The sequence below is a fragment of the Bifidobacterium sp. CP2 genome, assembly GCF_018555635.1.
Classification (GTDB): domain Bacteria; phylum Actinomycetota; class Actinomycetes; order Actinomycetales; family Bifidobacteriaceae; genus Bifidobacterium; species Bifidobacterium saguinibicoloris.
This window is the reverse complement of sequence record NZ_JAFEJX010000014.1, coordinates 1-57,671: the sequence shown is the minus strand read 5'-3', so window position 1 is coordinate 57,671 and position 57,671 is coordinate 1. Positions and strand designations below refer to the sequence as shown.

Annotated in this window: 44 protein-coding genes and 1 other RNA gene (1 of these 45 running past the window's edge); 32 read left to right on the top strand and 13 right to left on the bottom strand. The window is 67.2% G+C overall.

Annotated features, from left to right (window positions below):
• Positions 1 to 534, top strand: the 3' portion of a protein-coding gene (locus JS531_RS09795; RefSeq protein ID WP_214315550.1) for an ABC transporter substrate-binding protein. 1,086 nt of this gene lie to the left of the window's left edge; only the last 534 of its 1,620 coding nucleotides appear in the window; the start codon falls outside the window, past its left edge; the stop codon is at positions 532 to 534.
• Positions 535 to 712: 178 nt separating this feature from the next.
• Entirely contained in the window at positions 713 to 1,729 is a 1,017-nt protein-coding gene (locus JS531_RS09790; protein WP_214315562.1) for a DMT family transporter, read from the top strand.
• On the opposite strand, the gene JS531_RS09785 is transcribed toward JS531_RS09790, so the two are convergent.
• The gene (locus JS531_RS09785; protein ID WP_214315560.1) at positions 1,683 to 2,414 is read right to left on the bottom strand and encodes a GTP pyrophosphokinase family protein; all 732 of its coding nucleotides are present in this window, start codon (positions 2,412 to 2,414) and stop codon (positions 1,683 to 1,685) included. The two genes, JS531_RS09790 and JS531_RS09785, sit on opposite strands and share 47 nt — an antisense overlap.
• Before the next feature lie 145 nt (positions 2,415 to 2,559).
• Here JS531_RS09785 and miaB point away from each other — a divergent pair, with 145 nt between their 5' ends.
• Both miaB and miaA read left to right on the top strand, forming a co-directional pair.
• Positions 2,560 to 4,008 carry a tRNA (N6-isopentenyl adenosine(37)-C2)-methylthiotransferase MiaB gene (miaB, locus tag JS531_RS09780; protein WP_214315558.1) on the top strand — a complete coding sequence of 483 codons (1,449 nt, stop codon included), beginning with the start codon at positions 2,560 to 2,562 and terminating at the stop codon, positions 4,006 to 4,008.
• The gene (gene miaA, locus JS531_RS09775; protein WP_214315549.1) at positions 3,995 to 5,038 is read left to right on the top strand and encodes a tRNA (adenosine(37)-N6)-dimethylallyltransferase MiaA; all 1,044 of its coding nucleotides are present in this window, start codon (positions 3,995 to 3,997) and stop codon (positions 5,036 to 5,038) included. The genes miaB and miaA overlap by 14 nt, the downstream gene beginning before the upstream one ends.
• 83 nt (positions 5,039 to 5,121) lie before the next feature.
• Here miaA and JS531_RS09770 read toward each other — a convergent pair whose 3' ends face one another.
• Positions 5,122 to 5,907, bottom strand: coding sequence for a Fic family protein (locus JS531_RS09770; protein ID WP_214315547.1), 786 nt, complete (start codon positions 5,905 to 5,907; stop codon positions 5,122 to 5,124).
• A gap of 221 nt (positions 5,908 to 6,128) precedes the next feature.
• Between JS531_RS09770 and JS531_RS09765 the strand changes: the two genes are divergently transcribed.
• The 10 genes from JS531_RS09765 to secA all read left to right on the top strand — a co-directional run bounded on the left by JS531_RS09765 (position 6,129) and on the right by secA (position 17,884).
• Positions 6,129 to 8,909 (top strand): DNA translocase FtsK, encoded by a 2,781-nt coding sequence (locus tag JS531_RS09765; RefSeq protein ID WP_240542164.1) that lies wholly within the window; start codon positions 6,129 to 6,131, stop codon positions 8,907 to 8,909.
• Between the two features lie 119 nt (positions 8,910 to 9,028).
• Positions 9,029 to 9,703, top strand: a complete 675-nt coding sequence (gene pgsA, locus JS531_RS09760) for a CDP-diacylglycerol--glycerol-3-phosphate 3-phosphatidyltransferase (protein ID WP_214315545.1) — start codon at positions 9,029 to 9,031, stop codon at positions 9,701 to 9,703.
• A complete protein-coding gene (locus tag JS531_RS09755; protein ID WP_214315556.1) occupies positions 9,687 to 10,307 on the top strand; it encodes a nicotinamide-nucleotide amidohydrolase family protein in 621 nt (206 codons plus the stop codon). The genes pgsA and JS531_RS09755 overlap by 17 nt, the downstream gene beginning before the upstream one ends.
• A gap of 69 nt (positions 10,308 to 10,376) precedes the next feature.
• The gene (locus JS531_RS09750; RefSeq protein WP_214315544.1) at positions 10,377 to 10,883 is read left to right on the top strand and encodes a helix-turn-helix transcriptional regulator; all 507 of its coding nucleotides are present in this window, start codon (positions 10,377 to 10,379) and stop codon (positions 10,881 to 10,883) included.
• Between the two features lie 47 nt (positions 10,884 to 10,930).
• Positions 10,931 to 11,164, top strand: a complete 234-nt coding sequence (locus JS531_RS09745) for a DUF3046 domain-containing protein (RefSeq protein WP_214315543.1) — start codon at positions 10,931 to 10,933, stop codon at positions 11,162 to 11,164.
• Positions 11,165 to 11,419: 255 nt separating this feature from the next.
• Positions 11,420 to 12,628 carry a recombinase RecA gene (recA, locus tag JS531_RS09740; protein ID WP_217625683.1) on the top strand — a complete coding sequence of 403 codons (1,209 nt, stop codon included), beginning with the start codon at positions 11,420 to 11,422 and terminating at the stop codon, positions 12,626 to 12,628.
• Between the two features lie 172 nt (positions 12,629 to 12,800).
• A complete protein-coding gene (locus JS531_RS09735) occupies positions 12,801 to 13,352 on the top strand; it encodes a regulatory protein RecX (protein WP_338024113.1) in 552 nt (183 codons plus the stop codon).
• A 50-nt stretch (positions 13,353 to 13,402) separates the two neighbouring features.
• An RNA gene (gene rnpB / locus JS531_RS09730) (RNase P RNA component class A) lies at positions 13,403 to 13,773 on the top strand.
• Between the two features lie 190 nt (positions 13,774 to 13,963).
• On the top strand, positions 13,964 to 14,626 hold the full coding sequence (gene raiA, locus JS531_RS09725; protein ID WP_214315541.1) for a ribosome-associated translation inhibitor RaiA: 663 nt from the start codon (positions 13,964 to 13,966) through the stop codon (positions 14,624 to 14,626).
• 291 nt (positions 14,627 to 14,917) lie between these two features.
• Positions 14,918 to 17,884 (top strand): preprotein translocase subunit SecA, encoded by a 2,967-nt coding sequence (gene secA / locus JS531_RS09720; protein WP_214315539.1) that lies wholly within the window; start codon positions 14,918 to 14,920, stop codon positions 17,882 to 17,884.
• A 105-nt stretch (positions 17,885 to 17,989) separates the two neighbouring features.
• Here the strand turns inward: secA and JS531_RS09715 are convergent, their stop codons facing one another.
• A complete protein-coding gene (locus JS531_RS09715) occupies positions 17,990 to 20,236 on the bottom strand; it encodes an extracellular solute-binding protein (RefSeq protein ID WP_214315537.1) in 2,247 nt (748 codons plus the stop codon).
• Positions 20,237 to 20,410: 174 nt separating this feature from the next.
• Between JS531_RS09715 and JS531_RS09710 the strand changes: the two genes are divergently transcribed.
• From JS531_RS09710 to JS531_RS09680, 7 genes are all read left to right on the top strand, one after another.
• Positions 20,411 to 22,426 carry a glycosyl hydrolase 115 family protein gene (locus tag JS531_RS09710; protein ID WP_214315535.1) on the top strand — a complete coding sequence of 672 codons (2,016 nt, stop codon included), beginning with the start codon at positions 20,411 to 20,413 and terminating at the stop codon, positions 22,424 to 22,426.
• 185 nt (positions 22,427 to 22,611) lie between these two features.
• Positions 22,612 to 24,177, top strand: coding sequence for an MFS transporter (locus tag JS531_RS09705; RefSeq protein WP_214315533.1), 1,566 nt, complete (start codon positions 22,612 to 22,614; stop codon positions 24,175 to 24,177).
• A gap of 240 nt (positions 24,178 to 24,417) precedes the next feature.
• A complete protein-coding gene (locus JS531_RS09700; protein WP_214315531.1) occupies positions 24,418 to 26,754 on the top strand; it encodes a carboxypeptidase regulatory-like domain-containing protein in 2,337 nt (778 codons plus the stop codon).
• Positions 26,755 to 26,963: 209 nt separating this feature from the next.
• On the top strand, positions 26,964 to 28,016 hold the full coding sequence (gene trpD / locus JS531_RS09695) for an anthranilate phosphoribosyltransferase (RefSeq protein ID WP_214315529.1): 1,053 nt from the start codon (positions 26,964 to 26,966) through the stop codon (positions 28,014 to 28,016).
• Between the two features lie 209 nt (positions 28,017 to 28,225).
• Entirely contained in the window at positions 28,226 to 29,158 is a 933-nt protein-coding gene (locus JS531_RS09690) for an ABC transporter permease subunit (RefSeq protein WP_214315527.1), read from the top strand.
• Positions 29,151 to 30,107 (top strand): carbohydrate ABC transporter permease, encoded by a 957-nt coding sequence (locus JS531_RS09685; RefSeq protein WP_240542161.1) that lies wholly within the window; start codon positions 29,151 to 29,153, stop codon positions 30,105 to 30,107. The genes JS531_RS09690 and JS531_RS09685 overlap by 8 nt, the downstream gene beginning before the upstream one ends.
• A gap of 117 nt (positions 30,108 to 30,224) precedes the next feature.
• Positions 30,225 to 31,535 carry an extracellular solute-binding protein gene (locus tag JS531_RS09680; protein ID WP_214315525.1) on the top strand — a complete coding sequence of 437 codons (1,311 nt, stop codon included), beginning with the start codon at positions 30,225 to 30,227 and terminating at the stop codon, positions 31,533 to 31,535.
• A gap of 66 nt (positions 31,536 to 31,601) precedes the next feature.
• Here JS531_RS09680 and JS531_RS09675 read toward each other — a convergent pair whose 3' ends face one another.
• Positions 31,602 to 32,201 (bottom strand): hypothetical protein, encoded by a 600-nt coding sequence (locus tag JS531_RS09675; protein ID WP_214315523.1) that lies wholly within the window; start codon positions 32,199 to 32,201, stop codon positions 31,602 to 31,604.
• A gap of 49 nt (positions 32,202 to 32,250) precedes the next feature.
• On the opposite strand from JS531_RS09675, the gene JS531_RS09670 reads away from it, so the two are divergent.
• Complete coding sequence (locus JS531_RS09670) at positions 32,251 to 32,964, top strand: lysophospholipid acyltransferase family protein (protein WP_214315521.1); 714 nt, start codon at positions 32,251 to 32,253, stop codon at positions 32,962 to 32,964.
• Positions 32,965 to 33,135: 171 nt separating this feature from the next.
• Here the strand turns inward: JS531_RS09670 and JS531_RS09665 are convergent, their stop codons facing one another.
• Together JS531_RS09665 and JS531_RS09660 are read right to left on the bottom strand one after the other, a co-directional pair.
• Positions 33,136 to 35,421 (bottom strand): PASTA domain-containing protein, encoded by a 2,286-nt coding sequence (locus JS531_RS09665; protein ID WP_214315520.1) that lies wholly within the window; start codon positions 35,419 to 35,421, stop codon positions 33,136 to 33,138.
• 48 nt (positions 35,422 to 35,469) lie between these two features.
• Positions 35,470 to 36,561, bottom strand: coding sequence for a polyprenyl synthetase family protein (locus JS531_RS09660; protein ID WP_214315519.1), 1,092 nt, complete (start codon positions 36,559 to 36,561; stop codon positions 35,470 to 35,472).
• A gap of 170 nt (positions 36,562 to 36,731) precedes the next feature.
• Between JS531_RS09660 and JS531_RS09655 the strand changes: the two genes are divergently transcribed.
• The 5 genes from JS531_RS09655 (at position 36,732) to JS531_RS09635 (ending at position 43,974) form a co-directional block, all read left to right on the top strand.
• Positions 36,732 to 37,490 carry a DUF4192 domain-containing protein gene (locus JS531_RS09655; RefSeq protein WP_214315518.1) on the top strand — a complete coding sequence of 253 codons (759 nt, stop codon included), beginning with the start codon at positions 36,732 to 36,734 and terminating at the stop codon, positions 37,488 to 37,490.
• Between the two features lie 132 nt (positions 37,491 to 37,622).
• Positions 37,623 to 39,041, top strand: coding sequence for an RNA polymerase sigma factor (locus JS531_RS09650; RefSeq protein ID WP_214315517.1), 1,419 nt, complete (start codon positions 37,623 to 37,625; stop codon positions 39,039 to 39,041).
• Positions 39,042 to 39,220: 179 nt separating this feature from the next.
• Complete coding sequence (locus JS531_RS09645) at positions 39,221 to 41,521, top strand: DNA topoisomerase IV subunit B (RefSeq protein ID WP_214315516.1); 2,301 nt, start codon at positions 39,221 to 39,223, stop codon at positions 41,519 to 41,521.
• Between the two features lie 84 nt (positions 41,522 to 41,605).
• Entirely contained in the window at positions 41,606 to 42,586 is a 981-nt protein-coding gene (locus tag JS531_RS09640; protein WP_214315553.1) for a ribokinase, read from the top strand.
• A gap of 164 nt (positions 42,587 to 42,750) precedes the next feature.
• Positions 42,751 to 43,974: an MFS transporter gene (locus tag JS531_RS09635; RefSeq protein WP_214315515.1), complete on the top strand. Its 1,224-nt coding sequence runs from the start codon at positions 42,751 to 42,753 to the stop codon at positions 43,972 to 43,974.
• A gap of 15 nt (positions 43,975 to 43,989) precedes the next feature.
• Here the strand turns inward: JS531_RS09635 and JS531_RS09630 are convergent, their stop codons facing one another.
• Positions 43,990 to 45,414: a DUF4173 domain-containing protein gene (locus JS531_RS09630; RefSeq protein ID WP_214315513.1), complete on the bottom strand. Its 1,425-nt coding sequence runs from the start codon at positions 45,412 to 45,414 to the stop codon at positions 43,990 to 43,992.
• A 218-nt stretch (positions 45,415 to 45,632) separates the two neighbouring features.
• Here JS531_RS09630 and JS531_RS09625 point away from each other — a divergent pair, with 218 nt between their 5' ends.
• From JS531_RS09625 to JS531_RS09615, 3 genes are all read left to right on the top strand, one after another.
• On the top strand, positions 45,633 to 46,184 hold the full coding sequence (locus tag JS531_RS09625) for a DUF2975 domain-containing protein (protein ID WP_214315511.1): 552 nt from the start codon (positions 45,633 to 45,635) through the stop codon (positions 46,182 to 46,184).
• Between the two features lies 1 nt (position 46,185).
• The gene (locus JS531_RS09620) at positions 46,186 to 46,392 is read left to right on the top strand and encodes a helix-turn-helix transcriptional regulator (protein WP_214315509.1); all 207 of its coding nucleotides are present in this window, start codon (positions 46,186 to 46,188) and stop codon (positions 46,390 to 46,392) included.
• Positions 46,393 to 46,476: 84 nt separating this feature from the next.
• Positions 46,477 to 51,765 carry a DEAD/DEAH box helicase gene (locus JS531_RS09615; protein WP_214315508.1) on the top strand — a complete coding sequence of 1,763 codons (5,289 nt, stop codon included), beginning with the start codon at positions 46,477 to 46,479 and terminating at the stop codon, positions 51,763 to 51,765.
• 192 nt (positions 51,766 to 51,957) lie between these two features.
• Here the strand turns inward: JS531_RS09615 and JS531_RS09610 are convergent, their stop codons facing one another.
• From JS531_RS09610 to JS531_RS09585, 5 genes are all read right to left on the bottom strand, one after another.
• Positions 51,958 to 52,386, bottom strand: coding sequence for a hypothetical protein (locus JS531_RS09610; protein ID WP_214315506.1), 429 nt, complete (start codon positions 52,384 to 52,386; stop codon positions 51,958 to 51,960).
• Between the two features lie 424 nt (positions 52,387 to 52,810).
• Positions 52,811 to 53,512, bottom strand: a complete 702-nt coding sequence (locus tag JS531_RS09600; protein WP_214315502.1) for a hypothetical protein — start codon at positions 53,510 to 53,512, stop codon at positions 52,811 to 52,813.
• A gap of 25 nt (positions 53,513 to 53,537) precedes the next feature.
• Complete coding sequence (locus tag JS531_RS11160; protein WP_240542160.1) at positions 53,538 to 54,845, bottom strand: ABC transporter ATP-binding protein; 1,308 nt, start codon at positions 54,843 to 54,845, stop codon at positions 53,538 to 53,540.
• A 195-nt stretch (positions 54,846 to 55,040) separates the two neighbouring features.
• Positions 55,041 to 55,355, bottom strand: a complete 315-nt coding sequence (locus JS531_RS09590) for a transcriptional regulator (protein WP_214315500.1) — start codon at positions 55,353 to 55,355, stop codon at positions 55,041 to 55,043.
• The gene (locus JS531_RS09585) at positions 55,342 to 56,046 is read right to left on the bottom strand and encodes a hypothetical protein (RefSeq protein WP_214315498.1); all 705 of its coding nucleotides are present in this window, start codon (positions 56,044 to 56,046) and stop codon (positions 55,342 to 55,344) included. The genes JS531_RS09590 and JS531_RS09585 overlap by 14 nt, the downstream gene beginning before the upstream one ends.
• 158 nt (positions 56,047 to 56,204) lie before the next feature.
• Here JS531_RS09585 and JS531_RS09580 point away from each other — a divergent pair, with 158 nt between their 5' ends.
• Complete coding sequence (locus JS531_RS09580; protein ID WP_214315496.1) at positions 56,205 to 56,411, top strand: Fic family protein; 207 nt, start codon at positions 56,205 to 56,207, stop codon at positions 56,409 to 56,411.
• A gap of 139 nt (positions 56,412 to 56,550) precedes the next feature.
• Here the strand turns inward: JS531_RS09580 and JS531_RS09575 are convergent, their stop codons facing one another.
• The gene (locus tag JS531_RS09575) at positions 56,551 to 57,369 is read right to left on the bottom strand and encodes a hypothetical protein (protein ID WP_214315494.1); all 819 of its coding nucleotides are present in this window, start codon (positions 57,367 to 57,369) and stop codon (positions 56,551 to 56,553) included.
• A gap of 101 nt (positions 57,370 to 57,470) precedes the next feature.
• Between JS531_RS09575 and JS531_RS09570 the strand changes: the two genes are divergently transcribed.
• Positions 57,471 to 57,671 (top strand): hypothetical protein (locus tag JS531_RS09570; protein WP_214315492.1); only part of this gene is annotated, 201 nt, incomplete at its 3' end.

Below are 57,671 nucleotides of genomic sequence, written 5' to 3'. Positions count from 1 at the left end.
AAGGAGCTGTGGGCTCAGGCCGACGCCATCTCCAAGTACGACGGCAAGTTCGAGCTCGCCTACAACGCCGACCAGGGTCACAAGGAGTGGGTGGACGCCGTGTGCAACCAGCTCAAGAACACGCTCGGCATCGACGCCGCCGGCAAGCCGTTCCCCACCACCTCCGAGTACTTCGACACGCTCGACTCCGCCACGCCGACCTTCGCGTTCTACACGAACTGGATCGCCGATTGGCCGTCCGCCGGCGATTTCCTCGTCACGCTGTACGCGTCCAGCTCGATGAACGGTGTCGGCTCGAACACAGGCAACTACTCCAACGCCGAGTTCGACACGCTGCTCGACAAGGCCGCCGCCTCCACCAGCGAGGACGATGCGAACGCGTACTACCACAGCGCCGAGGAGATCCTGTTCAAGGACCTGCCCACCATCCCGCTGTGGAACGTGAACACCGTCGGCGCCACCGGCAAGGACGTCCACGACGTCGAATTCATGTTCAACAAGACGCCGCTGTACTGGAAGATCACCAAGGGCTGACCGGCAGCCACCGCGCATCGGCATCGGGCCGGTCCCGCCCGTCATGGGCCGGGGCCGGCCCGTTCCGTATCATGCGTGGCGCCGCGCCCGCCCACCCGAGATGTGGACGGATGCGCCGCCACGCAACATGCGTCGGCTACGTTGAATCGACATGAGGAAGAAGAACGACATGAAGGGCATGCTGTGCCTGCTGACCGCTGCGCTGATCTGGGGGTTCTCGTTCGTCTCGCAGGTGCAGGGCATGGACAGCATGACCCCGTTGTTCTTCAACGCGGTGCGTTTCACGCTGGGCGCGCTTTCGCTCATCCCCGTCCTGCTGGTCTCGCATGCGCGGCACGCCTCCGGCGGTGCGTCCGGCGCGTCCGTCTCCGATTCGTCCGATGCCGCTGACGATCCGACGGAACGGCTCACGCTCACGGCCCTCGTCTCGGGCCGTCTGGCCCATCCGATGCGCGCCGCGCTCGCCTCGCCCGTCATCGTCGGCGCGATCTGCGGCACGGTGCTGTTCGTCGCCAGCACGCTCCAGCAGTACGGCATCCTCTATGGCCGGTCCGCGGGACGCGCGGGGTTCCTCACCGCCCTGTACATCGTCATCGTGCCGCTGTTGGGCCGCGTGTTCCTGCACCGGCACGTCAACGTCATGGTGGCGGTCAGCGTGCTGGTGGCGGTCGCCGGCTTCTACTGCCTGTGCATCACCGACGGGTTCGGGTCGATGACGCTGGCCGACGTCCTGCTGCTGTTCACCGCGCTCATGTTCGCCGGGCACATCCTCGTCATCGACACGCTCGGCGGCATGGTCGACGCACTGAAGCTCTCGTTCGTCCAGTTCGTCACCGCGGCCCTGCTCAGCTGGGCGGGCTCCCTCATCGAGGGATCCGTCGACCCGGCCGGCGCGGCGCGCGGCTGGGTGGCCGTCGTCTACGCCGGCGTCGGCTCGGTGGGCGTCGCCTACACCATGCAGGCGCTGGGACAGCGGTGGGTGCCGCCCACACGCGCCTCGCTCATCATGAGTCTCGAATCGTTCTTCTCCGCCGTGGGCGGCGCGCTCCTGCTCGGCGAGGTCATGACCCCGCGCGGCTATCTGGGCTGCGCCCTCATCTTCGTGGGCACGCTGCTCGCCCAGATGCCGGCGAGACTGCCGGCATGGCTCATTCGCTCGGCTTCGGGGTCTGGTCGACCTGCGGCGCTCCGTTGATGTCGCGGTGGATGTTCTGCATCTGCACCTCGATGTTCTGCAGACTGCGCGCGCAATCGAGCAGCGTCTGCGAATGCTCGCTGAGCTTCGCGTCCGGCAGGTCGGTCTTGTAGCGCAGCGCGTGCTCCAGACTCGCCCAGTAGTCCATGGCGATGGTGCGGAACTGCACCTCCACCGGCGTGTAGTGCGCGCCGGAAGAGAGGAACACCGGCACCGCGTAGATGACGTGCAGGGAGCGGTATCCGTTCTGCTTGGGCCGCTTGATGTAGTCCTTGACGCGCAGCACCTGGATGTCGGACTGCGCCGACAGGTAGTTGGACACCGAATACACGTCGTCCCGGTAGTTGCAGATTACGCGGATGCCGGCCACGTCGAACAGGTTGTCCTTGATGGACTCCACGGCGACGGGCAGCCCCTTGCGCTCGAGCTTGCCGATGATGGAGTTCACCGACTTGAGACGGCGCTCCATGTGGTGGATCGGGTCGTGCGCGAACCGCACCTGGAACTCGTTGTCGAGGATCTCGAGCTTCGTGGAGATCTCGTACATCGCCCCCTCGTAGACCTGCATGAGGTCCACGAATTCGGTGATCTGTTCGGCGGTGAAGATGCTGTCCGACAGGTTGAGGCCCTTCAGACGGGCCTTGAGGTCGGCGCTGCTCAATCGGGAATGTCGGTCAAGTATCACGGGCACCTATGATACCCGTCCCGTGCGGCGGACGCCGGACGGACGCTGGGAATCTCCTCATCATCCGCGCCGCCGCGGCGCATACCACGTGCCGGACATGCCGTGACCCCGCCGTCCCATAGAATGGAACGCTGTGAATGAAGACATGATGACCGAGGCGGAGCGCGCCTCGCAGGATCTCGAGACCGCCGAGGCACGTGCCCTCGCGGGCGACCGGGGCAGGGGCGTATTCCATATCGACACGCTCGGATGCCAGATGAACGTGCATGACTCCGAGCGCATCGCCGGCGTGCTGGAGGCCGCCGGCTACGTGCCCGCCACCCAGGAGCAGGTCGATTCGCGCGACCTCGACCTCATCGTGCTCAACACGTGCGCGGTGCGCGAGAACGCCGCGGAGAAGATGTACGGCACCGTGGGCCGCTACAACCGCGTCAAGCTGCACCGCCCGAACCTGCAGATCGCCGTGGGCGGATGCATGGCGCAGCTCGACCGCCGGAAGATCGCCGACAAGGCCCCCTGGGTGTCCGCCGTGTTCGGCACGAAGAACATCGACGCGCTGCCCGAGCTCCTGAGGCGCAACCGCATCACCGGCAAGGCCCAGGTCGAGGTGACCGACAGGCTCGACCAGATGCCCAGCGAGCTGCCCGCCGCCCGCGCCTCGCGCGTGAGCTCCTGGGTGGCGATCTCCGTGGGATGCAACAACACGTGCACGTTCTGCATCGTGCCCACCACGCGCGGCAAGGAGAAGGACCGCCGTCCGGGCGACATCCTCGACGAGATCCGCCGCTGCGTGGCGGACGGCGCCAAGGAGGTCACGCTGCTTGGACAGAACGTGAACTCGTTCGGATACGGCATCGGCGACCGCTACGCGTTCAGCAAGCTGCTGCGCGCCTGCGGCGAGATCGAGGGCCTCGAGCGCGTGCGCTTCACCTCCCCGCACCCCGCGGCGTTCACCGACGACGTGATCGCCGCCATGGCCGAGACGCCGAACGTCATGCACCAGCTGCATTTCCCGCTGCAGTCCGGCTCGGACAGGATCCTCAAGGCCATGCACCGCTCCTACCGCTCCAAGCGTTTCCTGGACATCCTGGGCCGCATCCGCGCCGCCATGCCCGATGCGCAGATCTCCACCGACGTGATCGTCGGGTTCCCGGGCGAGACCGAGGAGGACTTCCAGGCCACGCTGGACGTGATGCGCGAGGCGCGGTTCTCCAGCGCGTTCATGTTCATCTACTCGCCGCGTCCCGGCACGCCGGCCGCCGCCATGGAGCAGTTGCCGCACGACGTGGTGCAGGAGCGCTTCGACCGTCTCGTCGCCCTCCAGGAGCGGATCACCGAGGAGAACCTCGCCACGTTCGAGGGCCGCGACGTCGAGGTGATGGTCACCGGCATGCACGGCAAGAAGGATTCCGACACGCACCGCGTGACCGGCCGCGAGAGGACCGGCGTACTCGTCCACATCGGCGTGCCCGAAGGGGAGCCGACGCCGCAGGTCGGCGACTTCGTCACCGTCACCGTCACGCACGCGGGCCGGCACAACCTCATCGCCGACCCCGATCCGAGGAAGGGGCAGACCTACCATGTCCGTCACTGAACAGGGCCCGGCATCCGTGGGCGCGCCCACGACCGCGCCCACCCACGCACCTCGCGTCGTCTCCATCGTCGGCCCCACCGCCTCCGGCAAGACCTCGCTCGGCATCGCCATCGCCAAGCGTCTCGCCGAACAGGGGGAGCGGGCTGAGATCGTCAATGCGGACGCCTACCAGATGTACCGCGGCATGGACATCGGTACCGCCAAGCCCACCGCCGAGGAGCAGGCGGCCGTGCCCCACCATCTCATCGACATCATCGAGCCGGACGACACGATGACCGTCGCGAGGTTCCAGAAGCTCGCGCGTACGGCCATCGCTGAGCTCCAGGCGCGCGGCGTGCGCCCGATCCTCGTCGGCGGCTCCGGCCTGTACGCCCGCGCCGCCATCGACGACATCAGCTTCCCCGGCACCGATCCGGACGTGCGTGCGCGGCTCGAGGAGCGGGAGAAGCGGGAGGGTGCCCTCGCCCTCTTCGAGGAACTGAAGGCCAGGGATCCGGAGGCGGCCGCGCGCATGGACCCGCGCAACCCGCGGCGCACCGTCCGCGCGCTCGAGGTCATCGAGATCACCGGCCGACCGTACTCGGCGAGCCTGCCCCGGTACCGGTACGTGATTCCGTCCGTCCAGATCGGGCTCGACCTGGACCGACGCGAGCTCGACCGCCGCATCGACATCCGTACCGCGCGGATGCGCGAACAGGGCTTCCTCGAGGAGGTCCGGCGCCTGCGCCCGCATCTCGGCTTCACGGCCGGGCGCGCGCTCGGCTACCAGCAGATGATCGACCTGCTGGACGGCATGTGGGACGAGGACGACGACGCGTGGTTCGACGTGGCGCAGAAGACGAAGCGCCTCGCCCGCAAGCAGATGGGATGGTTCGGCCGCGACCCGCGCATCCACTGGCTGGAGGCGCTGAACCCCCGGCTCGTCGACAACGCGATGGCGATCGTCGCGCACGCCGACGCCGGCGACTACGACGCCATCGACGCGCAGGCGGACGAGTACACGCAGCATCATCTGGGCGACATCGCCTGACGGCACGACCGTCCGTATACGCAAGTGGGCCGGCGCTCCCGTACGGGAACGCCGGCCCACGCATACGCGGTGCCCCGGCGCGTTCAGTGCGCCGGACCGGCCTCGAACCCGGCGAAGAGGAACACGCGCGTCGGGTTCGCCGGACGGACGATGCCCGCGAACATCCGCTCGAAGCCGGACGTGTCGCCACGGTAGGCGGTGTGCTTCGCGGACCGGTATGTCTCGCGCGTCACCGGACCCCAGTCGAGGTCCCAGCCGGCGTCATGGGCGAGACGCGAGCCGAAGATGCGCAGGGTCATCGCGTTGCCGCCCAGGAACGGGTGCAGGTAGCCGAGTTCGTCGTAGATGTGCGAGAAGCGCCGGATGAAATCGTCCCGGTCGAGCACCTGGAGGTCGCGTTGCTCGGCCAGCTCGGTGGCGATGTTGAGCGCGCCGGTCTCGATGAGCGCGGCGGGGAAGAACGCCTCCGGATTGCGCGACATCCCGTCGGAGCCGGCGCCGCGCGCCTTGTCCCGCGTGCGCAGCCGGCCCGCGTCTTCGAACACGCCCTCGAACAGGCCCCGGTGGATGGCGACGAGTTCGTCGAGATTCCCTGTGGGGTTCCATCGCCGTTCGGCGAGCAGCACGGTGCGGGCGAACACGGCCGACGCCCGGCCTCGCGCGTGGTCGTCCAGGGATCCGTCCGCCAGACGCCGTTCCGTCGCCGCGGCGTCCTCCGCGTCGGCCGCGTCGATGAGCGCGCCGACGTCGATGCGGCCATCCTCGTACCCGGCCGCGGCCCGCATCGTCGCGGGGCCCGGCTCCATCGCCTCCAACGCGCAGTTCTTCAGGGCGAATGCGACTGCGCTCGCACGTTCCGCTGGTGTCATACTCCACCATGGTAGCCCATCGGCGGTGCCCCGCGCACGCCCCACGCCCCGCGGCCCATGTCCGTCCATGTCAGTCCGTGTCCGTGGCAAGGTTCGCAACGTATTCACGAAAACCGAGGCCCACGGTACGCGCGGTTCGCTAGATTGGAGACGTTATGGCTAAGACACGAAGCAGCAGAGGCACCGGCGGTTCGTCGGCGAGGGACGGCGGCACCCGCCGTATGGATCCGATCGACGACACGTCCGCGGGGACGTTCGGGGAGCCGTGGTGGCGCAGGGCGCTGCTCGCCGTACCGCGCGCCCTCGGCTCCGCCGTCAGGTCCGCCGGCGGCACGGGGGAGTACGATCCCGCGTACCGCCGGGACGGCCTGTGCTTCGTGCTCATCGTGTTCGCCGTGCTGTTCTGCGCGTCCGAGTGGGTGCGCGTATCCGGTCCGCTCGGTCGTCTTCTCCACGCCATCGCCTCCGGCGTGCTCGGCGTGATGAGCGTGGTGCTGCCTATCCTGCTCGTCGTGCTGGCCGTGCGTCTCATGCGTCACGCCGGACGGCGCTCGAACAATCCGCGTGTGGTCACCGGGTGGGGGATGCTCCTGTGGGTCGTCTGCTCGATCATCGACGTGGTGGTCGCCTCCGACGTCCCCGGTTTCGACTGGGGCGCGCTCCAGGACGCCGGCGGCCTGCTCGGCTTCCTCATCGGCACGCCCCTCGCCTGGGGCCTGTCCAAGACGTTCGCCGTCATCGTGTTCGTGGTGGTGGGACTGTTCGCGTTGATGCTCGTCGCCGGCGTCCATGTCACCGACCTGCCCGACCTGGCGCGTGGCGCCGTGGCCCGCGTCAGGGGGGAGGAGCCCGACGGCGGGGACGCCGACGTCGCGCCCGGCGAGGTCCGTCTCGACGGCGACGACACGCTCGTGTTCGCCGACGGCGTTCCCACGCACGAGAACGGCGACGACGGTACGTCCGCCGACGCGCCGCGCCGTCGGCCGAGCCTGTTCGAGCGCCTGTTCGGTCGCCGTCGCGCCGATGACGGCGACGGCACGCTCGACCGGTACGACGGCGACGACCCGTTCCGCATGGCGGCGCGGCATCACGGCGAAAGCGCCGAGACCGCCCTCACCTCCTCCTCCGACGCGGCCCTGCCGGCCATCGTGCCGCAGCGCGCCGTCCCCACGACGTCGTCCGGATTCGCCGACGCGGCGTCGCAGGGCATGCGCGCCGTCTCCGACGCGGCCAGTGCCGCGGCGAACATGGGCGCGGCGGCCACGCGCGCGATGACGCCCGATCCGTGGGCGCCCATCGCGGCCGGCGCCGCGACGGGGATCGCGAACGTCGCGGGCGCGGCCGCGAACTCGGCGACGCGCGCCCTGGGCGCGGGGACCGGGGCGTACGGCGCCGACGAGGAGCTCGTCGACCCCACCTCCGGCGAGATTGTCCCGGCGGCCGGAACGACGGACGCCTCCTCCTCCGACGCCGTTCCCGCGGACGTCGAGCCGCCGTACCGTCTGCCCGACCTGAACCTGCTCGTCAAGGGACAGCCGCACGCCGCGCGCACCCCCGCCAACGACCGCGTCATCCGCGCCCTGACCTCCACCTTCCAGCAGTTCAAGGTCGACGCGAAGGTCGTCGGCTTCCTGCGCGGCCCCTCCGTCACCCAGTACGAGGTCGAGCTCGGCACCGGCGTCAAGGTGGAGAAGGTCACCAACCTCCAACGCAACATCGCCTACGCGGTGGCCAGCTCCGACGTGCGCATCCTCTCGCCGATCCCCGGCAAGTCCGCCATCGGCATCGAGATCCCCAACGAGGACCGCGAGATCGTGCACCTGGGCGACGTGCTGCGCTCCCAGGGGGCGCTCGCCGACCCGAACCCCATGCTCACCGGCATCGGCAAGGACGTGGAGGGGCGGTTCGTCACCGCGGACCTCACCAAGATGCCGCACCTGCTGGTCGCCGGCGCCACCGGCTCGGGCAAGTCCAGCTTCATCAACTCGATGCTCACGTCGATCATCATGCGCGCCACGCCCGAGCAGGTGCGTCTCATCATGGTCGACCCCAAGCGCGTCGAGCTGTCCGCGTACGCGGGCATCCCGCACCTGCTCACGCCGATCATCACCGATCCGAAGAAGGCCGCGCAGGCCCTCGAATGGGTGGTCAAGGAGATGGATTCGCGCTACTCCGACCTCGAATACTTCGGATTCCGCCACGTCAAGGACTTCAACGAGGCCGTGCGCGCCGGCAAGGTGCATGCGCCGGCCGGCTCGAACCGCAAGGTCGCGCCCTATCCGTACATCCTCGTCGTCGTCGACGAGATGGCCGACCTCATGATGGTCGCCAAGAACGACGTCGAAAGCTCCATCCAGCGCATCACGCAGCTGGCCCGCGCGGCCGGCGTGCACCTCGTGCTCGCCACGCAGCGTCCGTCCGTGGACGTGGTCACCGGCCTCATCAAGGCGAACATCCCCTCGCGTCTCGCGTTCGCCACCTCCTCCGCTACCGATTCCAGGGTCATCCTCGACACCACCGGCGCCGAGACGCTCATCGGCCAGGGCGACGCCCTGTTCCTGCCCATGGGCGAGGCCAAGCCGCGGCGAGTCCAGGGCTCCTGGGTGTCGGAATCGGAGATCCGCAAGGCCGTCGAGTTCGTGCGCACCCAGCGCAAGCCCAAGTACCGCGAGGACATCGAGCAGATGGCCAAGGAGGCGGAGAAAAAGGACGTCGAGGTCGACGAGGAGATCGGCGACGACATGGACGTGCTGCTCCAGGCGGCCGAGCTCGTCGTCACCACCCAGTTCGGCTCCACGTCCATGCTGCAGCGCAAGCTCAGGGTCGGCTTCGCCAAGGCCGGACGCCTCATGGACCTGCTCGAATCGCGCGGCGTGGTCGGCCCCTCCGAGGGGTCGAAGGCGCGGCAGGTGCTCGTCCAGCCCCAGGACCTCCCGCAGGTGCTCGCCTTCATCAAGGGGGAGACCGGGACGCTCGAGAAGTCGCCCACCGCACAGGCGTGAGAGGCGTCCGCGCGCGGCACGTCTCCCAGAGGACGGGCCGGGAAACGGCAGGGGCCTCCCAGCCCGCGTTCACCGTGCGTTCACCCTGAGGTAGACCAGTAAGGGTACCCTGAGGAACCATGACTGACGAACAGATCGTAGAAACCAAGAAACCGTCGCTGTGGGACGGATGGAACGCCCCGCCGAACCTCGTCACCTACTCGCGCATCGTGCTCGTCGTGGTGTTCCTCGGACTGTACATCGCCGCCGGTCCGTGGGGCGGCGACGAGACGACGCAGCCGCTGCGCTGGGCCGCGGCCATCATCTTCATCATCGCGGCCTCCACCGATAAGCTCGACGGGTGGATGGCCCGCAAGTACAATCAGGTCACCGAGCTCGGCAAGCTCATGGACCCCATCGCGGACAAGCTGCTCACCTGCGGCGCGCTCATTGTGGCCTCCGTGTTCGCCGAATTCCCCTGGTGGGCCACGGCCCTCTTCCTCATCCGCGAGATCGGCATCACCGTCATGCGCTTCTTCGTCATGGAACGCCCCGGCGGCAAGGTGATCGCCGCCGCCTGGCCCGGCAAGCTCAAGACCCTGTTCCAGTGCATGGGCCTCGCCATGCTCCTGCTGCCCATGTGGGTCTTCGACGAGCGTCAGGCCATGCCCGTCTGGTTGACCGCCTACTACTACCTCACCTACGTGCTGCTCTACGTGGCGCTCGTCCTGTGCCTGTACTCCGGTGGCGTGTACCTGTACAACACGTTCATCGGATCCAGGAAGGCCGTCGATGGCGATGCCGCCGACCGCTGACGGGGACGCCTCCCTGCGTGACGCGTTCGCCGCGCTGCTGCTGCGCGCTTGCGAACGCAAGGGGTTGAAGATCGCGTGCGCCGAGTCCCTGACCGGCGGACTGCTCGCCGACGCCTTCGTGCGCATCCCGGGCGCGTCGCACGTCCTGCTCGGCTCCGCCGTCACCTATGACATCCGCGCCAAGGCGTCCATCCTCGGCGTCGACGGCGATCTGCTCGAACGTGAGGGCGCTGTGCACCCCGAGGTCGCCCGCCAGATGGCCATCGGCACCGCGCGGCTCTACGCGCAGCCGGAATACGGCGACACGGTGATCGGGCTCGCCACCACAGGCGTGGCGGGCCCCGGTCCGGACGGGGACAAGCCCGCCGGACTCGTCTACGTCGGCGTCAGCCTGCCCACCGCGGCGATGCCTTCGGACATGCCGGAGCCATCGGACGGCGTCATGGGGAACGACGTCGTGCGGCTCGACGGATGCACTCCGGACGGACGGCGGACGGTCGCCATCGAGCTGCGGCTCGAAGGCGACCGTGAGCAGGTCCGCGAGGCGACCGTGCTCCATGTCCTGCGGAACGTGAGCCAACTCACAGGACTTTCCCAGGAATAAAACCGCCACGTGCCGGTGTTGAACAAGACAGAAGGCATACGTGTATTCCGCATGAAAGGGATGGGGACCATGGAAACGATGACTCGCACCGGACAGACCACGACGATCGCGGCCGGCGCGCCGACGGCGCGGCCGAGCGGCGCGCGCATGCGCGAACTGACCCCGGCCCAACGTCGCGCCGTCATGTTCGCCCAGCAGCAGGTCCTGCGCGCCCGTGCCGCCAGGAAGGCCAAGGACGAGGCCGACGAGGCCCGCCGGCGCATGTGGGACGAGGCCGATGGCGAGGAGCGTGCGCCCCGCGCCGCGGCCGCCGAACCCGAGCCGAGGGACGTCGGCGAACTGACGCTGCGCGAGGCCATCGGTCGTGTCCTGCGCGACCTGCGCACCCGCGACCACAAGACGCTGCGTGAGGTCAGCGAGAAGGCCGGGGTGTCGCTCGGCTACCTCTCCGAAGTGGAGCGCGGCCAGAAGGAGGCCAGCTCCGAACTGCTCAGCTCCATCGCCGAGGCGCTTGGCGTGAGCACCGCGCAGCTGCTGCGCATGGTGGCCGACCGTCTCGACATGGTGGGCGAGTGACGTTCCGGGCGCACCGGGCCTGAGACGATTTCCAAGGAAAGACGAACGTGAGGGAACGCGAATTCTGGCAGCTGGTCGACGAGGTGTTCGGCCGCGGCTACGGCCGGGCGCTCTGCCGCGACCAGCGGCTGGTCCGGTTGGCCGGGAGGAACGCCGTCGAGGCCCTGGCCGAAGGCGAGCAGCCGCGCGTCGTATGGAACGTGCTGTGCGACCAGATGGACGTGCCCGACGCGCGTCGCTGGGGCGAGGGGCACAATGCGCCGCCGATGCCGGCGGCATGACGCGCCGTCCACAGTGATTTCGAACATTTGTTCGCATCTGTGGCTATAGTTGTCCACAGCGAAGATCGGCAGCGAACAACGGCCGAACGTCGTCGGCATCATGGCCCATCCCTTCTCCCAAGCGGGATTCCGGGTGGTTCGGCGCGCCCGCACGTGGGGGCTCCGACCACAACGGCCGGTTTCCCTTGCCTCCATGGGGGCGGATTCCGTACCGTGGTCCACGACGTACGTACAGCCAACGTGAAGGAGCACACCATGGCACAGAAGACAAACGCCGCGGCCGCCAAGGCCGGCGAAGGAGCCGCCGCGTCCGGCGGCCGCCAGATCGACCCGCGCCGCAAGGCCGCGCTCGACGCCGCGCTGGCGCAGGTCGAGAAGGACTTCGGCAAGGGTTCGGCCATGCGTCTGGGCGACCGGCCCGAGCAGAACGTCGAGGTCATCCCCACCGGGTCGCTCGCATTGGACCTCGCGCTCGGCATCGGAGGCCTGCCGAAGGGCCGCATCGTCGAGATCTATGGTCCGGAGTCGTCCGGCAAGACCACGCTCGCGCTGCACGTGGTGGCCAACGCCCAGCGTGCCGGCGGCGTGGCCGCGTTCATCGACGCCGAGCACGCGCTCGACCCGGTCTACGCGCGCAAGCTCGGCGTGGACACCGATTCGCTCATCGTCTCCCAGCCGGACAACGGCGAGCAGGCGTTGGAGATCGCCGACATGCTCATCCGTTCCGGCGCGCTCGACGTGATCGTCGTCGATTCGGTGGCGGCGCTCGTCCCCAAAGCCGAGATCGAGGGCGACATGGGCGACAGCCACGTGGGCCTCCAGGCCAGGCTCATGAGCCAGGCGCTGCGCAAGATGACCGGCGCGCTCTCCCAGGCCGGCACCACCGCCATCTTCATCAACCAGCTGCGCGAGAAGATCGGTGTGTTCTTCGGCAGCCCCGAGACCACCACGGGCGGCAAGGCGCTCAAGTTCTACTCGTCCGTGCGCCTCGACATCCGCCGCATCCAGACCATCAAGAACGGCGACGAGGCCGTCGGCAACCGCACGCGCGTCAAGGTCGTCAAGAACAAGATGGCGCCGCCGTTCAAGTCCGCCGAATTCGACATGCTCTACGGCGAGGGCATCTCCCGCGAGGGCTCGGCCATCGACATGGCCATCCAGGTGGGCGTCGTCAAGAAGTCCGGCTCCTGGTTCACTTACGAGGGCGACCAGCTCGGCCAAGGGCGCGAGAAGGTCCGCCAGTTCCTCAAGGACAACCCCGCCATCACCGAGGAGATCGAGAACAAGGTCAAGGCGGCGTTCGGACTCATCGACCCCACCGACCAATTCGCCGAGGACGAGGACACCAAGGCCGCCGCCGAGGCCGATGCGAACACCGAGGACGTCTCGGCCACGCAGGCCAACACCGCCAAGCCGTCCAAGGCGGCCGCGAAGGCCGACGCCAAGAGCGGAGCCAAGGCCTGACGTGATCAGCGCCGAAGCGTTCCTGCGCGCCCATCCGGTCGCCGTCGCGGGGGAGGAGCCGTCCGTACGAAAGCGGCGCCGGCCGGATGCCACGCGGTTCCATGAGGACGAGGGGCGGCCCATAGAACCCGCGGGGGAGGCCGATGCCCGCCCCGGCACCGCCGGGCCAGGCATCGCGCGCTTCGGCGCGGCCGGATCGGCGGACGATTCCGGAAACGGCGGCACACCCGCAAGACGCGGCCGTGCGACGGTGCCGCCGGAGGACGCCGACGACGTCGACGCCTGCCGTGAGGCGGCGCTGCGTCTGCTGGACGCCGCTCCGAGGTCCCGTGGCGCGCTGCGTGACCGGCTCGCCGGCAAAGGATATGCGGACGGAACGGTGGAGCAGGTCCTCGACCGGCTCGCCGAACTGCGTCTGCTGGACGACAGGGAATACGCCGAATCGGTGGTCCGTGCCTGTATGGGCCGCATGATGGGCCGACGCGGCGTCCTCGCCGAGCTCGCCCGCAAGGGCGTGGATCGTCCGGTGGCCGCCGCCGTCGCCCAGGAGGCCGAGGAGCGGGGGCTGTTCGAGGAGGCGGCGTGGGAGCTCGGCCGCAGGACGGCGCGCAGGACCGCCGGTCTCGACCGGGACGTGCGCCGCCGTCGTTTCTGGTCCGCCGGCGGGCGCAAGGGCCATGACCCGGAGACGCTGCGCCGGGTCGCCGCCGAGCTGCTGGACTGACGTCCGGACTGACGCGCCGCTTCTCCGGAGCGCATGTATAATAATCCGCTTGAGACCTCTTGATGGCCGCGGCCACGATCTTCATTGGGAGTGGCTGAGGAACTTCCGGGCTCCACAGAGCACGATGGCGGATAACGTCCGCCCAGGGCGACCTGAGAGATAGCGCAACAGAGAACAGACCGCCCGTCCACGACGGGTAAGGGTGAAACGGCGGTGTAAGAGACCACCGGGCCCCTGGCAACAGCGGGCCGCATGGCAAGCCTCATCGGGAGCAAGGCCAAGCAGATGGCGGCAAGGGCTGCTCGCCCGTGCCATCGGGTAGGCTGCTAGAGCCTGGCGGCGACGTCAGGTCGAGATGGATGGCCATCCGCGACACGCGTGCGTGTCGCGACAGAACCCGGGGTATAAGGGGTCTCACCTTTTCTCTTCCCAAACCATCAGCGTACGCACCGGCATGTTTCGGGACATGATCCGGAAAGAAACGGTTTTCTCTGGGCGAGTTACCCGCTGTTCAGCCATTGTTCGTCTACAATGAAACATACCCGGACGGTGAAGAAGCCGACCGGCACGCAAATAGCGGGCAACACCGCTTGAGTTCAAGGGAGGTCCACATGGAAATCGTCGTTACCGGACGCCACACGCAGGTCAAGCAAAGGTTCCGTGATGTCGTTGAGAGCAAGATGAATCGTGTGACCGCCATCGCCCCGGATGCGCAGCGCGCCCAGGTGGTGCTCACGCACGAGGGTAACCCGCGCCAGGCCGATACCGCCAAGCGCGTGGAGATCACCATCATCGCCGGCCGCACCGTGGTGCGTGCCGAGGCGTCGAGCGCCGACGAGTACAGCGCGCTCGATCTGGCGATGGACAAGCTGACCCTGCGTCTGCGCCGCACCCGCGACCGTCGCAAGGACCACCGCCGCGGCTACACCAACCCCGTCCCCGTGGACATGGGCGTGGTCGAGCCCGAGCCCGTCGAGGAGGCGCCCGTCGAGGAGCCGAACAACTCCCCGGCCGCTGCAGTCGCCTCCGATCTCGGCCCCGGCGAGTCCGTCGAGGTGCAGGTCGGTGACACGCCGATCGTCATCCGCCGCAAGCTGCACATCGCCGAGCCGATGAGCATCGACGAGGCCCTGTACGAGATGGAGCTCATCGGACACGACTTCTTCCTGTTCGTCAACAAGGAGACCGGACGTCCGTCCGTCGTCTACCACCGTCACGGCTGGAGCTACGGCGTGTTCGAGATCGACACCCCGGAGAACGTCGCCTCCAAGTGACGTGACCGGCCGCGTCCGGGACATGCGGACGTGATGGCCGGATGGGCATGGATCGGGCCCGCGCCTTCATAGGCGCGGGCCCGATCGCGTTCCGTGAGGGGTGGCGAGAGGCGGTGAGGGGAGCCGTGCCCCGTCGGGGCGAAAACGATCGGAGCGGAAGAGAAATTCTGAGAAATACGGGGCAGCGTCGCCGATGTCGCGTAAGATAATCGGCAGTGTGTTTCGACGGATCCGCCGCACCGCATGCGGAGAATCCGGCCGGAACATTTACGTACGACACAGGAGCGAACAGTGGTAGATATCGTTGACAAGGCCCTGCGCATGGGCGAAGGCCGTCAGATCAAGAAACTCGAGAACGTCGCGAAGGCCGTGAACGCGCTCGAGGACGAGATCTCGGCGCTCTCCGACGAGGAGCTCAAGGCGCAGACCCCGAAGTTCAAGCAGCAGCTGGACAACGGCAAGAGCCTTGATGACATCATGCCCGAGGCGTTCGCCACCGTGCGCGAGGTCTCCAAGCGCACCCTCGGCCAGCGCCACTTCGACGTGCAGCTCATGGGCGGCGCCGCCCTGCACTGGGGCAACATCGCCGAGATGAAGACCGGCGAAGGCAAGACCCTCGTCGCCACCCTCCCGAGCTACCTCAACGCGCTCGAGGGCAAGGGCGTGCACGTCGTCACCGTCAACGACTACCTGGCGAGCTACCAGAGCGAGCTCATGGGCCGCATCTACCGCTTCCTCGGCATGAACGTCGGCTGCATCATCACCGAGCAGAAGCCGCCGGAGCGCCGCAAGCAGTATAACGCCGACATCACCTACGGCACCAACAACGAGTTCGGCTTCGACTACCTGCGCGACAACATGGCGTGGGAGAAGAGCGAGCTGGTGCAGCGCGGACACCACTACGCCATCGTCGACGAGGTCGACTCCATCCTCATCGACGAGGCCCGCACCCCGTTGATCATCTCCGGTCCCGCCGAAGGCGACGTGACCCGCTGGTACCGCACCTTCGCCAAGCTCGTCCTCAAGCTCACCCGCGACGAGGACTATGAGGTCGACGAGAAGAAGAAGGTCATCGGCATCAAGGACCCGGGCATCACCAAGGTCGAGGACTACCTGGGCATCGACAACCTGTACGAGCCGAGCAACACCGCGCTCATCGGCTACCTCAACAACGCCATCAAGGCCAAGGAGCTGTTCCTGCGCGACCGCGACTACGTCGTCACCCACGGCGAGGTGCTCATCGTCGACGAGCACACCGGCCGCATCCTGCCCGGACGCCGCTACAACGAGGGCCTGCACCAGGCCATCGAGGCCAAGGAGGGCGTGGAGGTCAAGGCCGAGAACCAGACCTTCGCCACCATCACCCTGCAGAACTACTTCCGCATGTACGACAAGCTCGCCGGCATGACCGGTACCGCCGAGACCGAGGCCGCCGAGTTCATGAGCACCTACAAGCTCGGCGTGCTCCCCATCCCGACGAACAAGCCGATGATCCGCAAGGACCAGGACGACTTCATCTTCCGCACCAAGAAGGAGAAGCTCGCCGCCATTGTCAAGGACGTGGCCGCCCGTCACGCCAAGGGGCAGCCGGTGCTGCTCGGCACCGCCTCCGTGGAAAGCTCCGAGGTCGTCTCCACCCTGCTCGACGTGGCCAAGATCCCGCATCAGGTGCTCAACGCCAAGCAGCACGAGAAGGAGGCCGCGGTCGTCGCGGTCGCCGGCCGCAAGGGAGCCGTCACCGTCGCCACCAACATGGCCGGTCGAGGCACCGACATCATGCTCGGCGGCAACGTCGAGTTCCTCGCCGACGCCAAGCTCAAGTCCGAGGGCTACTCGCCGGAGGATACGCCGGAGGAGTACGAGAAGCGCTGGCCGGGCACCCTCAACGAGGTCAAGGCCCAGGTCAAGGACGAGCATGAGGAGGTCACCAAGCTCGGCGGCCTGTACGTGCTCGGCACCGAGCGCCACGAGTCCCGCCGCATCGACAACCAGCTGCGCGGCCGTTCCGGCCGTCAGGGCGATCCTGGCGAATCCCGCTTCTACCTGTCCCTCGAGGACGACCTCATGCGTCTGTTCAACACGCAGCTCGTCGCCCGCGTCATGGCGAAGGGTCTGCCGGAAGGCGAGCCGATCCACTCCAAGAGCGTCTCCAAGGGCGTGCGCACCGCGCAGAAGGCGCGCGAGTCGCAGAACTTCGAGATCCGCAAGAACGTGCTCAAGTACGATGACGTGATGAACAAGCAGCGCACCGTCATCTACTCGGAGCGTCAGGCGGTGCTCAAGGGCGAGGACATCCACGAGGACATCGAGCGTTTCATCGCCGACACCGTGGAAAGCTACGTCAAGGGCGCCAACAACGGTTCCGACAAGCCGAAGGACTGGGATTGGGACGGGCTGTTCAAGGCGCTCAACACCGTCATCCCCACGGACGTGACCGTCGAGGAGGCCAAGGAGGCCGCCGAAGGCAAGAAGGGCGAGAAGGCCGTCGAGGCCGTGCGCGACGTGATCGTCGCCGACGCCAAGGCCAAGTACGCCGAATTCGAGGACACGCTCGGTTCCGAGGGGCTGCGTCAGCTCGAACGCCGCGTCGTGCTCGCCGTGCTCGACCGCAAGTGGCGCGAGCACCTGTACGAGATGGACTACCTCAAGGACGGCATCGGCCTGCGCGGCATGGGTCAGCGTGATCCTCTGGTCGAATACCAGCGCGAAGGCTACCAGATGTACAACTCCATGATCGAGGCGATTAAGGAGGAGACCGTCCAGCTGCTGTTCCACATCGACATCAAGCAGGTCGCCCAGAGCGAGGACGTCTCCACCGAGTCCGACGAGGACGCCGCCGTGGAGTCCACCGAGACCGAGCTCGGCATCACCGCCGCCTCCGCCGACGAGACGGACAAGGCCGATGAGGACGCCGAGGCCGCCGGTCCCGACGAGGACGGCGAGAGCGAGGACGAGGCCGCGGAAGGCGAGGTCGAAGAGGAGAAGGCCGAGGAGGAGCCGGAGGACGCCGAGCAGGCGGCCGCCATCGCCGAATCCGCCAAGGCCTCCGAGGCTGGCGAGACCACGTCCGCCATCACCGGCCCGGCCCCGATCAGCCATGCCGAAGGCAAGGTGCCCGCCAACAAGCGTCCGAAGAGCGAGGAGCTCAAAACGCCGTGGGCCGACGGCCGCACCTTCCCCGGCACCGGCCGCAACGCGCCGTGCCCGTGCGGTTCCGGCCGCAAGTACAAGATGTGCCACGGTCAGAACGAAAAGTGAGTCGTGATGCGTCGATGACGCCGTGAGCGGCGTCACATATGGGCGCCCCGCCGATGGAGACATCGGCGGGGCGCCCTCGTATATCACGTACGTCGCCGGACGTCGTCACCGCACGGTGAAGCCCTGGGAGGTGGCGTAGAGCTTCAGGCGCCGCTCCCATTCGGGCAGCAACGAGGCGCTGTCGCCACCGGGGCGCAGCGCGGGCGCGATGAGACGCACGAATTCGGCATCGAGCTGACTGTAGAACGGCAGGTTGTCCCAGTCGCGGTTCACGTGGGCGGCGGACTTCGCGTACACGTCGTAGATCGGCTGGTCGAAGTACGGGTCGGTCGTGCCGCGGCGCGTCAGGTCCTCCACATAGCCGGCCGCCGCGGACACGCCGCCGGGCGCGCGCAGCTCCACCGACGCCGGATCGAGCTGGAACCAGCGGATGAACGTCAGCGCGGCGCGCCGGCGGATCTCGGGCAGTCCGGCGCTGATAGCCATCGTGGAGCCGCCGATCTCCGAGGTCTGTACCGTCGCCGGATCCACGAACGCCGGCGGCAGCGCCACCTTCCACAGGCCCTTGTCCTGCGGATAGGAGGCGGCGAGGATCTTGCCCACCCAGTTGGCGTGGGTGACGGTCAGGTACGAGCCCGAACGGGGCTGCATGTAGCGGTTGTCCCACATCGGTTCGGCGTTGAGCACGCCGTCGTCGATGCACTGCTGGAGGAACCGCGCCACCGAGACCACCATCTCGTCGGTCATGTGGAACGCGATCGTCGAATCGTCCTCCATCGTCCATGGCCGTACGCCGGCCGCGCGGAAGAACGACAGGTAGTGCTGCACGTTGCCGAGGTCGAGCAGGCCCATGGTCCGCCGTGGGTTGCGGCTGCGCAGCGCCACGCCCTCCTCGTAGAACTCGTCCCAGGTGCGCGGCACTTCGAGCCGGTAGCGTTCCAGCAGGTCGGCGCGATAGAACATCACGGTTTGCGACTGGTCGCCCGGGATGCCGTACAGTTTGCCCGCGTAGTGCGCCGATTGCCAGGAGGCGCGGTCCACGAGGGGCGCCAGCTCGCGTTCGAGCCGTTCGTCGGTGAGGTCCTGCAGGGCGCCGGATGCGGCCAGCTGGGGGAGTGCGGTGCGTTCGACGTTGATGACGTCGGGTACGGAGCGGTGGTTGATGACCCTCTCCCAGTACAGGGCCAGCGTGTTCTCCTGCGTGCGTCCTTCGATGGGGTCGATGACGATGCGTGGATGGGTGCGCATGAACTCGTTGATGCGCGGCATCGTCTCGTTGAACGCGTTGGACAGCACGGTGACGACGATGGTGTCGCTCGAGCGTTTGATCTCCGCGTACGGTCCCAGCTTCATCGTCGAGCGCTTGTGCGGGTTCACTGAGTCGCGCGGCACGAACGTCGCCTCCAACGCGATCGGTTCGGGCCTCACGCCCGTGGGGTTGCGCACCGCGTCCATCAGCGCGTCGGACGCGGCGACGGCCATGTCCTCGCCCCGCATGTCGATGGTGGCGAGCGTGGGGGAGAGCATCGACGACATCTCGGCGTTGTCGAAGCCGATTACCGAGACGTCCTCCGGGACGCGCAGGCCGTTGCGGCGCACGGCGGCGATGAACCCGGCCGCGAGGTCGTCGTTGAAGGCGAACACCGCGTCGGTGGGACGGATGAGGTATTGGTCGACGGCCTTGGCGCCGCCGGCGATGCTCGGGGCGCATTCGCGCACGACGCGGTAGGTCATGTCGTAGCGGAAGGCCGCGGCGCGGATGAAGCGGCGCCGGTATTCGTTCGACCACGAGCTCGCCGGGCCGGCAAGATAGGTGATGGACGAATGCCCCGTCTCCTTGAGGCGGTGCACCGCGTCGTCGATGGCGTGGGCCGCGTCGATGGTGACGCTGGCGAGTCCCGGTACGGAACGGTTGAGCAGGATGATCGGTTTGACCAGCATGATGCGGCGGATGTCCGGCTCGCTCAGTCTTGAGGAGAGCAGCGCCACGCCGTCCACGTTGCGCATCACGTACGACATGGCCTTGCGTTCGATCGCCGGCCTTCCGTCGGTGTCCAGGGTGATGAGGCCGTATCCCTTCGATTCCAGGCGGCGCTGCATCGCGTTGACCGTGGTCGCGTACAGGGAGTTGGTCAGCGTCGGCACGATGGCGGCGATCATGCCGGTGGCCGGCATCCCCTCGCCCGAGCCGTCCGGGTCCGGCGTCAGGTAGCCGAGCCGCTCGGCGATGCGGCGGATGCGGAACTCGGTCTTCGCCGAGATGCGGCCCGGCTGGGACAGAGCCCTAGAGACCGTCGAGGGGCTCACGCCCGCCTCGCGGGCGATGTCGTAGATGGTGGTCTTCCTTCCCATGCCGCCGCCTTTCGAATCATGCCGGAACACCGTTCGGCAACATTATGGCAACCTTGTGCAACAAGCGCAACGGGCGTCACCATACGCGCGAACATAAATCATGTCAACGGTTCCGGAGCGTGGTAGCCCGGGCCCGAACGCCAAGCCAAGAGACAAGTTTCACCTGGAGGAACCATGTCCATAACCATCACATCCTCGACGAGGATTACGGGGGCGACGCCGTCGAAGGCCGTCTCCTTCGCGGTGGAGGACCTCGAGCGCGACCTCGCGAAGACGCTGTCGCCGTCCGACGCCGCGGGGGCCGACATCGTGCTCGTCGAAGGCCCGCACAACCCGGAGACCTACGAGGTGCGCGTCGCCGGAGGCGACCTCGAGATCCACGCCGGCGACGACTTCGGATTCATCTATGGTCTGTATGCGGTGAGCCGCGAGATCCTCGGCGTCAACGACTTCTGGTTCTGGAACGACCAGCGGTTCGAGGCGGTCCCCTCCATCGAGGTCGCCGACGACTTCGCGCTCACGTCCAAGCCGACCGCCGTCAAGTACAAGGGCTTCTTCGTCAACGACGAGGTGCTGCTCGAGGACTGGCAGGTCGACAACGACAAGGAGAAGCCGTGGCGTCTCGCCTTCGAGACCGTGTACCGTCTCGGCGGCAACATGGTGATTCCCGGCTCCGGCCAGCGCGGCGAGCCGCACTTGAAGCTCGCCCAGGACATGGGCTTCTACATCAACCAGCATCACGCCTGCCCGCTCGGCGCGCGCATGTTCGCCGCCGCCTACCCGGGCGTGAGCCCCAAGTGGCCGGAGGAGGAGCCGCGCTTCGAGGCCCTGTGGCGCGAGGCCATCGAGGAGCAGAAGGGCAAGCGCACCGTGTGGACCCTCGGCTTCCGCGGCCAGGGCGACCAGCCGTTCTGGAACTTCGACCCCCGCTACGCCACCGACGAGGCCCGCGGCAAGCTGCTCTCCGAGATCATCCAGCGCCAGTACGACATGGTGCAGGAGGCGGACCCGGGCGCCCAGTGCGTCATCTACCTGTACGGCGAGGCCATGGAGCTCTACCGTGCAGGCGTTCTCACCTACCCCAAGCAGGTCGCCAAGATCTGGGCCGACAATGGCTTCGGGCGCATGGTCTCCCGCCGCCAGGAGAACAACAACCCGCGCGTGCCCGCCATGCCGACGAACGACGGCGACAACGGCATCTACTACCATGCGAGCTTCTACGACCTGCAGGCCGCCAACCACATCACCGACATCTGCAACGACCCGCGCCTCGTGGCCAAGGAGCTCGAGGACGTGATCGCGAACGGCGGCGACGACGTGTGGATCGTCAACGCCTCCAACATCAAGCCGCACGTCTATTTCCTCAACTTCATCGCCGCGATCTGGCGCGAAGGCCGGATCGACTACGAGAAGGTCGCCAGGGAGTACATCGCCGAATACTACGGCGGCGACAACGTCGACGCGGTCTTCAACCTGTACGAGGAATACTGGAAGGCCGCCGTGCAGTACGGGCCCAACTGGGACGACCACGCCGGCGAGCAGTACTTCAACCACGTGCCCCGCATGCTCATCACCCAGTGGCTGCGCGACCGCCAGGCACCGGCGCAGGACCTGCGTTGGATGCACGACGCCGCCACGCTCAAGGAGCAGATCGAGTTCTACCGCGGGCTGGTCGCCCCGGCCGTCGAACGCTACCGCAACCTGTCCGACCACGTCGAACTCGCCGCCATCTCCGCCGAACTGCGTGGCCAGGACGACGCCGCCGAACTCATCCGCGACTCCATCGGCGTGGAGGCCGGCATCTACGAGCATTCGGTGGCCGCCGCCGTCCATGTGTGCGACGCGCTGCTCGCCGGATACGACGAGGACTGGAAGCATGCGTTCTACGAGGCGGGCCTCGCCTCCGAGGAGTTCACCGCCGGCGACCGCGCGATGCGCGATCGCGAGCACGGCGTGTGGAAGGACTTCTGGCGCAACGACTGCCTGACCGACGTCAAGCAGTCCGCCTGGGTCGCCAAGCAGCTCATGGGCTACCTGCGCTGCGTGGGCGACGGTCCGCACTACTACCAGTGGCTGCGCGACTTCACCTACCCGGAGTGGGAGAAGGACGTGTTCGTCATCATGAACATGGAGAACCATCCCACCGACGACGAGATCTTCGCCGCCATGAAGGCCAAGTGGCAACACTGACCCGAATCGCCATCGTCTGACCGGACCCGGCAGCTCCACCGGTCCGGAAGGAGCCAGACGGCTCCGGAGTGCCATCCGGAGACATCGACAGACAAGAAAAACCGTTCCATGGGGTGCCACCCATGGAACGGGAAGGACCCGTGCGCGGGGTGCCACCCACGCGCGGGAATGGAAAGGATGCTGCAATGACACAGCAGGCAACCACCCCCAAGGCTAACGCGCCTCAGGGACGCAAGATCACGCTGCTGAACGCCATCGGATACGCGTTCGGCGACTTCTACGGCGGCGGCTTCGGCCAGATCGCCACCTACCTCACCCTGTTCTGGACCACGTTCGCCGGCCTCAAGGTCGCGCAGGCGGGCTCCATCGTCGGCATCGCGACGATGCTCGCCGCTTTCTCCGCGCTCGTGTTCGGAACCCTGTCCGACAACCTGTACAAGTACAAGATCGGCCGCAGGTTCGGCCGCCGCCGCTTCCTGATTCTCCTCGGCGTGCCCACGCTGCTGGTCACCATCCTCATGTTCGTCCCCGGCATGCCGGTGTGGGCCTACTTCGTGGTGTACGCGCTGTGGATCATCGCCAACCAGCTCATCATGACCCCGTACTCGGTGCTGCCCAACGAGATGACCACTGACTTCAACGGCCGCACCATGCTCTCCACCACGCGCATGCTGTTCTCCGGCATCTCCACCGCCGTGATCCCGCTGGGCATGGCCGCGTTCCTCAAGGCCCTCGGCGACAAGCAGAGCTCCTCCTACACCATCTCGATGGGCTTCTTCATCGCGCTGTTCGCCGTGTTCGTGTTCATCGCCTACAAGTCCACCTGGGAGCTCACCCCGGAGGAGGCCGGATTCGACGAGGCCGCCATCGAGGCCGAGAAGAAGGACAAGTTCGACTTCGGCAAGTGGCTCAAGGGTGTGGGTGACATCTTCGCCGGCTACTTCTCCACCCTGCGCAACAAGACCTTCCGCAAGCATATTCTCATCTACCTGCTCGGCCAGTCCTTCCTGGACATCTTCGGCCAGGTGTGGCTGTTCTTCGTGCTCTACAACCTCAACAAGCCCGTCGCCTTCGGTTCCGCCCTGCTGGGCATGGCGCTGATCGGCGAGCCGCTCAAGCCGGTGTTCGGCTGGCTGTTCGCCAAGCTCGGCCCGCGCAGGATGTTCTCCCTGAACTTCGCCGGCGCCATCATCGGCCTGCTCGGCCTGTGGGCCCTCTGGCAGACCGCCGCCCAGAACAACACCGACACCTGGAACATCGCGCTCTACGTCGTCATGGTCTGGTGGCTCGTCTTCCGCGCCATGACTTGGTTCATCCCGTGGAACGTGTTCCCGTTCATCCCGGACGTCGACATGATCATGGCCGGCGAGAACCGTGGCGGCCTGTACATCGGCTTCCAGCAGTTCGCCCGTAAGATCACCGCCGGCCTGTCCGCCATGGCCTGGGGCTGGTACCTCGGCGCCAACGGCTTCGTTGAGACCGCCTTCAAGGCCGGCAAGCCGCAGCCCGAACAGGCCGTCAACGCCATCGGCACCGTGCTGGTGTGGTGGATTATCGCCGGTCTCGCCGTCGCATGGATCATCTCCCTGACGATGAAGCTCGACAAGAAGACCGACGCGGTCCTGCTCAAGGAGATCGACCGTCTCAAGAACGGCGGCCTGAAGAAGGACGTCGATCCGGAGACCAAGAAGACCGTCGAGCAGCTCACCGGCATCAAGTACGAGGAATGCTGGCCGCAGACCACCGAGTGATTCCTCCCCTCTTCGGATGACGGGTCCCTGACCGTCACGCATGGTTGCAGACATGCGTGACGGGCGGGGGCCCGTCATGTCGTTTTCGGCCGTTTCCGCCCATTCCCGCGTGTCCGGGGGAATCTGGCAACCTCGGGCAACAATCGATGGGCCGTGGCGCACGTGCATAGCGTGGAGGCATCCTCCACGAAATCGGGGGAGGATTTCCGCAATTCAATGAAACCAATGAAGGAGAGAACCATGGTATTTGGCGCAGGTGCAGGCGGACGCGCGGTCGCCGTGACGGTCGTGGCCGCAATGCTGATGGGACTGGCGGCGCCGTTGGCGCAGGCCGCCGGCCCGACGGGTACGGACACGGCTCAGCAGACGCAGCAGACGCAGCAGACCACGGGGACGACCTATTACGTCTCGACGAGCGGCAACGCGACGAACTCGGGTACGTCGGAGGATCAGCCGTGGTCGCTCGACAAGGTCAATGAGACCACCTTCCAGCCGGGCGACCGCATCCTGCTCAAGGCCGGCGACACCTGGCAGCCGACCGGCGAGGCGAAGCTCGACTACGACAACCCGACCGCGCTGCTGCATCCGTTGGGCTCCGGCAGCGCCTCCGCGAAGATCGTCCTCGGCTCCTACGGCTCCGCGAACGGCTCCCGCCCGGTGCTCGAAGGCGATGCGAAGGTCAACGACGTGGTCCAGCTCAAGGACCAGCAGTACTGGGACATCTCCGGACTGGACGTGAGCAACGAGGCCGCCGGCTTCACCGGCAACAACGGCGGCGCCATCGACGAGAAGAACGGCGCCCTGGTGGGCGACTTTCGCGGCATCCACATCTACGGCCAATCCGCGTCCACGCTCAGCGGCTTCGACCTGCACGACCTCTACGTGCATGACGTGACCGGCGAGGTCGCGTGGATCACGCAATCGCAGATCGCCAAGGACTTCGACCAGGCGCGCGCGGACATGGCCAAGTCCACGAACGGCGTGCTCATGGCCGGCGGCTGGGACTTCTCCAAGCGCACCGGCGGCATCCTCATGGAGACCTTCAAGCCCACGGGCGAGGCCACCGTGTTCAGCGACGTGACCGTCGAACACAACGAATTCGCACGCAACTCGTTCGCCGCGTTCACCATCAAGCAGTGGTACGGCGGCTCCCACAAGTACGCGGCGTGGGACGGCCGCGCCACCAATGGCTACAAGTCCAACGCGCGCATGCACACCAACGTCGTGGTGCGCGGCAACGACATCGACCAGGCCGGCGTGTACAACGGCGACGGCGTCTACCTGACCAGCGTCAGGGGCGGCCGCGTCGAGGACAACGTCATCGCCCACCCGGGCGTGTGCGGCATCGAACTGTACTTCGACGACGACGTGATGGTCCAGCGCAACGAGGTCTTCGACTCCCAGAAGAAGGCCGGCGGCTCGGACTCCAACGCCATCGACCCCGACCGCAACGTGACGAACGTCGTCATCCAGCGCAACTACATCCACAACAACGGCGAGGGCTTCCTGCTGTGCGGATACGACTACAACACGGTGATCATCCGCTACAACGTCATCGCCGACAGCGGCTGGGCGGCGTTCCACGGCTACGTGTGGGGCGGCCACTTCGAGATCTACAACAACGTGGTCTACCAGTCCGACCCGAACTGGAACGGCCCGTGGATCAACACCGACAGCTCCAAGGACGACACCTGGAACTTCACCAACAACATCTTCTACTACAACCGCGGCGACGGAACCAACGCGCCCGTCGGCTACCAGACCAACAAGAAGGTCACCTACGGCCACAACGTCTACGTCAACGCCGGCAAGAACGACGCCGACGCCTCCGCCGTCAACCTCGACGCCTCCCCGTTCGCCGGAGTCCTCAAGACCGGCGACCAGAAGGTCGGCCTCGACGCGGTCGACGCGCTCAGGCCGGTGGACGCCGCCATCGACGGCACCGGCGTCAAGTACACGCTCGACGCGAACACCTTCACGTTCGGCTACCTGACCGCGGACGACCTCAAGGCGAAGGACTTCTCCGGCGCCGACGTCTCCGACACCCCGGATCCGGGCGTCTTCGAGATTGCGTTCGCCAAGGTGAGCGGTACCGTCACCGACTCGGGCAAGAACCCGGTCGCCGGCGCCACCGTCGCCTTCACCGGCACGCAGGCCGGGGGCAAGGCCTACACCGCCGTCACCGGAACCGACGGCCGCTACGCTATCGACGGCGTCCCCGCCGGCGACTACACGGTCACCGTCACCTCTGCGGACGGCAAGACGCTGCTGACCACGAGCGCCAAGGTCGGAGCCGACGCCGTCACGGTGGACCTCGCCGAACCGACGTCCGACACCAACCCCACGAATCCGCAGCCCGGCACCCCGGGCCAGGAGCAGGGTCAGGGCCAGCAGCCGGGTGGCACCACCGGCAAGGGGAACGGCACGACGGCGGACGCCGCGTCCAAGAAGAACCCCGCCAAGGGCCACGCCGGAAGCCTGTCCCGCACCGGCGCGTCCGTGGCGCCCATCGCCGTGGCGGCCGTGCTGCTGACGGTGGTCTGCGGCGTCGCGCTCGCTCTGCGTCGCAGGGTCTGACGCGCGGCGAAACCGCGTGATCCGCCGCCGTACCTGGAACGATCGGGTGCGGTGGTGACGGCGCGGCGCCCATCCGATGAGGGTGGGCGCCGCGCCGTCACCATATCCGGCCTTCTGCAATATGGAAGCCGTGGGAGCGGGAAACACGGGACGGCTACAATGAGCCGCGTCACGTGGTATGAAGGCGCCATCTGCGCCAAGGAGGAACAATGGCAGAGATCACATGGAAGTCGATTCTCACCAAGCTGGTCGGGGGAGACCACCTGAGTGCCGGGGAATCCGAATGGTTCGTCGATGACCTGATGAAGGGCAACGCCAACCCGGCCGCCGTGGGAGCGGCCCTCTCCATGCAGCAGCAGCTGGGACTGACGGCCGAGGAGGTGTCCGGCGCCGCCAAGGCGATGGTGTCGCACGCGGTGCCGCTCAAGGTCTCCGGCGAGACCACCGACATCGTCGGCACCGGCGGCGACGGCTTCGCCACCGTGAACCTGTCGACGATGGGCTCCGTCGTGGCCGCGGCCGCCGGCGTCAAGATCGTCAAGCACGGCAACCGTGCCGCCTCCTCGAAGTGCGGCGCCGCCGACGTGCTCGAGGCGCTCGGCCTGCCGCTCGACCTCAGTCCCGAAGCGGTCGGCGAGGTCGGCGACGAGGTGGGCATCACCTTCGCGTTCGCCCGCACCTTCCACCCGGCCATGCGTTTCGTCGGTCCGATTCGCGCCGCGCTCGGCATCCCCTGCGTGTTCAACGTGCTGGGCCCGCTGACCAACCCGGCCAAGCCCGCGCACGTGGCCATCGGCTGCGCCAAGCGCGAGGTCAGCCCGATCATGGCCGCCGTGTACGCCGCCAACGGCCAGTCCGGCATGGTGTACACCTCCCATGAGGGGCTCGACGAGCTCGCGCCCACCGGTCCGGTCTCCGTGTGGGAGATCCGCGACGGCAAGGTCACCGAGACCGAGTTCGACCCGACCGTCGAACTGGGACTCGCGAAGATCGACGTCGCCCAGTTGAAGGGCGGCGAGCCCGAGGTCAACGCCGCCGCGTTCCGCGACTTCCTCGCCGGCAAGGACGTCCCCGCGCGCAGCACCGCGCTGCTCAACGCCGCGTCCGCCATCGTCGCCGACGGGCATCTGGTCGGCGACGGCACACTGGCCGAACGCTTCCGCGAGGCGTACATGCTGGCCGAACGCACCGTCGACTCCGGTGCCGCCGCGGCCCTGCTCGACAAGTGGATCGCCACCGCCCAGGCCAAGACCCAGGCGTGACGCCGACGGGGACGGTCCCGCCTCCCGTCCGTCCGATTCCACGACGAAGCCCCTCCCCAGGGAGGGGCTTCGTCATACCCGCGCGCGGGCGCACGACCTCCCGCGACACGGCGCAGGGCAATTTTGGCAACAAGTGGCAACGGCGCCGCCGGACGGATATCGTTGAAGTCATCACGCCGATGAGGGTGGCATGGCATGGGAGGAACATCGTGAGTTCATTCGCGGAATTCGGCGCGCTCGTCAAGGAACGGCGCACACCACAGGACAAACCGAAGGACACCAAGGCGGCATTGGGATTCCTCGCCCCGTGGCTCATCGGAGCGGTGTTCCTGAGCCTCATCCCCATGCTGTACTCGCTGGCGATCTCGTTCACGAAATACAACATGATCAAGCCGCCGCAGTTCGTCGGCCTCATGAACTACCGGCACATGCTCGCCGACCCGCGGTTCCTGAACTCGCTGACGGTCACCCTGACCTACGTGGTCGTCTCCGTGCCGCTGCAGCTCGTGGCGGCGCTCGCGCTCGCCGTCGTCCTCGACCACGGCATGCGGGGGCTCGCGTTCTACCGCTCCGCCTTCTACCTGCCGTCCATGCTCGGCGGATCAGTGGCGGTGGCGGTCCTGTGGCGCATGGTGTTCGGCACGGACGGCCTGTTCAACGCGTTCCTCGGCGTGTTCGGGTATCACACCACGATGAGCTGGATCGCCAATCCGGACACCGCCAACTGGACGCTCATCGCGCTGCACGTCTGGCAGTTCGGTTCGCCGATGGTCATCTTCCTCGCCGGCCTGAGGCAGATACCACGCGAACTGTACGAGGCGGCCAGCGTCGACGGCGCCGGCAGATGGCGGCAGTTCCGGTCCATCACGCTGCCGCAGCTGAGCCCCATCATCTTCTTCAACCTGGTGATGAGCGTCATCAACTCGTTCCAGACGTTCACGCAGGCGTACGTCGTCTCCGGCGGCACCGGCGGCCCATCCGATTCGACCCTCTTCTACACGCTGTACCTCTACCAGCAGGGATTCGCCTCCCTGCGAATGGGATACGCCTCCGCGCTGGCCTGGATCATGGTGCTGATTGTGGCCGAGCTCACCGGAATCAACTTCGCTCTCTCGAAACTCTGGGTGCATTACGATGACTGACACGACAATGACGACTCGCGCATCCCGCGCATCCCGCGCAACGGGCGACATCGACATGACGTCCGCATACGCCGACCTCGGCTCCGGCGAAGGCATGCGGCCGGACAGAGGCAGGGCCGTCGCACGCGCGGTCGCCGCCGTCGCGAAGCAGGTGGTCGTGCTGCTCGTCGCCATCCTCATGCTGTATCCGATCCTGTGGATGATCGCAAGCTCGCTGCGCCCGCAGGACGAGATCTTCACCGACATGGGCCTCGTCGTCACCAACCCGGTATGGAGCAACTACGCCGCCGGCTGGAACGCGCTGAGCCACCCGTTCGGCCGGTACATCCTCAACTCGCTGATCATCGTCGTGTTCGCGATCGTCGGCAACATCCTCACCTGCTCGATGGCCGCCTACGCCTTCGCGCGCCTCGAGTTCCGGTTCCGCAGGCTCCTGTTCGGCTTCATGCTGCTCATGCTCATGATCCCGATCCACGTGGTCGTCATCCCGCAGTACATCATGTGGAACTCGCTGCACATGATCAACACGTTCGTGCCGCTCATCCTGCCGAAGTTCCTCGCCATGGACGGGTTCTTCACGTTCCTGTTCTACCAGTTCCTGCGGGGGCTCCCGCGCGACCTCGACGAGGCCGCGAAGATCGACGGCGCCGGCCACATCCGCATCTTCTTCCAGATCCTGCTGCCCCTGATGAAGCCCGCCATCGGCACCTGCGCCGTGTTCACGTTCATCTGGACGTGGAACGACTTCTTCAGCCAGCTGCTGTACCTGACCAAGCCGGACATGATCACCGTGCCGATCGCCCTCAGGACGTTCATCGACTCGCAATCGCAGTCCAGCTACGGCCCGATGTTCGCGATGAGCGTGGTATCGCTGATCCCGTTGTTCCTCGTCTTCATGTTCGGGCAACGGTATTTGGTCCAGGGCATCGCCACGACCGGAGGCAAGTGACATGGATGGAGCGTCATCCGCGTTGCCCCTCGGTCGACGTACCTTCGTACGCCTTCCCTCGGTGCGCCTTGATGACACACGCATCCATGCCATTGCCCATGCAAGGAGAAGATAACGATGAAGCGTTTGAGGAAGTATCTGGCTGCGGCGACGACCGCCGCCGTCCTGTGCGCGTCCGCCGCGTGCGGCAGCTCCGTCGGCGCCTCCGACGTGCCGGTCGTTCCCTCGGACGGCGACGTGACCATCCGCCTCGACTGGTGGGGCGGCGACGCGCGCATCAAGGCCACTGAGCAGGCCGTCGCGGCGTTCGAGAAGCGGCACCCCAACATCCACGTCGACACGGAATACGCCGACTGGACCGGATACTGGGACAAGCTCGCCGTCCAATCCGCCGGCGGCAACGCGCCCGACGTCATGCAGATGGACGAGCTCTACCTCGCCTTCTACGGTTCGATGGGATCCCTGCTCGACCTGGACAAGGCCTCGAAGTACCTCGACCTCGACGGCATGGACGCCTCGCTGAAGCGGATGGGCCAGGTGGAGGGCCGGCAGGTCGCCGTGCCGATGACCACCACCCAGTATGGCGTCATCGTCAACAACGACGTGCTCGACGGACTCGGACTCACCCTGCCGGACACGAGCCGCTGGACGTGGGACGAGTTCGCCGACTTCGCGAAGCAGGTCACCGAACGCTCCGGAGGCAAGGACATCGGCGCCATCGCCCCCAATAACGGCTACGGCCTGCAATTGTGGGCGCGCCAGCACGGGGAGAGCCTCTTCGAGGGGAACCGCGTCGCAATCGCCCCGGAAACGTTGGCGTCCTTCCTCGAACTGCCCGCCGAATGGGCGCGCGACGGCGTCGAAGGCAGTGCGGAACGCTGGAGCGAGAACACGACCGCCGCGATGAACGACAGCGACTTCGGCAAGGGGCGGCAGGCGATGATGCTCACCCAGACCACGCAGATCACCCCGTACGCACAGGCCGCGGGCACGACGAACATGACGCTCGTCCCGCTGCCGCAGGTCGATCCGCACGTGAAGTCCATGTATCTCAAACCGGGCATGTACTGGGCGATCTCATCGCAGTCCCAGCACCCCGCGGAGGCGGCGATGCTCGTCGACTACCTCGTCAACAGCAAGGAGGCCGGCCGCATACTCGGCACCGAACGCGGCATCCCCGCCAACAACGCCATCCGCAAGGACCTCGCCGCGCAGGCGACCGGCACCGACCGCACGGCGTTCGACTTCGTCGACGGCGTCCGGTCCACGCTGGGCGAGCCTCCCGCGATCACGCCGAACGGCGCCTCCGAACTCGACAAGACCATCGTGCGCTACCAGCAGGATGTCGTCTTTGGCAAGCGCAAGCCGCTCGACGCGGCCAAGGCGATGATCGCCGAATTGCAAGAGTCCATCGACTTCAACTCGTGACGGGCCGACGTCCGCGGACGGTGACGGACGGTGACGGACGATCACGGACGGCCGCCGGCCGGGGCGTCACACGCGCGCGCCGTCGTCGAAGTATCCGCCGCGGTCGCCCGTTTGCCGCTTGCGGCCCAGCAGCTTGCTGATGAGCCCGCCGAGGCCGACGACCGTGCAGATGCCGAACAGGAAGTCGAGCAGCCACCCGAGGAACGGCACCGAGGCGAGCCCCGGGATGAACATCGTGGCGGCCGATCCCACCAGCCCCACGACGAACAGGATCCAGCAGATCAGCGTCGAACGCTTCACCGGGCCGATCGTGGGGTTCGGGGGAGTGAAGCCGCCATCATCGTAGGCGTCCATCACCTGGTCCGTGTCGAGCCAGCTGGAACCGGTGAAGTCGCGCGGCCCGTGGCTCGCTCCGGTGCGGGAGAACGCATCCGGCGTGAGGTCGCCGATGTCGAGGAGGCGCTCCTTCTCCCGGCGCTCCGCATGCTTTTCGAATCGTTTCGCGTTGCGCGAGGACGCCACCGCGTCGAGGTCGTCCCGATGCTCCGCCTCGAACGCCGCCCACGCCGCGTCGAGGTTGCCGAGGTCCGGCTTGTCCGCCGAACCGTCATCCGAAGAGGGGTTTGTGCGCTCGTCGCCGGCGTTGGTATTGTTGAGGTCAGTCATACACACCACTCTAATCTGCCGCGGGTGTTCGCGCGGGGAGGGAAACGCAGTGCTCTACTGGTTCTTCGTCAAGGTCTTCGGTCCCATCGCACGTCGCCGTCTCGGCCCCACCGCCAAGGGATTGGAGAACATCCCGCGCAAGGGCGGTGCCATCATCGCCGCCAACCATCTCGCCGTCATCGACGACGCGCTCATCCCGATCACCTGCCCGCGCATGGTGCATTTCATGGGCAAGGCCGAATACTTCGAAGGCAAGGGGCTCAAGGGCAAGTTCAAGAAGTGGTGGTTCACGTCCGTGGGCGTGTTCCCCGTGGACCGTTCCGGCGGCAACAAGTCGCTCGGCGCGCTCGAGCATGCGCGCGAGATCATCGAGGACGGCCACCTGTTCGGCATCCACATCGAAGGCACCCGCAGCCCGGACGGCCGCCTGTACAAGGGGCATACCGGCGTGGCGCGTCTCGCCCTGGAGACCGGCTGCCCGATCGTGCCGACGGCGCTCATCGGCTCCGACAAGCTCCAGCCCATCGGCACGTCCATCCCGAGGAAGGGCCGCACCCAGGTGATCTACGGCAAGCCGATCCACGTGGAGAGGAAGGCCGCGGACGAGATCACGCACGACGACCTGCGCGGGCTCACCGACCGTCTCACCGCCGAGATCCAGAAGCTCAGCGGCCAGGAGTACGTGCCCGAATACGCGCAGAAGGTCAAGGCCGAGCTCAAGGCGAAGCAGGAGGCCGAGGAGGCCAAGGCCGCGCAGGAGTAAGCCGGGACGACATGCGAGGGGCGGTCCCTTCCTCTTCGGGAAGGGACCGCCCCTCGTCATAGCCGCTCCTAGCCGCGGCATGTCGTCACGTCCGGGTCACGTACCCGAGTCGCACCTGAGTTGCGCCGTGGGCGCGCTGTGTGCCGTACGCTGTGGGTACGCTGCGCGGCGTCACACCACGGTGAGCGTGACCACCGTCTTCGTGCCGTTCGCGTCGCGGATGCGCACCTGCTGGCCGGGCGCGGGGTCCTGCAGGCGCACGGTGTGCGTCACGTCGCCCAGCGGCGCCGACTTCTTCACGTCCAGGCCGAGCGCCTGCAGCGCCTTGGCGGCGTCGTCGTAGGACTGTCCGCGCACGTCCGGGATGGTCACCATCTCCGGTCCCTTGGAGACGACCACGTCGACGGTGTCGCCCCAATGCAGCTGCGCGCCCTTCTTCTGGGAGGCGGAGATGACCTTGCCCGCGTCCACGGTGTCGCTGTACTCCTCGCTGTAGTTCGCGGAGAGCTTCAGATCGGCGAGCAGCCCGTTGGCGTCGTCCTTCGTACGCCCCACGATGTCCGGCATGGTCACCGGCATCGGCCCCTTGGACAGGGTCACGGTCACCTCGTCGTTGTGTTTGAGCGTGGTGCCCGGGTCGGGGGAGATGCTCAGCGCCGCCCCTTCGGGCAGCGTCATCGAGTATTCGTCCTTGGATTCGTCGTGCTTGACGTTCGTGAATCCGGCGGCCTTCAACGCGTCCAACGGCGCCTTGCCGTTCCCGGACGAGGCGTCGAGGATGTCCGCGGGGATCGTGGCCGTCTTCACGCCTTTGGATACCGTCACCTGGAGCGTGGAGGGATGCCGTTTGCTGATGTGCATGTCCACGGTGGCGTCCGCTCCGCCCACGCGCGCGGCGATGATGGCGCCCTCCGCCACGGTGTCGCTGTAGTCGGTGACGGCCTTGTAGGGGATGCCCGTCACCTTGAGCGTGCTTTCGTAGCGTTTCCAGACGGCGTCGTCGAGGGTGCACGCCTTGCCTTGCGTGCAGGTGATGTCGTCCGGCTTGGGCAGCGCCCAGTAGCTGCCGGGTCCCAGGTAGTACCACCATGCGCCGGTTCCGCCTGCGGTCAAGGCCACGACGAGCGTGACGACGACGGCGATGACGGCGGCCTTGTTCACCGTGCGACGCGGTTTGGCGGCGGGACCGCCGGTGACGCCGTCCGTGGCCTTCCGTCCGTCCGATGCGGGGGCGGCGTGATGCGCGGGGATGGGACCCGCGTCCGCGCCTCCGGTCCGGGGGGAGCCGTCCGCGGCGAAGTCGGCGAGGAAGTCGTCGCCGTCCGCGCCTGCGACGCCGGGGGCGCTGGTACGCGGCAGGACCTGCGTGCCGGCGGTGTCGCGCATGGGGTCGAGCACCTGGGTGGCACCCTGGTCCATCGCCGTGGTGGGCGGGATGTCCGATGTAGCCGCGCCGGAGCCGGTCTTCCGGGGTGCGGGAGGCATCGGCGGCGCGGGAGGCGCCGTCACGGGAGGTTCGGTCGCGCCGTTCGGCGTGGTCTGCGGCGCGGCGCCGTTCACGCCCGTCGCGCCGGCCGTCGGCAGACGGTATCCCCACGCGTCCAACGGCAGCGTGGAGCTCATGCGGCGCAGCTCGTCGAGGGCCTCCGTCGCGTCCGCGGGTCGCGCGTCGATGGCGCGTGCGGTGAGGTGCGCGATGAACTGTGCCACGTGCGGGTGGATGCCGGGGCAGACGGTCTCGAGGGACGGCACGTCCTCGTGCACGTGCTTGAACACGAGCGTCACCGGATTGTCGGAGATGAACGGCACCGTGCCGGCGAGCATCTCCCAGGCCATGATGCCGACGGCGTACAGGTCGCCCTGGGGGAGGGCCTCGTTGCGTTCGATGGTCTCCGGCGGCAGGTAGGCGGCGGTGCCCAGCAGCATGCCGGTGGAGGAGAGCGTGGCCTGCGAGGTGGCCTTCGCGAGGCCGAAGTCGGTGATCTGCACGTGGCCGCGGTCGTTGAGCATGATGTTCTCGGGTTTGATGTCCCGGTGCACCACATCCACCCGGTGCGCGGCGGCGAGGCCGTCCAAGGTCTCCGCCACGACGCGCAGCGTCTCGCGCACGGTGAACGTGCCCTGCCGCTGCATCTCCTGGCGGAGGTTCACGCCGTGCACGTATTCCATGACCAGATAGGCGAGCCCTTCGAACTCGCCTGCGTCGTACACCTGCACGATGTGCGGGTTCGCGATCTGCGCGGCGGACCGCGCCTCCCGCTTGAAGCGTTCGATGAACTGGTCGCGGTGCGGCCCCTGCGCCAGCTGCGTGTGCATGACCTTGACGGCCACCGTCCGCTCGAGGCGCTCGTCATGGGCCTCGTACACGGTGGCCATGCCGCCCTGCGCTATCTGGCGCACGATGCGGTAGCGTCCTTCGATCATCCGGCCTTCGGGCGCTTGTGCGGCTTCACTCATAGTGGTTATCGTAGATCCCTCAAATGCATGGACATGTCACGCACCACTCTAGCGTCCGGCCACGTCCGGCACGAACCTCGCGCACATGGCGGTCAGTGAGGCGCGTTGGGCCGTGTTGAGCGTGGTCTTCGCGATGGCGAGCCGCGTCTCGTCCCACAGCTCGGCGATCCTGGCGCGCGACCTTGCCACGGCGCCGGTGGACGTGAACAGGTCGATGGCGCGGCGCACGTCGTGCGCGTCGCGCCGTTCCGCCTCGAACATGGCGATGAGTTCGTCCCGTTCGCCGCCGTCGGCGCCGGCGATCGCGTCGGCGAGCAGCACCGTGCGCTTGCCCTCGCGGATGTCGCCGCCGACGGGCTTGCCGCTCGTGCGGCTCGACCCGGTCACGTCGATGAGGTCGTCCTCGAGCTGGAACGCCAGTCCCAGCGGGCGTCCGACGGCGAGGGCCAGCTCCCTCGCCCGTGCGGCCGGCGCGCCCACGGCGAGCAGCGCCAGTTCGAGCGGCGCGATGGTGGTGTAGCTGGCCGTCTTCCAGCGGAACACGCCGAGCGAGGCTTCGACGAGCGCGTCCGGCTCGTCCAGCGGCGCCTGCTCGACGGCGAGGTCGAGCACCTGGCCGATCTCCACTTCGCGCTGCATGTTCAGGAACGCGTCCACCAGCGCGGGGGAGTTCGGAAGCCGGCCGGCCGCGTCGTTGGCGATGGACACGCAGGCCGTGGCCAGCAGGTCGCCGAGCATAAGCCCCAGCCCGCGGCCGACGGCCACGTTCCCGGCGAAGTCCTCCAACGCCTTGTGCGCGCTGGGACGTCCGCGCCGCAGATCCGATTCGTCGATGATGTCGTCATGCACGAGCGCCGCGGTCTGGAACACCTCGATGGCGCACGCCAGGTCCACCATCGCGCCTCTGCGGGCCGAGACGCCGCCGAACGCGTCGTAGGCGGACAGGGCGAGCAGCGCGCGCAGGCGCTTGCCGCCCTCGCTCGAGGCGACCCCCTGCGCGACGACCCCGTCCATCGTGTTCCGGCAGACCCGGGGGACGGCGTCGTCCCCGGGGACATCCTCGGGGACGCCCGTATGCTGGGCCACCAGGGCGGTGATGCGGGGTTCGATGAGGGCACGGTCGGCGTCGGTTGTATGCATGCCCTCTAAGTTATCCACATTGTCCGGCGAACACAAGAACCGAGGTTTTCCAAGGGTTCGGGAGGCTCCGACCACATGGGTCGGGAAACCGGCCGCGCGCGGCCGCGGTGCGGCATACTGTCCTCCACCGGCCCGGACGGGCCGGGACGACCGGCTTCAAGGAGGACGCCATGACCACGGACCACAGCCATGACCATGACCAGCACCAGGACCACGGACACGACCGTCGCGACCGCATGCGGCGCAACGGGCGCCGGGACGCGCGGACGTGCACGCCCGACCCGTCCGACATCCCCGCGGGGGAGCCGGGCACGCTCCCCGGGCCCGGGACGGGGACGGACGCGTACGACGACGAGGCCGCCGAGAGGCTTGCGCGGCGGCTGCGCGAATCGAGACGCGAACACGGTCCCGAACGGGCCAACGCGGACTGGATGGACGGGCCGCTCGACGCGTGGCTCGCCCGTCTGGAACGGCGCGGCGCCGGACCGGACCGGGACACGATGGCCGCGCTCGCCGTCGGCATGCGCGAGGTGCTGTCCATCCGCGACGCGCTCATCCTGTCCATGCTCTTCGACGACGACGAGTGCGGCAGGGACGTGCTCATGGACATCCTGTCCCGCCCGCGCACGAAGGAGGTGTCGTCCACCGTGCGCGACCTGCTGTCCGCGGCGTTCGAGGACGAACGCGGGCCGGACGTCGAACGGTGCCGTGCCGGGGTGGGCATGCTTGCGGCGATGGCGGGACTGATGCCGCGGGCGTTCTGCGCGCAGCCGTATGCGGCGATCGCCTACGTCCTGTGGTGGCTGGGCGACGCCGAGGCGTCCGCGTACGCGCTGCGGAGCCTGGCGCTGGACGACGGGTGCTCGCTCGCCGCGATCGTCCTCGGCGCCGCGAGCCGGGGTGCATGCCCCGCCTGCGCCAGACGGTGACGCCCCGTGCGAAGGCCTTCCGGGAATAATCGTCCGCATGGGGTGGTTAACTCACATAGTTGACGATTTGCCCTTGCCATAAGTGTGCCTTTGTGGTATACGGCCGGGGCGAGGACCGCGAGGAGGATCAGTTTGGCTACGAAGAGCACGACGGCCGGCGACAAGACCGAGGAAACGAAGGACGAGACCACGGCCGTCCCCGCGAAGAAAGCCAGCACCGCGCGCAAGACCGCCGCGAAGAGGAAGACCGCGAAGACCGGCTCCGCCAAGACCACGGGCAGGGGCCGCAAGGCCAAGGCCGCCGCGCCGGCGGAGGCGGACGTCGACGAGCGTCTGGACGACGCCAAGGACGACCTCGACGTCGACGACCTCGACGAGGATCTGGACGAGGACCTCGACGACGTCGACGGTGAGGACTCGGACGACGAGGATGCGGACTCCGACGAGGACGACCTCGACGATGACGACGTCGACGACGAGGACGACGACGAGGACGACAAGCCCGAGGAACCCGAGGAGCCCAAGCAGAAGGGCGCCTTCGTGGTGCGCGACGACGATGACGACGACTACGAGCCGCGTCCGCGCCGCCGCGGCGGCAAGGTCGGCAACCCCAAGCGCCGCGTGATCACTGCCGGCGCCACCGCCGACCCGGTCAAGGACTACCTCAAGCAGATCGGCCGCGTGAACCTGCTGAACGCCGAGCAGGAGGTGGACCTGTCCGAACGCATCGAGGCCGGCCTGTACGCCCAGCATCTGCTGGACACCGAGGGCGACACCATGGACTTCAAGCGCAAGCGCGAGCTCAAGTGGGCCGCCAACGACGGCAAGAAGGCCAAGGACCACCTGCTCGAGGCCAACCTGCGACTCGTCGTCTCGCTCGCCAAGCGCTACACCGGCCGCGGCATGCTCTTCCTCGACCTCATCCAGGAAGGCAACCTGGGCCTCATCCGCGCCGTCGAGAAGTTCGACTGGAAGAAGGGCTTCAAGTTCTCCACCTACGCCACGTGGTGGATCCGCCAGGCCATCACCCGCGCCATGGCCGACCAGGCGCGCACCATCCGCGTGCCCGTCCACATGGTCGAGGTCATCAACAAGCTGAGCCGCGTGCAGCGCCAGATGCTGCAGGACCTCGGCCGCGAGCCCACGCCGGATGAGCTGGCCCGCGAGCTCGACATGCCCGTCGAGAAGGTGCAGGAGGTGCAGAAGTACGGCCGCGAGCCGATCTCGCTGCACACCCCGCTCGGCGAGGACGGCGACTCCGAGTTCGGCGACCTCATCGAGGACACCGACGCCATCGCCCCGTCCGACGCCGTCGCGTTCTCCCTGCTCCAGGAGCAGTTCAAGAGCGTGCTCGAGACGCTGTCCCCGCGTGAGTCCGGCGTCATCAAGATGCGCTACGGCCTTGAGGACGGTCAGCCGAAGACCCTCGACGACATCGGCCGCGTGTACGGCGTGACCCGTGAGCGCATCCGTCAGATCGAATCGAAGACCATGTCGAAGCTGCGCCACCCGTCGCGCTCGCAGACCCTGCGTGACTTCCTCGATCAGTGATTCGCGCCGCTCGGCAGCGCGAATCACGTGAGGAGGTGAACGGTCCTGTGGACCGTTCACCGACGGAGCCATCCATATAATCCGCAATGATTCGGAACAGGCGGGGACGGTCCGTCGGACCGTCCCCGCCGGAACCGTTCCGAGAATCCGACTCAAACCCGCTCAACCGCTAGGAGCTTATGGCGAAGGAAGCATACGGCGCCAAGGACCTCGCCGTCCTTGAAGGCCTGGACGCGGTGCGCAAGCGCCCCGGCATGTACATCGGCACCACGGACAGCCAGGGCCTCATGCACTGCCTGTGGGAGATCATCGACAATTCGGTCGACGAGGCGCTGGCCGGCTTCTGCACGGACATCGTCGTGACCCTGCACACCGACGGCTCCGTCGAGGTTGCGGACAACGGCCGCGGCATCCCCGTCGACAAGGAGCCGAAGACCGGCCTGTCCGGCGTGGAGGTCGTGCTCACCAAGCTGCATGCCGGCGCCAAGTTCGGCAACGCGTCCTACAACGCGGTCGGCGGCCTGCACGGCGTCGGCTCCTCCGTGGTCAACGCGCTGAGCTCGCGCCTCGACGTCGAGGTGGACCGCGACGGCCTGACGCACCACATGTCGTTCCATCAGGGGCATCCCGGCGTATACACGGACGCCGATCCGGCGCATCCCTCGCCGGACTCGCCGTTCAAGCGCACCCGCAAGAACCGTCCCACCGAACTCGAGATCATCGGCAAGGTGCCCGCCAAGCGTACCGGCACGCGCATCCGCTACTGGGCGGATCCGGAGATCTTCAACAGCACCGCGGAGTTCTCGTACGAGCAGCTCATCGACCGCGTGCGTCAGACCAGCTTCCTCGTGCCGGGCCTGAAGATCACCGTCGTCGACGAGAACGTGCCGGAGACCGGCGATGCCGCCGTCGACGAGATGCTCGAGGTCGACGCGGACGCCGGCACGCCCGCGGCCGTCGAACCCGCGGAACCCACGGCGTCCACGGAACCCGCCGCCGAAGCGGAGGCGGAAGGCGTCTCCGGGACCGGGGAGACCCCGGCCGGCGCGGACGCCGTCGCCGTCGCCAAGGCGGACGCGGCGAACCACACGCACGCCCGCGTCGAGGAGTTCCGTCACACCGGCGGCGTCAAGGACTTCGTCGACTTCCTCTCGCACGGCGAGGCCGTCTCCGACATCTGGCGCATCCAGGGCGAGGACACCTACGAGGAGGAGACGCAGGCCGTCGGCGAGAACGGCGAGCTGCACGCCGCGAAGGTGACGCGCACCTGCGGCGTCGACATCGCCCTCAGATGGGTCAACGGCTACGACACCACGATCCGCAGTTTCGTGAACATCATCGAGACGCCCGGCGGCGGCATGCACGTGGACGGCCTCATGAACGCGGTCACCAGGCAGGTGCGCAAGGCCGTCGAGGCGAGCGCCCGCAAGCTCAAGGTGAACCTCAAGGACTCGAACATGCGCATCGAGCGCGACGACATCACCGCGGGCCTCGTGGCCGTCGTCACCGTGCGCATCGCCGAACCCCAGTTCCAGGGGCAGACCAAGGACGTGCTCGGCACCGCGCAGGTCAAGCCGATCGTCTCGCGCATGACGGACCGCCAGTTCGGCGAGATGATCACCGGCGCCAAACGCGGCTACAAGGAGCAGTCCGGCCGCGTGCTCGAGAAGATCGTCGGCGAGATGCACGCGCGCGTGCAGTCCCGCAAGGCCAAGGAGGTCACGCGCCGCAAGAACGCGCTCGAATCCGCGTCCATGCCGCCGAAGCTGTCCGACTGCCAGCCGGGCAACGACGACGTGGCCGAACTGTTCATCGTGGAGGGCGATTCCGCGCTCGGCACCGCCAAGGCGGCCCGCAACTCCGGGTTCCAAGCGCTGCTGCCCATCCGAGGCAAGATCCTCAACGTGCAGAAGGCGTCGATCACGCAGATGCTGTCCAACAAGGAGTGCGCGGCCATCATCCAGGTGGTGGGCGCCGGTTCCGGGCAGAGCTTCGACATCACGCAGTCGCGCTACCACAAGGTCATCATGATGACCGATGCCGATGTGGACGGCGCGCACATCCGCATCCTGCTGCTCACCCTGTTCTATCGGTACATGCGTCCGCTCATCGAGCACGGCTACGTGTACGCGGCCGTGCCGCCCCTGCACCGCATCGCGTTGGCCGGCTCGCACAAGGGCGAGTTCATCTACACGTACTCCGACGACGAGCTCGCCGGCAAGCTCGCCGACCTGGACCGCCGCCACATCTCCTACAATCCGGACATCCAACGCTACAAGGGTCTGGGTGAGATGGACGCCGACCAGCTGGCCGACACCACCATGGACCCGCGCACGCGTATGCTGCGCCGTATCCGCATGGAGGACGCCGCCGAGGCCAGCGAGATCTTCAACCTGCTCATGGGCGACGACGTGCCGCCGCGCAAGGCGTTCATCGTCGAGAACGCGGACGACTTCGACCGGTCCAAGATCGACACCTGACCGGGTTGGCCCGTGGTCGGACTAGACTATCGGGACGTGAATATCGTGATGAGCGAGGAGAAACCCGTCGAGGCGCGTTCGCAGATGCCGCTGACCATCCGCGAACGGCTCATGGGCATGAGCCAATCCGAAGGATCCGTGGCCGTGGTCGGTTCGATGAACGCGGACTACACCGTCACCACGCGCAGACTCCCCGAACCGGGAGAGACCGTCAAGGGTGGTGCGCTGAAGATCCTGCCCGGCGGCAAGGGCGCGAACCAGGCCGCGGCCGCAGCCAGGCTCGGCGCCGACGTACACTTCTACGGGGCCGTCGGCGACGACGAGAACGCCGCCTTCCTGCTGAGCAAGCTCGACGACGCGGGCGTCGACACCAGCGAGATCCTCCACACCGAAGGCGCCAGCGGCACCACCGTCATCACCGTGGACGCCGAGGGGGAGAACACCATCGTCTACTCCACCGGCGCGAACGGCAAGGTGAGCGCCGGATACGTGCAATGCCACCGCGAGGCGCTCGGCGAGGCCAAGGTGCTCGGCCTGTGCCTGGAAAGCCCCGTGCCCACCGTGATCGCCGCCGCCCAGGCAGCGCACGAGCAGGGCGTGACCGTGCTGCTCAACGAGTCCCCGTTCATGGCGGAGCTGCCGCACGAGCTCATCGAGGCCACCGACATCCTCCTCGTCAACGAGCACGAGGCCGCCGACCTGCTCGAACTGCCGGACCTCGTCGAAGGCACCTGGTCCACGCATGATTGGGCCGACGTGGTCGCCCGGTTCACCGACTACGGCTTCACCCGGGGCATCGTCACCCTCGGCGAGGAGGGGTCCATCGTCATCGAGGACGGGCAATGGTTCCGCGTGGGCCAGGCCATCGTCGAGGCGGTCGACACCACCGGTTGCGGCGACTCGTTCATGGGCACCGTGCTCGCCGGTCTCGCCGCGGGGTATTCGCTGCTCCAATCCGCGCAGATCGGCTCCTATGTGGCCGCATACGCCGCCACCAAGCTCGGTGCGCAATCCTCGTTCGGCACCGCCGAGGAGATCGCCGACTACTTCACGCCCGCCGAGTAGACGCCTCCGGTTCCGGTCGGCCCTGGCCGTCCAATCCGTCCGGCCGGCCGATGCATGCGTGTCCGGGCCCGTCGTCTTCCCGATGCCGGTATCATGAACGGCTGCACCGCACCGTGCCGTACGTTCCCGCGGTCCGGCGATTCCCATGATTCCGAGGAGGCCCGATGACGAGTCTGCTGCTCGCCGTGATCTACCTGTCGTTCATCAGTCTGGGGCTGCCGGACGCGCTGCTCGGCGCCGCATGGCCCACCATGAGCCAGGATCTCGGTGCACCCCTGTCGTGGGCGGGCGGCATCTCGATGACGATTTCCGCGGCGACCATCTGCTCGGCGCTCATGAGCGACCGCATGACCCTGCGGTTCGGCGCCGGTCGCGTCACCGCGGCGTCCGTGGGGCTCACCGCCGCCGCTCTGCTCGGCTTCTCGTTCGCCCCGGACTATTGGACGTTGCTCGCGCTCGCCGTGCCGTACGGGCTCGGCGCCGGCGGCGTGGACGCCGCGCTCAACAACTACGTGGCCATCCACTATGAGAGCCGGCATATGAGCTGGCTGCACTGCATGTGGGGCGTGGGCGCCCTGACCGGCCCGTATGTGATGGGCTATGCGCTCTCCGGCGGACAGGGGTGGCCGTGGGGCTACCGGTACATCGCGTTCCTGCAGATCGCGCTCACCGTGGTCATCACGTTCAGCCTGCCGTTGTGGAAGTCCCGCACGGCGTCCGGTGCGTCCGCGTCCGGTGTGCCCGATACACCGGATTCATCCGACGCGTCGTCCTCCGCGTCCTCCGCGTCCTCCGCGCCGAAGCGTGAACCGTTGGGGCTCAAGGGCGTACTCGCCATCCGCGGCGCCCGCGAGATCCTGCTCATGTTCCTGTGCTACTGCGCCGTCGAATCCACGTGCATGCTGTGGGGCGCGAGCTACATGGTCCTGGGGCACGGCATCGGCAAGGCGGAGGCCGCCAGCTGGATCAGCCTGTTCTTCATCGGCATCACCGTGGGCCGCGGCCTGAGCGGCTTCCTCACGATGCGGCTCGCCGACCACGAGATGATCCGCCTCGGCCAGGCGCTCATCCTCGCCGGCATCGTCGTCATGCTGCTGCCGCTGCCGCATCATCTCGGCGTGTTCGCGGGTCTCACCGTGGTGGGGCTCGGCTGCGCGCCCATCTACCCGTGCATCATCCACTCCACGCCCGCCTATTTCGGCGAGGAGCGCTCGCAGGCCATCGTGGGCGTGCAGATGGCCGCCGCCTACGTCGGGTCGATGCTCATGCCGCCGCTGTTCGGTCTCATCGCCCAGTATCTGACCATCGGCCTGTTCCCGTTCTTCCTGCTCGCGTTCCTCGTCGTCATGGTCGTCATGCACGAGGCGCTGCGCCGCAAGCGCGGCTGAGACGCGGCGTCCGGCTCACGGGATGATCGTCGGCCCCATGCCGAACCCGTGCGCCGCGTCGAACGTGCCGATGACGTACGCCGGGTCGCTCCAGCCGAACGCCACGTACCAGACGAGGAACGCCACGAGGCAGGCGGCCGTCAACGGCAGACGGGGGAGGACCATCTTAACCAAGGCGAGCAGCAGCATCACGGCCAGCAGCCCGATGAACGCGCCCGCCGCATACCGCATCCACGTCAGCCCGTACGCGGCGATGTACAGCAGCAGCCGTCTGGCGGCGGAGGCGAGCATCACGCCGGTGGCGCCGACCAGCCCGACGAGCATGACGACGAGCGTGCGTGTCCGGCGCGCGTACGTGTGCGCCAGCCCGAACATCGTCAGGTTGATGGCGGCCACGGCGAGCAGCTGGAAGAATCCGGAGCGTGCGTATTCGGCGTAGGTGAGTCCGTCCGGCAGACCGGCGCCGGCGAACAGGAACGTGAACTGCACGCCGCAGAACACGGCGTACGCGGCGAGCGCCATGCCGAGCACGATGGCGGTCACCGCGCCGTCGAACCGCAGGCCGGCCCGCATCGCGTACGAGGCCTTCGCCTTGTCCGACGTGTCGTCCGCATGCGCCAGCAGGGAGAACAGGAACGGCAGCGGCAGCAGCGTCCATGCGGCGTGCGTGCACAGGGAGCGCACGTCGAAATCGCCGAAGAGACGCGTCAGTCCGTAGCGGAACACCATGTCCGCGCCGGAGAGCAGGGCGAGCAGGACGGCGAGCAGCGGCAGTCCGATGAGCATGGCGAGGCCCGCCTTGCGTGCGGCGCCTCCGATTCGCCGCGTGCCGTCCGGGCCGCAGCCGCGCAGGTTCCGCCCCAAGCCGTCCAGTAGCCGGAAGAGCCGGCCGATCCGCGTGAACGGCTTGACCACCCATCCCGCGAACCAGTTGACGACGACGCCGAGGGGACGGCGCACGTCGTACAGGCCGTTCGCGAGCTGCGCGTGGAGCATGAGCAGCGCGGGCATGACGAGGATGACGGTGATGAGTTCGAATTCGAGGTTGCCTTGGAAACGCGTTTCGGCGAGCATGCACCATGCGGCCAGAGCCACGACGGCGAGGGTCACCGTCCAGGTGAGCGGGCGAGTGAGCGCCGTGTGCGGGTGGAGGGCCGTCATGACGGCGAGGCAGACGAGCCAGAACACGGCGAGCGGCGTGAGATAGCCCCACTGGTACACCCATGCGGGCATGTCGGTCCACGTGGCGACGACGAGCCGGTCGAACAGGAACGTGACGGCGAACGCCGCGACGAGCAGGCGCAGGCCGCGCCCGTCCTGTGTCGACCGCGTCGGTCCGTCGTCGGTCCGTCGCGTCATGCCGTCCGATGGCGGAACGTCCGACGGCGGTGCCGTGTGTGCGTCCGACGGCGTGCGTGCGATGGTGGTCGGTTCGGTCATGTCGTGCTCCTTGGGTCCGATGCGTGGGAACGTGCGTCGCATGTGGGCGACGGTTCCGTATGGCTGCCGCCATCGTAACTATCGAAAAACGATATGAATCTATCGACATGCAATTCTTCACGGTGTTGACATATTGAAAAACGATAGGTTATTATCGTCTTGCAATACATTCGGGGTGGCGCCCGAGGGGGAGCCGCTCCAACCGGAAGGAGCACATCATGGCCGACACGTCGAACGAACGCTGGCCCGAATACCATCCCGCCGCCATCACGGCGCTCAAGGCGCTCATCGTCCTCTTCGAACTGGTCTGCCTGTGGGGACAGTACGCCGTGGTCGTCCTCTCCGGCGACATCGTCGCCACGTACCCGGAGCTCGCCCCCGCCCGATGGCCGTACGCCATCGCCGGCATACTCGGCATCCTGTGCTTCGAAGCCGCGCTGATCCCCCTGTGGCGGCTGCTCACGCTCGCCAGACGGCGCGACGTGTTCTCCGGCAGAGCCGTCACCTGGACCGACGCCATCATCGTCTGCGCCGCGGCCGAAGGTGTGCTCGTCCTCTTCGTGCTGCTCTACGGCTCGCTCGCGCACGCCGAATACTACGATCCGGCGCAGGGCGTCGCCGTGGACGTCGCGATGGGCGCCGCGGCCATGAGCGCGGCATGCGTCGTGGCGCTGCTGCTCATCGCCGCCTTCATCCTGCTCCTGCTCGTCATGCGGTCCCTGCTCAAGGCCGCCATCGCGCAACGCGACGAACTCGCGGAGGTGATCTGACATGGCCATCCGCGTCAACCTCGACGTCATGCTCGCCAAACGCAAGATGGGCGTCAATGAACTCGCCGACCGCGTCGGCATCACGCCCGCCAACGTGTCCGTCCTCAAGAACGGGCGCGCCAAGGCCGTACGCTTCACCACCCTCGACAACATCTGCCGCGTCCTTGACTGCCAGCCCGGCGACATCCTCGAATACGTCGACGACTGACCCGTGCGGCCGACCCGTACGGCCGACCCGTACGGCCGATCCGTGCGCCCGCGCTCGTCGCAGCGCGGCACTAGCATCGAACATATGTGCGAATGTCTGGAAGCGTTCTCGAAACCCACCCGGGAATGGTTCCGGCATGCGTTCGGCGCGCCCACCGAAGCGCAGCGCGAGGCATGGCCCGTCATCCGCTCCGGCGCGGACACGCTCGTCATCGCCCCCACCGGCTCCGGCAAGACCCTGTGCGCCTTCCTCTCCGCCATCGACCGTCTCATGACGGACGCGCCCACCACCCGCTCCCGCAAGACCAAGGGCGTGCGCGTCCTCTACATCTCGCCGCTCAAGGCTCTCGCCGTCGACGTCGCTAAGAACCTCGAAGCGCCGTTGGACGGCATCGCCGCCGCCTGCGCGGCCACAGGCGCGCCCGCGCCCGCCATCCGCATCGCCACGCGCAGCGGCGACACCACGCCCAAGGAGCGTCGCGCCATCGCCGCGCATCCGCCGGACATCCTCGTCACCACACCCGAATCCCTCTACCTCATCCTCACCTCCAAGGCGAGGACCATCCTCAGGACCGTGGACACCGTCATCGTCGACGAAGTCCATGCGCTCGCCGGCGGCAAACGCGGTGCCCACCTCGCATTGAGCCTCGAACGGCTCGACGACCTCATCACCGGAAGCGCCGCGAATCGGCGTCGCCACGGCGATGCGGCGACGGATGCGTCCGCCGGCCGGCCCGCCCAACGCATCGGCCTGTCCGCCACCGTGAACCCGCCCGCCGAGGCCGCGCGCTTCCTCGGCGGCACGCGACCCGTCACCATCGTCGACCCGGGATCCCGACCCGACATGGACTTGAAGGTCGTGGAACCGTTGGCCGACATGCGCGACCTGCGATCGGCGAACGTCGCGCACCGCGCCGGCGGCGTCGACGCGGAACGCGCGGCGGTGCCGCACATCTCCGGCGTCACGCCCGCCATGCGGCGTCTCGCCGAACGCAAGGGAATCGTCGACGGCGGTTCCGGTGGTTCCGGCGGAACCGACGGAACGGACCGGTGGAACGCCGATTCGTCCGCGGTCACCGGCGCCGCCGGCGACCGCACGTCCGGCTCGATATGGCCGGTGGTCGAGGCGAGCGTTCTCGACGAGATCCTCGCCCACCGCACCACGCTCGTGTTCGTCAACTCGCGTGGGTTGGCGGAAAAACTCACCGCGCGATTGAACGACCTGTACGCCGAACGCCGGGGGAGCGGCGTGACCGATTCGTCCGGCCCGTCCGGTGCGTCGGCCGCGTCCGGCGCATCCGGCGCATCCGATGGACTCGCGGGATTCGGCATTCCCGGCTCGTCCGGCATGTCTGCCGACAAAGGCTCGCCGGAGGGACGCGAGGGCTTCGCGCGGCACTACGATTCGGTCGTCGGCTCGACCACGATGCTCGTCGGCTCGCACGGCGCGGACGACGTCATCGCGATGGCCCACCACGGCTCGGTCTCCAAGGACCGGCGCAAGCAGATCGAGGAACGGTTGAAGCGCGGCGAACTCCGTTGCGTGGTCGCGACCAGCAGCCTCGAGCTCGGCATCGACATGGGCTCGGTCGACCTCGTCATCCAGATTGCGCCGCCCCTGTCCGTCGCCTCCGGCCTGCAGCGCGTGGGCCGCGCCGACCATCGCGTCGGCGGCGTCTCGCACGCACTGTTCTACCCGTTGACGCGTGAGCAGATCGTCGGCGTCGCCGCCTCCATCGAAAGCATGCGCGCCGGCGACATCGAACCGTTGGCCGTGCCGCGCAACCCGCTCGACATCCTCGCCCAGCAGACCGTGGCAGCCGCCGCGATGGACGACCTCAAACCCGACGACTGGTATGCGGCCGTGCGCCGCGCCGCACCGTTCGCCGACCTCGACCGAAGCATGTTCGACGCGGTCATGGGCATGATGACCGGCGCGTACGACACCGAGGAGTTCTCCGCGTTCCGCCCGCCCCTCATGTGGAACCATGAGGCCGACCTCATCGCCGCGCGTCCCGGCGCGCAACGCCTCGCCGTCACCTCCGGCGGCACGATCCCGGACCGCGGCCTCTACACGGTGGTCCTGCCCGAAGCGGATACAGGACGCGGCGGGCAGCGCCGCGTCGGCGAACTCGACGAGGAGATGGTCTACGAGTCGCGCGTCGGCGACGTCATCACCCTCGGTACCTCCACCTGGCAGATCCAGGAGATCACCCGCGACCGCGTCGTCGTCACCCCCGCCCCCGGCCGCACCGCGCGCCTGCCGTTCTGGCACGGCGAGGAGACGGGTCGCGACGTCGGCTTCGGCCGCGCCAAAGGACGGTTCCTGCGTGAGACGGCCGCCGGTCTCGTCCACGCGTCGTCGCAGCGGCCGGAAGACGAACCGACCTTCACGCCGCACATCCTGCATCGTCTCGAAACCGACGGCCTCGAGCGCAACGCCGTCGACAACCTCGCCCGGCTCCTCGCCGAACAGCAGGCCGCCACCGGCGTCGTCCCCTCCGACGAGACCATCGTCGTCGAACGCTGCCCCGACGAGGAGGGCGACTGGCGCGTCATCATCCACTCGCCGTACGGCCGCCGCGTCCACGAACCGTGGGCGATGGCCGTCACCGCACGGCTTACGCAACGCTACGGCTTCGACGGGCAGGCGTACGCGGCCGACGACGGCATCGTCATCCGCATCCCCGACGGCGTCGGCGAGATCCCCATCCGAGACCTGCTCCTGTTCGATCCGGACGACCTCACGCGCATCATCGAAACCCAAGTGGGGGAGAGCGTGCTGTACGCCGCCCGGTTCCGCGAATGCGCCGCACGCTCCCTGTTCCTGCCGCGCACCGAACCCGGCAGACGCGTGCCCCTCTGGCAGCAGCGCCTGCGCGCCGCCCAACTGCTCAACGCCGCCCGCATGCGCCGCAACTTCCCGCTCCTGCTCGAAACCGCGCGCGAATGTCTCCAGGACGTCTACGACCTCGACGCGCTGCGCTCGCTGATGACCAGATTGAACGGCGGCGCCGTCACTCTGAAAGAGACGACGACGGACACGCCGTCGCCGTTCGCCGAGAACCTGCTGTTCGGTTTCGTCGGCTCGGTCATGTACCAGTACGACGTGCCGCAGGCCGAACGCGGCGTGCGTCTGCTCTCGATGGATCCCGAAGTGCTGGAGAAGCTGCTCGGCACGACCGACATGGCCACCGTGCTCGACCCGGACGTCATCGCCGCGGTCGAAGGGGAGCTCGCCGAGCGCACGTTCTGGAACGAGCTCGCGCCCGACGATGTGACCGGTCGTGTGACCCGGTACGCGAAGACCCATGGACCGTTCACCGCGGAGCGGATGATCGGGGACCTGCGGCTCGATGCGGCCGACGCCGTGCACGCGCTCGACGAACTCGCGCAACGCGGCGAACTGCTGTCCGGGCATTTCGTCGACATGACGGGGCGTGACGTGGACGGCGGCGTCGGTGGGGACGACGTGCGCGGCGATACGCGCGATGATACGTATGGCGATGCGCGCGATGGGGAGGCCGCGACGCAATGGCTCCACAAGGACGTGTTCCGGCGCATCCGCGCACGGTCGCTCGCCAAGGCGCGCGAAGCGGTCAAACCGGTGGAACCGGCCGCCTACCAGTCGTTCCTGCTCGACCGGCAGGGCGTTGGTCCGGTCGGCGGCGAACGATACGAGAGTGCGGACGGGCTGATGCGCGTCATCGAACAATTGGAGGGCGTCGCCTTGCCCGCGGGCGTATGGGAGTCGTCGGTGTTCCCCGCACGCGTGGCCGGATACTCGCCCGCGATGCTCGACGAACTGCTCGCCGGCGGCGAGGTCGTGTGGGTCGGTTCCAAAACCGGCGACACCAAGGCGAACGAACCCGGGCTCGTCGCGTTCCATCCGGCGGATTCGATGCTGCTGGAGACCGGTTATGGCGATGATCCGGCGGAACGCGGCCCGTCATCCGGCATGACCATTCCCGAAGCCATCCTGGCCGTGCTCGCCTCGGGCGGCGCCTACCACGCCTCACAGCTCGCCACGATGACCCGCGAACGGTGGCAGACCGCGAACACAGGTCGGTCGGACGGCGTGTCCGGGTCGGACGGAACGGACGCCACGGCCGGAGCGGACGGAGTGGACGGAACGATGACGGACGAAACCGGGGCGGATGAGACCGTCGATCCGGAGACCGGCGAGATCATCACGATGCCGGCCGTATCCAGACGGCCGTCGCCCGTACGGGACATGCCGGACGGATGGACGCAATCGCAGCCATGGTCCGACAGCCAGTTCGAGGAGGCGCTCTGGTCTCTGGTCTGGCAGGGCAAGGTCACCAACAGTTCGTTCGTCCCCATGCGCGCGCTGGGCGCCGGAACCGGGAAACGCACGGTGCGTGCGCCCGCGCGCGCATCACGCCGACGCATCCGCATGACCGCGCCACGCACACCGATGACGATGGGCGGCCTGTGGTCGGCCGTCGGCGGAGACATGACGGATGCCGACGCGTGCGTCGACGCCGGCACTCCGGAACAGCAGGCGCTCGAACGGGTGGAGATCCTGCTCGACCGGTACGGCGTCATCGCTCAGCCGCTCATCGACAAGGAAAGCGTCCCCGGTGGCTTCTCGGGCCTGTATCCGCTGCTCAAACGCATGGAGGAGCACGGGCGGCTCGTGCGCGGCATGTTCGTGCGCGGCTTCGGCGCCGCCCAGTTCGCCGAGAAGGACGTCGTCGACATGCTGCGGCATATGGGACCGGAGCAGGACGAGGCGTCCGGGATGGGCCATGGCATGAACGAGACGGGGCATATGCGTTCGGCCGTGGCCCTCAGCGTGCTTGATCCCGCGAATCTCTATGGTTCCGCATTCGCATGGCCCGCCGTCCCGAAAGGCGCCGCCAAACCGGCAAGGCGCGAGGGCGGCATCGTGGTGCTCGCGGATGGCAGGCCGGTGTCCTATGCGACACCGAAGTCGAAGCATCTGACAGTGTTCGGCGCGGGCCGGTCCATGACGGGAAAGGATGTGACGGAAGAGGGCGCGACGGCGTCGTCGGAGTCGGCGGAACCGTCGGAGACGCCGCATCGGTCGGAACGGGGCGAACAGTCGAAACAGGCCGGACGGTCGAAACGGGTCGAACCATCGCAACAGACGGCATCGGACGGAACCCCGTCGGACGGGGCTGTATCGGGCGGGGCGACATCGGACGATGACGCCGCACGGCTGCGTCCCGCATTCGCGGAACTGGCCTACGTGCTGCGCAGGGGAGGCCCCGGTACGACCACCTTCGCCGACGTCAACGGCGAACCGCTGAACGCACGCAACCCCTACGCGCGCGTGCTCCACCAGGCCGGATTCACCCCGGTGCCGCAGGGCATGCGGCTGTACTGAAACGGGAATGCGCCATCGGGCATTGTCGGATCTGTTTCGCGGGTCACGTGCTGCCGGCGTCGGCGTTCGGGTCGGATGTCGATGGCGCCCGGTGTGAGCGGTACGTGGCCGGTGTCGGACGTCGGATCGCCGTCGGCTTCGGTGGACGCCGATGTCGGACGTCGGATGCCGTCGTCGGCGAAACCGTCTGGTTCAGACGATTGAGGGACGCGTGTCGAGCGTGCAGACGACGCCCGTCTCCTGACGCACCCACTCGATGGCCTGCAACGCGGCGATGTTCCACAGCGCGTGCGGGATGCCGCCCAGATCGGGCTGGTCGGCCCAGAACGTGAGGTCGTCGGCGAACACGGTGACGACCGTGTTCTCGTCGGCCGGCGTGATCATGCGGTGCAGTTTCCGGGCGAGCGTGGCGACGAACTCGTTCGCCGCCGCCAACGTGTCGACGATATGCTGGTCGGCGGTCACCGGCGGTCCCACGATCTCCCATGATTCGACGTCGGAGGCGTCCCACTGCGCCGACTCGCCGTCGACCTTCCGCTCGACGGTCACGAACAGCCGTGCGAACTCGCTCGACGTCAAACCCGTGACGCGCCGCCGCGTCTCCAACTCGATCGGTGTCATGACCTGGCCTTCCTGTTGCGGATGTCGCGAAGCTCTCCCGTGTGGAACTATCTCGTGCGGAACTATCCTGCGTGGAGCTCTCCCGTGCGGAACTATCCTGCGCGGAGCTCTCCCGTGCGGAACTATCCCGTGCGGATGCATGGGCATCACCTATGAATTCTCGCACATCCTATAGGTTCGGTCGTGGACAGCCTGTTCGTGGCCTGCGGAATACCACATTCTATAGAAACGGGCGTTGGAGACGGGTTTGTGGCTGCGGGAACGGCACATTCTATAGAATCGGGCGCTGGAAGTCCTGCTTCCGCTCCGTAATCGTCCGATTCTATAGGTTCGGACGCGGATGGTCTGTTCGTGGCCCGTGGAATGGTGCATTCTATAGAAACGGTTGTTGGAGACGAGTTTGTGGCTGCTGGACCGGCACATTCTATAGGATCGATCGCAGCGTGTTCGGATAGCGACGACGCACGGAGGCCGCGGTATGCAGCAACGCGATCATGCCGAATACAATCAACGTGATCAGCTGCCAGAGGGAGGAAAGCCTCAAACCAAGCACGATGAACACGGTCATCGGAATCGCCGCGACGAACGTCACCATCGAGAACGAACCCGCCGTGGTCGCATGCGTGGCGAGCAGCATCTGCACGGTGGCGAACGCGAGCACCGCGGGGCCGGCAATCGCGCCGATGGTCCCGAACACCACGGAGAGGACGGCGCCGGAATCGGCATGCACCAACCCCGCCCAGAGGAGATACACGAACAGCGAACCCGTCATGAACTCCGCGAGCAGCATCGGCAGCAGGCTCTTGCCCAGACAGTAACCAAGCATGGATCGACCCGACCCGCGGTAGTTCTCCAACGTGCCGTCCGCGAGCAACGTGGCACCCATGTCCATCGTGGTGGCGTTGGAGAACAACGTGTATGCCGACAGCAATGCGGCGACATAGCCATACCAAGGACCGAGCGACTCCAGCACCGGCAACGCCTCGAACGAATCGGCACCACGCGGGTCCGAGCCCGCGAGCACCGCCAGTACGACTGGGATGAACAGACAGGCCACGACGACCGCGGCCACACACAGGCGGCTCCTGCGCCACAGCAGCCAATCGCGATACAGCAATGCCTTCATGATGATACTCCTTACCGGTACGAAGTCAGATGGCGGCGGCGACGACGCCGAGGCCGAAATCGACGTGGTCACGCTCGCGGCCGAGCGTGGCGGCACGTTTGAAGGCGTCGACGTCGGGGAAATCAGCGAGCATGACGTCCTTGACCAGATGCCTGTCGTCGAGAATGACGACGCGGTTGACGACCTCCCAGCAGTAGTCGAGGTCGTGTGTGATGGTCAGGATCGTGCGGCCGTCCGCCTTGAGCTGACGCATCAGGTCGATGAGCAGTTGGCGGGTGATCGGGTCGACCGCGTTGGTCGGCTCGTCGAGCAGGATGAGCTTGGGGTCGAAGAGCATGCCCGCCACGATGCCCGCACGCTTGCGCAGTCCGGATGAGAGGTCCCTGACCTTCTTGTCGAGATGGTCCTGGAGTTCGAACGCCCTGACCATTGGCAGTGCGTCCAAGTGCTTCAGGTCGATCGGATGCGGGTCGTCATGCGTGGCGTACAGCATCGCGCGGAACCTCAGGTTCTCGCGTACCGTCATGTTCGCGGAGAGGTTGCCCGAATCGGTGAGCTGGAACACCTCGCGCATCGAATGGAACACGTCGGCGTTGATTGTGGCCGAACCGTGTTGCGGGCGCAGCAGACCCGTGATGACGCCGAACAGGGTGGTCTTGCCCACGCCGTTGTAGCCGAGGATGCCGAGCGACTGTCCGGCCGGCACGTCGAGGTCGATGTGTTCAAGGACCGGCTTGTTGCGCCGATAGCCGAACGTCATGTCCGTGACGCGGACCGCGGTCGGAGTGGGGGAGGCGTGCGTCGCGGAAGCGGGGGAGGAAGTCGGAGTGGGAGTGGGACCGAGCGTGGGTGCGGTCATGATCATCGCCTTTCCTTTGATGAGTATCGACCACAGGGCAATCGCCAACGCGGCGAGCGTAGGGATGAACGCCGTCACGATGCCTTGCGGACTCGCGATGAAGCCGTGCAGCATGGGCGCGGACAGGTACGAGATCGCCGTCACCGCCAGCGACAGCACGGTGATCGGGACGAGCGCGTAGGCGAGCTGCGCGGCGAAGTACTGGCGCAAGGGACGTCCGCACGCCCTGGCCGAGGGGATGACGCCGTTGGCGAGGTCGTCGTGAATCGCGTCCAGCGACACCGTGGGCGCCAGACACATGGCGAACGAGACCACGGCGAATCGGTATACGGTGACCGCCATCGGCGAATCCATGCCCGTGGTCGGTATGAGCATGACGAGCAATATCGACATGACGACGCCGAGGACGGCGACGGCCAGCATCGCGGTGTTATGCCGGATCTGCATGAGGTCCTTGTAGAGAATCGCTTTCATGATGCGCCTCGAGGAGTGATGAAGGGTGATGTGGAGACTTGGGTGGTGCGGGGACTTGGATGGTGCGGGGACTTGGATGGTGCGGGAATCCCGTTTTCGGGCAGGCTTGCGCCGGGGTGGTGATGTAGACGGTGATGCAGGTGATGCATCGGAGGCGGAGCAACGCGAAGAGAGAACGCGTGGATTCAGGCCGGCTTACCGCCCCGCCACAATCTGCCTGAGCGCGGCTACATGCGAGCGGAACGCCGCTTCGCCCTCGGGGGTGAGCCTGACCCATGTGACCTTGTACGCCTTGCTTGTGCCGCCGTCGGCCTTCTTGTCGAGCGTCACGTAGCCGTGCTCGGCGAGGGTCTTCAGGTGTTTGGAGCAGACGGCGTCGCTCACGCCGATGGTGTCGCGCAGCATGTCGAACCGGACGGTGCCGTACGTGTCGAGCAGGCCGCATATCCGCAACCGGACCGGCGCGTGGATCACTTCATTGAAGACGGGTTCCGGATCATCCGATGTCATGGGTCGCCTCCGTTCCGGGAGTGCCGTGCGTCCCTTGCGGTCCGCCCGGCCTGTCCGGTTTGCCCGGCGTATCCGACGCGTCCAGCGCCAGCGGGGTGGTGATGACCTGTGCGTACGCCTTGGTCTGCCGGCGGCTGATCCACGCCGAGACGAGTCCGCATATCGGCGCGAGTGCGACGACCGGCCACCACGGCGCGTAGAGGACGCCGATGAGGAGCATCGCCACGGGTGCGGCGAACACGAACGTCAGGTAGATGGTGAAGACCCGACGGTATCGTCCGTCCTTCAGTAGGCGCTTGTCGGGCCAGAACAGTCTGCCGTTCCATACGCTGATGCCGCTTCGCTTCTGGCCGTATGTCAGCAGGGTGGTGGACAGCGTGACGAGCAGCACCGCGCCGCCGACGTAGAGCCAGGATTCGGCTCGTGTGAACGCGGCGTGCCCGCCCAGCAGAGTCCAGCCCAGAAGCCAGTAGGCGACGGCGTTGATCGTCATGACGGCTCCCGTGAACGCCGCGCTCCATGTCGTCATCGTCGCGGTGACGGGTCGGTCGTTGACTGTTTTGCGGTCCGTGTCCAGCGCGCGCAGCGATTCGAGCGCGTCCAGTGCGTCCGTCCCGTACTCGTCGCGTCCGGTTCCGGGGCCGGTGTGCGCCAAGTCGGATGATACGGCGTCGCGTATGTCGTCTGTCATGATGATGCCTCTCTGGGAACGAAACCACTTTCCGTTGTGGAAAACAATATCACTTTCCGCAACGGAAACAAGTTTCGTTCCGTTGTGTCCGCATCACGACGACGAACGGGCGATGAACGTATCGTTCATCGGCCGTCGGTCCGCGAGGCGCGTCCCATGTGGCGCACCAACCGGAGCTGGTGACGGACTGCATGGCGGATCTCGTGGGTTTCACCAATCGCGATGATGTACCGGTGCTGATGCAGTGTGCCATCGCTCATGCGCAATTCGAAACCATCCACCCGGTTGCTGACGGCAATGGCCGTTGCGGTCGTGCCTTGGTTATTGAGCAAACCACAGGCCGAACGGTCGGTAAGGCGTCTTGAGGAGGCCGGGGTATTGACGCGTCGTGGGGGGATGCGCCGCAATGTCATTTGGGAGCATTGTGGGATTCTGAATGTGCTTGACGATTATGCGGCCGGTCTGCGGTGAAGGTAGCCATCGCGGCTCTGATGCGTATCGGAACTACAGCACGCGGTACTGCCCGTCGCGTTTGGTCATGATGAGGCCGGCGTTGCGTAGTTTGCGGTCAAGGGATTCGACGCCGCGGCGCACTAGGCCTTCCTGTGTGAAGTATGAGCCGCCGGCGGCGTGCTGGAGTTCGTCGAGCCCGACGAACCGGCCGCTCGCGCGCACCAGCGTCTCGAGGATGTCGTATTCGAGGCGGGAGAGTGGCATCGCGTTGCGCGTGCTTGCGAAATACGCCTTGCGGTTTTTGAGGTCCAGTGTGAGGTCTCCGCGGATGAGCATCGTGCCCATGCCAGCTCCGGACGATTCGCGCGCGAGCATCTCCACGTAGGAGAGCAGTTCGGTGTCGGAGAACGGCATGCGGAGCGTTGCGTCCGGTGTCGTTGTGGGGTTGGCGGCCGGATCCGCGTTGTCGGCTGTGCCGCCGGACAGGTTGCGGCGCAGCGACGTGGTGGCGAGCAGCAGCGTCCGTATCGACGGTTGTGCGGTCTTCATGGTTGCGATGACGGTCGGCGAATCGACGATGGCGATGTCGAGCGTCGCGGGTTGCGTTGCGTCCGTCGTTCCGGTTGTTCGGTTCGCTGTGCGGGGTGTCGTTCCGGCCGATACGGTGCCGTTCGCGCCGTTCGTGTCGTTCGCGGCTGCGACGGCATCGTCGGCAGGTCCGGCGAGCGTTGCCGTCAGTGCGGAGACGGCCGATTCCGGTGACGCCATGTTCTTCGGTTCGATGGCGTCGACCGTGTATCCGGCTTTGCCGAGCGTGTTTCGGATCGCCTGCGACAACGCCGCGTTGGCTACCGCGACCAGAATTCTCATAGGATTCGCCTCCCGCACACCAGTGTAGTAGCCGCGCGCCCGCCTCCTGTCTCAAGCGGTATGACGTCGGTGCATGTCGATTCGTCGTTGATGGACCTGCGATGTGGTTTGTTGGCGGGTTTCCGGTGTTGTTTTTTTGTGTTTTCGACACGCCGGTGGTTTGTTGTGTTTCCAAGGGTTTGTGGGGTGTTGTGGTGGGGTGGGGTTGCGTTGGTTGGGGTTTGCGTGTAAGTTGTTCTTTCGCTGCCGCCGAGCGGTTCCGGCCGGGGTTCTTCCGGTTCGGGGTTGGTTTTGGTGTGTGT

Excerpts from the sequence above, each read along its gene's own strand:
- JS531_RS09660 (WP_214315519.1), bottom strand. The coding sequence starts at position 36,561 with ATGCATACAACCGACGCCGACCGTGCCCTCATCGAACCCCGCATCACC.
- JS531_RS09625 (WP_214315511.1), top strand. The coding sequence starts at position 45,633 with ATGGCCGACACGTCGAACGAACGCTGGCCCGAATACCATCCCGCCGCC.
- JS531_RS09685 (WP_240542161.1), top strand. The coding sequence starts at position 29,151 with ATGACTGACACGACAATGACGACTCGCGCATCCCGCGCATCCCGCGCA.
- JS531_RS09710 (WP_214315535.1), top strand. The coding sequence starts at position 20,411 with ATGTCCATAACCATCACATCCTCGACGAGGATTACGGGGGCGACGCCG.
- raiA (WP_214315541.1), top strand. The coding sequence starts at position 13,964 with ATGGAAATCGTCGTTACCGGACGCCACACGCAGGTCAAGCAAAGGTTC.
- JS531_RS09755 (WP_214315556.1), top strand. The coding sequence starts at position 9,687 with ATGCCGCCGACCGCTGACGGGGACGCCTCCCTGCGTGACGCGTTCGCC.
- JS531_RS09705 (WP_214315533.1), top strand. The coding sequence starts at position 22,612 with ATGACACAGCAGGCAACCACCCCCAAGGCTAACGCGCCTCAGGGACGC.
- recA (WP_217625683.1), top strand. The coding sequence starts at position 11,420 with ATGGCACAGAAGACAAACGCCGCGGCCGCCAAGGCCGGCGAAGGAGCC.
- JS531_RS09700 (WP_214315531.1), top strand. The coding sequence starts at position 24,418 with ATGGTATTTGGCGCAGGTGCAGGCGGACGCGCGGTCGCCGTGACGGTC.
- JS531_RS09585 (WP_214315498.1), bottom strand. The coding sequence starts at position 56,046 with ATGACAGACGACATACGCGACGCCGTATCATCCGACTTGGCGCACACC.
- JS531_RS09610 (WP_214315506.1), bottom strand. The coding sequence starts at position 52,386 with ATGACACCGATCGAGTTGGAGACGCGGCGGCGCGTCACGGGTTTGACG.
- JS531_RS09715 (WP_214315537.1), bottom strand. The coding sequence starts at position 20,236 with ATGGGAAGGAAGACCACCATCTACGACATCGCCCGCGAGGCGGGCGTG.
- JS531_RS09750 (WP_214315544.1), top strand. The coding sequence starts at position 10,377 with ATGGAAACGATGACTCGCACCGGACAGACCACGACGATCGCGGCCGGC.
- JS531_RS09770 (WP_214315547.1), bottom strand. The coding sequence starts at position 5,907 with ATGACACCAGCGGAACGTGCGAGCGCAGTCGCATTCGCCCTGAAGAAC.
- JS531_RS09665 (WP_214315520.1), bottom strand. The coding sequence starts at position 35,421 with ATGAGTGAAGCCGCACAAGCGCCCGAAGGCCGGATGATCGAAGGACGC.
- JS531_RS09620 (WP_214315509.1), top strand. The coding sequence starts at position 46,186 with ATGGCCATCCGCGTCAACCTCGACGTCATGCTCGCCAAACGCAAGATG.
- JS531_RS09645 (WP_214315516.1), top strand. The coding sequence starts at position 39,221 with ATGGCGAAGGAAGCATACGGCGCCAAGGACCTCGCCGTCCTTGAAGGC.
- JS531_RS09765 (WP_240542164.1), top strand. The coding sequence starts at position 6,129 with ATGGATCCGATCGACGACACGTCCGCGGGGACGTTCGGGGAGCCGTGG.
- JS531_RS09655 (WP_214315518.1), top strand. The coding sequence starts at position 36,732 with ATGACCACGGACCACAGCCATGACCATGACCAGCACCAGGACCACGGA.
- JS531_RS09590 (WP_214315500.1), bottom strand. The coding sequence starts at position 55,355 with ATGACATCGGATGATCCGGAACCCGTCTTCAATGAAGTGATCCACGCG.
- JS531_RS11160 (WP_240542160.1), bottom strand. The coding sequence starts at position 54,845 with ATGAAAGCGATTCTCTACAAGGACCTCATGCAGATCCGGCATAACACC.
- JS531_RS09630 (WP_214315513.1), bottom strand. The coding sequence starts at position 45,414 with ATGACCGAACCGACCACCATCGCACGCACGCCGTCGGACGCACACACG.
- JS531_RS09635 (WP_214315515.1), top strand. The coding sequence starts at position 42,751 with ATGACGAGTCTGCTGCTCGCCGTGATCTACCTGTCGTTCATCAGTCTG.
- JS531_RS09575 (WP_214315494.1), bottom strand. The coding sequence starts at position 57,369 with ATGAGAATTCTGGTCGCGGTAGCCAACGCGGCGTTGTCGCAGGCGATC.
- JS531_RS09675 (WP_214315523.1), bottom strand. The coding sequence starts at position 32,201 with ATGACTGACCTCAACAATACCAACGCCGGCGACGAGCGCACAAACCCC.
- JS531_RS09615 (WP_214315508.1), top strand. The coding sequence starts at position 46,477 with ATGTGCGAATGTCTGGAAGCGTTCTCGAAACCCACCCGGGAATGGTTC.
- miaA (WP_214315549.1), top strand. The coding sequence starts at position 3,995 with ATGTCCGTCACTGAACAGGGCCCGGCATCCGTGGGCGCGCCCACGACC.
- JS531_RS09640 (WP_214315553.1), top strand. The coding sequence starts at position 41,606 with ATGCCGCTGACCATCCGCGAACGGCTCATGGGCATGAGCCAATCCGAA.
- pgsA (WP_214315545.1), top strand. The coding sequence starts at position 9,029 with ATGACTGACGAACAGATCGTAGAAACCAAGAAACCGTCGCTGTGGGAC.
- JS531_RS09790 (WP_214315562.1), top strand. The coding sequence starts at position 713 with ATGCTGTGCCTGCTGACCGCTGCGCTGATCTGGGGGTTCTCGTTCGTC.
- JS531_RS09600 (WP_214315502.1), bottom strand. The coding sequence starts at position 53,512 with ATGAAGGCATTGCTGTATCGCGATTGGCTGCTGTGGCGCAGGAGCCGC.
- JS531_RS09680 (WP_214315525.1), top strand. The coding sequence starts at position 30,225 with ATGAAGCGTTTGAGGAAGTATCTGGCTGCGGCGACGACCGCCGCCGTC.
- trpD (WP_214315529.1), top strand. The coding sequence starts at position 26,964 with ATGGCAGAGATCACATGGAAGTCGATTCTCACCAAGCTGGTCGGGGGA.
- miaB (WP_214315558.1), top strand. The coding sequence starts at position 2,560 with ATGATGACCGAGGCGGAGCGCGCCTCGCAGGATCTCGAGACCGCCGAG.